Origin of the sequence: Glycomyces salinus (assembly GCF_016428645.1) — a bacterium.
Taxonomy (GTDB): domain Bacteria; phylum Actinomycetota; class Actinomycetes; order Mycobacteriales; family Micromonosporaceae; genus Glycomyces; species Glycomyces salinus.
In genome coordinates this window covers 1-43,990 of the sequence record NZ_JAELXW010000025.1, presented here as the reverse complement: position 1 = coordinate 43,990, position 43,990 = coordinate 1, and the positions used below count along the sequence as shown (strand labels likewise).

41 protein-coding genes, 1 tRNA gene and 2 pseudogenes are annotated in these 43,990 nt (G+C 70.0%); 26 read left to right on the top strand and 18 right to left on the bottom strand.

Annotated features, from left to right (window positions below):
• Nucleotides 1-46: 46 nt before the first annotated feature.
• A tRNA-Val gene (locus tag JFB92_RS09985) sits at nucleotides 47-118 on the bottom strand.
• Between the two features lie 217 nt (nucleotides 119-335).
• Here JFB92_RS09985 and JFB92_RS26115 point away from each other — a divergent pair.
• Both JFB92_RS26115 and JFB92_RS09975 read left to right on the top strand, forming a co-directional pair.
• Nucleotides 336-2,906, top strand: coding sequence for a rhamnogalacturonan lyase (locus JFB92_RS26115; protein WP_307789095.1), 2,571 nt, complete (start codon nucleotides 336-338; stop codon nucleotides 2,904-2,906).
• A 253-nt stretch (nucleotides 2,907-3,159) separates the two neighbouring features.
• Nucleotides 3,160-5,331 (top strand): hypothetical protein, encoded by a 2,172-nt coding sequence (locus JFB92_RS09975; RefSeq protein WP_199037636.1) that lies wholly within the window; start codon nucleotides 3,160-3,162, stop codon nucleotides 5,329-5,331.
• A 64-nt stretch (nucleotides 5,332-5,395) separates the two neighbouring features.
• On the opposite strand, the gene JFB92_RS09970 is transcribed toward JFB92_RS09975, so the two are convergent.
• Together JFB92_RS09970 and JFB92_RS09965 are read right to left on the bottom strand one after the other, a co-directional pair.
• Nucleotides 5,396-6,430: an ABC transporter substrate-binding protein gene (locus JFB92_RS09970; RefSeq protein WP_199037634.1), complete on the bottom strand. Its 1,035-nt coding sequence runs from the start codon at nucleotides 6,428-6,430 to the stop codon at nucleotides 5,396-5,398.
• A gap of 107 nt (nucleotides 6,431-6,537) precedes the next feature.
• Nucleotides 6,538-7,578, bottom strand: a complete 1,041-nt coding sequence (locus JFB92_RS09965; RefSeq protein WP_199037632.1) for an ABC transporter substrate-binding protein — start codon at nucleotides 7,576-7,578, stop codon at nucleotides 6,538-6,540.
• 90 nt (nucleotides 7,579-7,668) lie between these two features.
• On the opposite strand from JFB92_RS09965, the gene JFB92_RS09960 reads away from it, so the two are divergent.
• From JFB92_RS09960 to JFB92_RS09950, 3 genes are all read left to right on the top strand, one after another.
• Entirely contained in the window at nucleotides 7,669-8,697 is a 1,029-nt protein-coding gene (locus JFB92_RS09960; protein WP_233162838.1) for a FecCD family ABC transporter permease, read from the top strand.
• Nucleotides 8,694-9,770: a FecCD family ABC transporter permease gene (locus tag JFB92_RS09955; protein ID WP_199037630.1), complete on the top strand. Its 1,077-nt coding sequence runs from the start codon at nucleotides 8,694-8,696 to the stop codon at nucleotides 9,768-9,770. Before JFB92_RS09960 ends, JFB92_RS09955 begins: the two co-directional genes overlap by 4 nt.
• A gap of 83 nt (nucleotides 9,771-9,853) precedes the next feature.
• Nucleotides 9,854-10,618 (top strand): ABC transporter ATP-binding protein, encoded by a 765-nt coding sequence (locus JFB92_RS09950; RefSeq protein ID WP_199037646.1) that lies wholly within the window; start codon nucleotides 9,854-9,856, stop codon nucleotides 10,616-10,618.
• A gap of 139 nt (nucleotides 10,619-10,757) precedes the next feature.
• Here the strand turns inward: JFB92_RS09950 and JFB92_RS26560 are convergent, their stop codons facing one another.
• Together JFB92_RS26560 and JFB92_RS09940 are read right to left on the bottom strand one after the other, a co-directional pair.
• Nucleotides 10,758-12,185 (bottom strand): sensor histidine kinase, encoded by a 1,428-nt coding sequence (locus tag JFB92_RS26560; RefSeq protein ID WP_199037628.1) that lies wholly within the window; start codon nucleotides 12,183-12,185, stop codon nucleotides 10,758-10,760.
• Between the two features lie 3 nt (nucleotides 12,186-12,188).
• Nucleotides 12,189-12,950 (bottom strand): response regulator transcription factor, encoded by a 762-nt coding sequence (locus JFB92_RS09940; protein ID WP_199037626.1) that lies wholly within the window; start codon nucleotides 12,948-12,950, stop codon nucleotides 12,189-12,191.
• Nucleotides 12,951-13,149: 199 nt separating this feature from the next.
• Between JFB92_RS09940 and JFB92_RS09935 the strand changes: the two genes are divergently transcribed.
• A complete protein-coding gene (locus JFB92_RS09935; protein WP_199037624.1) occupies nucleotides 13,150-13,998 on the top strand; it encodes an SDR family oxidoreductase in 849 nt (282 codons plus the stop codon).
• A 139-nt stretch (nucleotides 13,999-14,137) separates the two neighbouring features.
• On the opposite strand, the gene JFB92_RS09930 is transcribed toward JFB92_RS09935, so the two are convergent.
• Both JFB92_RS09930 and JFB92_RS09925 read right to left on the bottom strand, forming a co-directional pair.
• Nucleotides 14,138-14,611 (bottom strand): hypothetical protein, encoded by a 474-nt coding sequence (locus tag JFB92_RS09930; protein WP_199037622.1) that lies wholly within the window; start codon nucleotides 14,609-14,611, stop codon nucleotides 14,138-14,140.
• Nucleotides 14,612-14,878: 267 nt separating this feature from the next.
• A complete protein-coding gene (locus JFB92_RS09925; protein WP_199037620.1) occupies nucleotides 14,879-15,847 on the bottom strand; it encodes a hypothetical protein in 969 nt (322 codons plus the stop codon).
• 135 nt (nucleotides 15,848-15,982) lie between these two features.
• Here JFB92_RS09925 and JFB92_RS27175 point away from each other — a divergent pair.
• Nucleotides 15,983-16,094, top strand: a pseudogene (locus tag JFB92_RS27175) (AraC family transcriptional regulator); the annotation flags it as partial.
• A 38-nt stretch (nucleotides 16,095-16,132) separates the two neighbouring features.
• Here JFB92_RS27175 and JFB92_RS09920 read toward each other — a convergent pair.
• Nucleotides 16,133-16,729 carry a TetR/AcrR family transcriptional regulator gene (locus JFB92_RS09920; RefSeq protein ID WP_307789093.1) on the bottom strand — a complete coding sequence of 199 codons (597 nt, stop codon included), beginning with the start codon at nucleotides 16,727-16,729 and terminating at the stop codon, nucleotides 16,133-16,135.
• Between the two features lie 77 nt (nucleotides 16,730-16,806).
• Here JFB92_RS09920 and JFB92_RS09915 point away from each other — a divergent pair, with 77 nt between their 5' ends.
• Nucleotides 16,807-17,241 (top strand): nuclear transport factor 2 family protein, encoded by a 435-nt coding sequence (locus JFB92_RS09915; RefSeq protein WP_199037615.1) that lies wholly within the window; start codon nucleotides 16,807-16,809, stop codon nucleotides 17,239-17,241.
• A gap of 20 nt (nucleotides 17,242-17,261) precedes the next feature.
• Here the strand turns inward: JFB92_RS09915 and JFB92_RS09910 are convergent, their stop codons facing one another.
• Nucleotides 17,262-17,579 (bottom strand): hypothetical protein, encoded by a 318-nt coding sequence (locus JFB92_RS09910; RefSeq protein WP_199037614.1) that lies wholly within the window; start codon nucleotides 17,577-17,579, stop codon nucleotides 17,262-17,264.
• 189 nt (nucleotides 17,580-17,768) lie between these two features.
• On the opposite strand from JFB92_RS09910, the pseudogene JFB92_RS26915 reads away from it, so the two are divergent.
• From JFB92_RS26915 to JFB92_RS09895, 3 genes and pseudogenes are all read left to right on the top strand, one after another.
• Nucleotides 17,769-17,888, top strand: a pseudogene (locus JFB92_RS26915) (DUF397 domain-containing protein); the annotation flags it as partial.
• Nucleotides 17,889-18,076: 188 nt separating this feature from the next.
• Entirely contained in the window at nucleotides 18,077-18,691 is a 615-nt protein-coding gene (locus JFB92_RS26910) for a GNAT family N-acetyltransferase (RefSeq protein WP_372451612.1), read from the top strand.
• 194 nt (nucleotides 18,692-18,885) lie between these two features.
• On the top strand, nucleotides 18,886-19,437 hold the full coding sequence (locus tag JFB92_RS09895; RefSeq protein WP_199037609.1) for a hypothetical protein: 552 nt from the start codon (nucleotides 18,886-18,888) through the stop codon (nucleotides 19,435-19,437).
• Between the two features lie 106 nt (nucleotides 19,438-19,543).
• On the opposite strand, the gene JFB92_RS09890 is transcribed toward JFB92_RS09895, so the two are convergent.
• Entirely contained in the window at nucleotides 19,544-20,560 is a 1,017-nt protein-coding gene (locus tag JFB92_RS09890) for an S-adenosylmethionine:tRNA ribosyltransferase-isomerase (RefSeq protein ID WP_199037607.1), read from the bottom strand.
• Nucleotides 20,557-21,255 (bottom strand): SDR family NAD(P)-dependent oxidoreductase, encoded by a 699-nt coding sequence (locus tag JFB92_RS09885; protein ID WP_199037605.1) that lies wholly within the window; start codon nucleotides 21,253-21,255, stop codon nucleotides 20,557-20,559. Before JFB92_RS09885 ends, JFB92_RS09890 begins: the two co-directional genes overlap by 4 nt.
• Nucleotides 21,256-21,410: 155 nt before the next feature.
• Between JFB92_RS09885 and JFB92_RS09880 the strand changes: the two genes are divergently transcribed.
• From JFB92_RS09880 to JFB92_RS09870, 3 genes are read left to right on the top strand one after another with little or no spacing between them, the layout of a single operon-like run.
• Nucleotides 21,411-22,499 (top strand): GAF domain-containing sensor histidine kinase, encoded by a 1,089-nt coding sequence (locus JFB92_RS09880; RefSeq protein ID WP_199037644.1) that lies wholly within the window; start codon nucleotides 21,411-21,413, stop codon nucleotides 22,497-22,499.
• Entirely contained in the window at nucleotides 22,492-23,121 is a 630-nt protein-coding gene (locus tag JFB92_RS09875; RefSeq protein ID WP_199037603.1) for a response regulator, read from the top strand. Before JFB92_RS09880 ends, JFB92_RS09875 begins: the two co-directional genes overlap by 8 nt.
• A gap of 46 nt (nucleotides 23,122-23,167) precedes the next feature.
• Complete coding sequence (locus tag JFB92_RS09870) at nucleotides 23,168-24,202, top strand: hypothetical protein (protein ID WP_199037601.1); 1,035 nt, start codon at nucleotides 23,168-23,170, stop codon at nucleotides 24,200-24,202.
• Between the two features lie 40 nt (nucleotides 24,203-24,242).
• Here JFB92_RS09870 and JFB92_RS09865 read toward each other — a convergent pair whose 3' ends face one another.
• Nucleotides 24,243-25,739 (bottom strand): MDR family MFS transporter, encoded by a 1,497-nt coding sequence (locus JFB92_RS09865; RefSeq protein WP_233162837.1) that lies wholly within the window; start codon nucleotides 25,737-25,739, stop codon nucleotides 24,243-24,245.
• Between the two features lie 214 nt (nucleotides 25,740-25,953).
• Between JFB92_RS09865 and JFB92_RS09860 the strand changes: the two genes are divergently transcribed.
• Nucleotides 25,954-26,781: an alpha/beta hydrolase gene (locus tag JFB92_RS09860; protein WP_199037599.1), complete on the top strand. Its 828-nt coding sequence runs from the start codon at nucleotides 25,954-25,956 to the stop codon at nucleotides 26,779-26,781.
• 11 nt (nucleotides 26,782-26,792) lie between these two features.
• Here JFB92_RS09860 and JFB92_RS09855 read toward each other — a convergent pair whose 3' ends face one another.
• The 3 genes from JFB92_RS09855 to JFB92_RS09845 form a co-directional block, all read right to left on the bottom strand.
• Nucleotides 26,793-27,629 carry an aldo/keto reductase gene (locus JFB92_RS09855; protein ID WP_233162836.1) on the bottom strand — a complete coding sequence of 279 codons (837 nt, stop codon included), beginning with the start codon at nucleotides 27,627-27,629 and terminating at the stop codon, nucleotides 26,793-26,795.
• A gap of 61 nt (nucleotides 27,630-27,690) precedes the next feature.
• On the bottom strand, nucleotides 27,691-28,680 hold the full coding sequence (gmd, locus tag JFB92_RS09850) for a GDP-mannose 4,6-dehydratase (RefSeq protein WP_199037598.1): 990 nt from the start codon (nucleotides 28,678-28,680) through the stop codon (nucleotides 27,691-27,693).
• A gap of 1 nt (nucleotide 28,681) precedes the next feature.
• Entirely contained in the window at nucleotides 28,682-29,485 is an 804-nt protein-coding gene (locus tag JFB92_RS09845) for a TetR/AcrR family transcriptional regulator (RefSeq protein WP_199037596.1), read from the bottom strand.
• A gap of 239 nt (nucleotides 29,486-29,724) precedes the next feature.
• Between JFB92_RS09845 and JFB92_RS09840 the strand changes: the two genes are divergently transcribed.
• A complete protein-coding gene (locus tag JFB92_RS09840) occupies nucleotides 29,725-31,230 on the top strand; it encodes a high affinity choline transporter 1 (protein ID WP_199037594.1) in 1,506 nt (501 codons plus the stop codon).
• 13 nt (nucleotides 31,231-31,243) lie between these two features.
• Here JFB92_RS09840 and JFB92_RS09835 read toward each other — a convergent pair whose 3' ends face one another.
• The 3 genes from JFB92_RS09835 to JFB92_RS09825 form a co-directional block, all read right to left on the bottom strand.
• Nucleotides 31,244-32,224, bottom strand: coding sequence for an NAD(P)-dependent alcohol dehydrogenase (locus JFB92_RS09835; RefSeq protein WP_199037592.1), 981 nt, complete (start codon nucleotides 32,222-32,224; stop codon nucleotides 31,244-31,246).
• Nucleotides 32,225-32,292: 68 nt separating this feature from the next.
• The gene (locus JFB92_RS09830) at nucleotides 32,293-32,520 is read right to left on the bottom strand and encodes a helix-turn-helix transcriptional regulator (RefSeq protein WP_199037590.1); all 228 of its coding nucleotides are present in this window, start codon (nucleotides 32,518-32,520) and stop codon (nucleotides 32,293-32,295) included.
• Between the two features lie 22 nt (nucleotides 32,521-32,542).
• Nucleotides 32,543-32,986, bottom strand: a complete 444-nt coding sequence (locus JFB92_RS09825) for a hypothetical protein (RefSeq protein ID WP_199037588.1) — start codon at nucleotides 32,984-32,986, stop codon at nucleotides 32,543-32,545.
• 226 nt (nucleotides 32,987-33,212) lie between these two features.
• Between JFB92_RS09825 and JFB92_RS09820 the strand changes: the two genes are divergently transcribed.
• The 10 genes from JFB92_RS09820 (at nucleotide 33,213) to JFB92_RS09775 (ending at nucleotide 43,979) form a co-directional block, all read left to right on the top strand.
• On the top strand, nucleotides 33,213-34,082 hold the full coding sequence (locus JFB92_RS09820) for an urea amidolyase associated protein UAAP1 (protein WP_199037586.1): 870 nt from the start codon (nucleotides 33,213-33,215) through the stop codon (nucleotides 34,080-34,082).
• The gene (locus JFB92_RS09815; protein WP_199037584.1) at nucleotides 34,079-34,720 is read left to right on the top strand and encodes an urea amidolyase associated protein UAAP2; all 642 of its coding nucleotides are present in this window, start codon (nucleotides 34,079-34,081) and stop codon (nucleotides 34,718-34,720) included. The genes JFB92_RS09820 and JFB92_RS09815 overlap by 4 nt, the downstream gene beginning before the upstream one ends.
• A complete protein-coding gene (locus JFB92_RS09810; RefSeq protein WP_233162834.1) occupies nucleotides 34,717-38,232 on the top strand; it encodes a 5-oxoprolinase/urea amidolyase family protein in 3,516 nt (1,171 codons plus the stop codon). Before JFB92_RS09815 ends, JFB92_RS09810 begins: the two co-directional genes overlap by 4 nt.
• 86 nt (nucleotides 38,233-38,318) lie before the next feature.
• Nucleotides 38,319-39,458 carry an alkaline phosphatase PhoX gene (locus tag JFB92_RS09805; RefSeq protein ID WP_199037582.1) on the top strand — a complete coding sequence of 380 codons (1,140 nt, stop codon included), beginning with the start codon at nucleotides 38,319-38,321 and terminating at the stop codon, nucleotides 39,456-39,458.
• 99 nt (nucleotides 39,459-39,557) lie between these two features.
• Nucleotides 39,558-40,535: an NAD(P)/FAD-dependent oxidoreductase gene (locus tag JFB92_RS09800; protein ID WP_199037580.1), complete on the top strand. Its 978-nt coding sequence runs from the start codon at nucleotides 39,558-39,560 to the stop codon at nucleotides 40,533-40,535.
• Nucleotides 40,536-40,556: 21 nt separating this feature from the next.
• Nucleotides 40,557-41,525, top strand: a complete 969-nt coding sequence (locus tag JFB92_RS09795; RefSeq protein WP_233162832.1) for an NAD(P)H-quinone oxidoreductase — start codon at nucleotides 40,557-40,559, stop codon at nucleotides 41,523-41,525.
• An 11-nt stretch (nucleotides 41,526-41,536) separates the two neighbouring features.
• Complete coding sequence (locus JFB92_RS09790; RefSeq protein WP_199037576.1) at nucleotides 41,537-41,977, top strand: MarR family winged helix-turn-helix transcriptional regulator; 441 nt, start codon at nucleotides 41,537-41,539, stop codon at nucleotides 41,975-41,977.
• A 72-nt stretch (nucleotides 41,978-42,049) separates the two neighbouring features.
• Nucleotides 42,050-42,460, top strand: a complete 411-nt coding sequence (locus JFB92_RS09785; protein WP_199037569.1) for a hypothetical protein — start codon at nucleotides 42,050-42,052, stop codon at nucleotides 42,458-42,460.
• Nucleotides 42,457-42,804, top strand: a complete 348-nt coding sequence (locus tag JFB92_RS09780) for a hypothetical protein (protein WP_199037551.1) — start codon at nucleotides 42,457-42,459, stop codon at nucleotides 42,802-42,804. Before JFB92_RS09785 ends, JFB92_RS09780 begins: the two co-directional genes overlap by 4 nt.
• Entirely contained in the window at nucleotides 42,801-43,979 is a 1,179-nt protein-coding gene (locus JFB92_RS09775; protein WP_199037549.1) for an SMP-30/gluconolactonase/LRE family protein, read from the top strand. Before JFB92_RS09780 ends, JFB92_RS09775 begins: the two co-directional genes overlap by 4 nt.
• Nucleotides 43,980-43,990 lie beyond the last annotated feature (11 nt).

Below are 43,990 nucleotides of genomic sequence, written 5' to 3'. Positions count from 1 at the left end.
CCGGATCATTTGATATGAGATGTAACTGCCTATATGTCCGATTCTGTGGACGATACTGGGATCGAACCAGTGACCCCTGCCGTGTGAAGGCAGTGCTCTCCCGCTGAGCTAATCGTCCGGGGCCGATAGAACTTTACAACAGGTTGTGGGGTGGGCGGTGGCGGGGGTTGGGTTGGGGTGGTTTTTCGGGGTCGCGTGCTTGACATCGGGGGGATTGGTCGATAGCCTTCGATGCGTTAAATCGTTTCAAAACGAGGTGGTCGAGCGTGCTTCCCCCTTTGCTCGCTCCTCTGCGCGGATTCGGCTGCCTCTCAGAGACAAAGGAGCCCCTTCTGATGAGTCCTCCTAAGATTTTTCGCCGGGTCACGGCGGTTTCGATGGCCGTCGTGGTGGCCGGTGCCGGGTTGTCGGCCTCGGGTGCCGCGTATGGGCACGGTGGTTCCGGCGGTGGGAGTGCCGGGACCGGTGTGCAGCTCGAGAATCTCGACCGGGGGCTGGTCGCGGCCAGCACCGACGATGGGGTGTTTCTCAGCTGGCGTCTGCTTGCTGGTGAAGTGTCCGGTTATAACGATTCAGGCGTGACCGGAGTCGACTTCAACCTCTACAGGGACGGCGAGTTGGTCGCCACGGTCGCCGACAGCACCAACTATCTCGATGCCGAGGGAGACGGTGAGGCCGAGTACCGGGTCGTGGCCGTCGTCGACGGGGAGGAAGTGGATTTCTCCGACACCGTCAGCCCCTGGTCGCAGGAGTACCTCGACGTCCCGCTCAACAAGCCCGAGGACGGGACCACGCCCGCGGGGGAGGAGTACACCTACAGCGCCAACGATGTCAGCGTCGGCGACCTGAACGGGGACGGCCGGTACGAGTACATCGTCAAGTGGGACCCCTCGAACTCCAAGGACGTCTCGCAGGTCGGCTACACCGGACCGGTCTACCTGGACGCCTACACCCAGGAGGGCGAGCAGCTCTGGCGGATCGACCTGGGCGACAACATCCGGGCCGGCGCGCACTACACCCAGTTCGACGTCTACGACTTCGACGGGGACGGGATCTCGGAGGTGATGTTCAAGACCGCTCCCGGAGTCAAGTCGACCTCGTACGTGGAGGATGAGGAGGAGTTCATCACCCTCCCCGAGGGCGACGTCGACGCCGGGGTCACCCACGAGGACGACTACCGCTACAGCGCCGAGGACTACTACGACCACCTGGTCGAGATGTTCATGGGCTGGCACGAGCACCCCGAGGTGGCCGGCGGCGACTGGCCCGCGACCATCGAGGAGGCGCTCGGGGCCGAGGACGAGTTCGACCTCGAGTACCCGCTGTCCGAAGAGGATGCCCGGACGCTGGTCGACTACTTCGTCGACGTCTACGCGCCCTCGCGCTCCGCGCGCAACGACCTGCGGAACTTCGAGGGCTTCGTGATCTCCGGGCCCGAGTACCTGACCGTCTTCGACGGCTCCACCGGCCTCGAGCTCGAAACGATCGACTACCCGGTCCCGCGCGGCGACGACGGGCTCCTGTGGGGCGACTACGCCATGTCCCGCATCGAGCCGGGCAACCGCGTCGACCGCTTCCTGTCCGGTGTGGCCTATCTCGACGGAGAGCGCCCCTCGGCGATCTTCGCCCGCGGCTACTACACCCGGTCGACCATCGCCGCCTACGACTGGGACGGCAAGGAGCTGACCCAGCGCTGGCTGGCCGACTCCGGGCACGCGCCGATGTCCAACCCGTTCAACGACGGACCGCACGGCATCGAGGGTCCCGATCCCGAGTGGGGAACCCTCACCACGCAGGGCAACCACTCGCTGGGCGTGGCCGACGTCGACGACGACGGCAAGCAGGAGGTCATCTACGGCGCCGCCACCCTCGATGACGACGGCTCGCTGCTGTACTCCTCCTACGACTATGCGCCGCCGGAGTCGAACGTACCCGGTGAGTACGTCAAGCTCGGCCACGGCGACGCCCACCACCTGGGCGACCTCGACCCGAACAATGAGGGCCTGGAGATCTTCTCGGTCTTCGAGGGCGGCCCGTGGGCGCCGTACGGCTACGCCATGCGCGACGCCGAGACCGGCGAGGTCCTGTGGGGCGGCTACTCCGGCCGCGACACCGGCCGCGGCATGGCCGGCGACATCGACCCCGACATCCCCGGCCTGGAGGTCTGGGCCTCCCTGCCGCCGGGCCAGGACGGCAACCCCGAGGGGCTGTTCACCGCCGCCGGCGAGCCCATCGAGGAGCCCACCCCGGGCACCAACATGAGCATCCGCTGGGGCGCCGACCTGACCACGCAGTGGATCACCGGCCACCAGACCACCGAGACGACCCCGACCCGGATCCACGACTGGGAGGACGGCGTCGTCCTGGAGGACGAGGGAACCCTCAACAACAACTGGTCGAAGGGCAACCCGGGCCTGGTCGCCGACGTGTTCGGCGACTGGCGCGAGGAGCTGATCACCCGCACCGTCGACAGCGACGCGCTCCGGATCCACCTCTCCACCGAGGTGACCGACCACAAGCTGTACACGCTGATGCACGACCCGCAGTACCGCGTCGGCGTGGCCAACCAGCAGACGACCTACAACCAGCCGCAGTACACCAGCTTCTACATGGCCTCCGACATGGACTTCGCCGACGTCCCGACCCCGGACTTCCACGCCCCGGGCTCGATCGACGACCTGCGGAGCCTGCTGGAGGAGTACCGGGACTCCGGTGACCTGCGCTGGTCGCAGTACATGATCCTGAACTGGAAGCTCGGATCGGTCGAGCACTTCCTGGACAAGGGCAAGGTCCACTTGGCCGAGCGGGCCCTGGAGGGCTTCATCCGGCACGCCGAGCGGGTGCGCGGCGACGCCGGGACCGTCCTGGTCTACGAGGCCGAGCAGCTGCTCGAGCAGCTCGAGTGAGCGGGACGAACTGAGGTAATGCAGGAAGCGGGGGCCGCCTTGGCGGCCCCCGCTTCCGTTCCACCCGTGCCGGGCCGGGGCGGCAGCCGATCATAGGATGATACGAGGAATTCACCCTCAGGTCTTGCGCGCTTCGGCTCCCTGCGCTTGAGTGAGGGTGAGCCGTACCCTCATAACAGCATTGGAGCAACTCCCCGTGTCCCTCCTTCGACGGAGAGCCCGCGCGACGACCGCCGCCGTAGCATCGGCGGTCGTGATCAGCGGCCTCGCTCTCACCTCTCAGGCCCAGGCCCAAGAACCCGAGCTGATCCACATCGGCGGCGTCCAGGGCTCCATCGGCGACGACGAGACCGACTTCTCCTCGCCGCTGGCCGGCGAGACCGTCCGCGTCCAGGGCGTGGTCTCGCAGCTGTACCTCGACAGCAGCGGCAACCAGGGATTCTTCCTCCAGGAGCGGGCCGACGCCACCGACGGCGACCCGGACTCCTCGGACGGGATCTTCGTGTTCAACAGCTCCTACGACAGCCTGCGCACCCTCTACGGCTCCCCGGCCGAAGAGGAGATCGGCTCCCGCTGGGACGTCGCGCTCGGCGACGAGATCGTCCTCCAGGCCGACGTCGGCTCCTATTACGGGAACATCCAGTTCAGCGGCGGCTCCGCCTTCGTGTACGACGTGGTCGACACCGGGCTGGATCCGCTCGAGGTCGTCGAGACCGTCGAGGTGTCCCCGCCCGACGACGCCGACGACTCGACCCGCTACTTCCGCCGCCACCTGGGCATGCAGATGACCGTCCCGGCCGAGTCGGTCGTCACCGCCGGTCGCGACGTGTTCGGCAGCGACGGCGAGGTCTGGGCGATGCGCGGCGACCACGAGGTGGCCCAGCGCGACGGCTACTCGCAGCGCGCCTTCCGGGACGCCCACCCGCTCGACAACGTCCCAGAGGAGACCTTCGACGACGGCAACGGCTACCTGTTCGTCCTCGGATCCTTCGGCGTCAAGGCCACCGAGGACGACCCGGAGGCGGTCATCGCCCCGGCCAAGACCTACGACGTCATCGGCGAGGCGACCACCGGCGGCGTGTACTACACCTTCGGCAAGTACACCGTGAACGTCGCCGAGAACCTCGAACTCGAGGCCGGCCTCGAACCGGCCGGCAACCACCCGGTCGAGCCGCCCGGCCGCGGCGAGATCTCGGTGGCCTCCTACAACATCGAGAACCTCTACGACTTCCGCGACAGCCCGGACTCCGGCTGCGACTTCGAGGGCAACGAGGGCTGCGTCGAAGAGGACGACCAGGTGACCCCGCCGTTCAACTACGTGCCGGCCTCCTACGAGGCGTACGAGACCCGGATGCTGCGCGAGGCCGAGCAGATCATCGACGACCTGCACGGCCCGGAGATCCTGATGACCCAGGAGGGCGAGGCCCAGGACGTGTGCTCGGTCAACCCGGAGTGGACGACCGATTCCGACCTCGGCGCCGACCGGCTCGTGTGCGACCTGGAGAACGCCGGGGCCGACAACGAGCAGCGCGACGGCGTCCCCGACTCGCTCCAGGAGCTCGCGCTGATCATCGCCGAGCTCGGCGGCCCCGAGTACACGGCCGTCGGCGACCTCGACTCGTCCGACACGCGCGGGATCATGACCGGCTTCCTCTACCAGGCCGACCGGGTCTCCCTGGCCGAGGTCGACGCCGATGACCCGGTCTTCGGGGGATCGCCCGGCGTCGACTACGGGACCGAGGCCGACGAGATCAACGCCGACGTCGAGAACCCCAAGGCGCTCAACGCCTCCCTGCCGCAGGACGTGCTCGACCGGTGCACCTCTTCGGGCGTGTACGCCTGCGACGGCCACGACGTGTTCAGCCGCCCGACCCAGGTCGCCAAGTTCGTCGTGGAGAAGCGCGGCCGGGACGCCGAGCTGTACCTGATCAACAACCACTTCTCCTCGGGCCCGGACGGCCGGGTGCTGCACCGCACCGAGCAGGCCGCCTACCTGGCCGCGGTCTCCAGCACGATCCTCCGCCACGACTGGAGGGCGAACGTCCTCGCCGGGGGCGACCTCAACGTCTATCCGAGGCCGGACGATCCCTTCGCCGAGGGCGAGACGATCGCCGGGGACTGGACCGGCCCTTCGGACCAGCTCGCGGCCATGTACGAGGACTCGGGGCTGTGCAACCTGTACGACACCGCCCTGTGGAGGCAGCCGGAGGCGGCCTACTCGTACACCTACCAGGGGCAGTCCCAGACGCTGGATCAGATGTGGACCTCCTGGTGGCTCGACTGGGCCGTGACCGACGTGGCCACGGCGCACATCAACGCCGACTACCCGGCCGACGCTCCCGGTGAGGAGCCGGCCTACGGCGCCTACGGCGTTTCGGACCACGACCCCGAGGTCGTCACGCTGAATCTGCGCAGGCTCTGGTAGACGAACGGAGCGAAGCGGGGGCCGGGCGAATCCGCCCGGCCCCCGCTCCGCTCTCGCAGTCCGGTCAGGACAGCTTCTTGGCGTTCGTGATCGCCTCGGCCAGGGCTTCGATCGAGCCGGCCGCGAGCCCGTAGGAGTACAGCGGCTCGGCGTCCCAGCCGACGATCTGTCCCTCCTGGACGGCCGGGAGGGCGCTCCAGGTCGGGAACTCGGTCAGGGCGTCGGGCTGGAGGGACTGGGGGCGGGCGTCGAGGAACAGCAGGTCGGCGTCGTACTTGTCGGCGTTCTCCCACGAGAGGCTCTCGTAGTAGCCGCCTTCGTCGAGGTTGTCGGGGACGATGAAGTCGACCCCGAGCTCTTGGAAGAACCGCATGTCGTTGCCGCTCTCGGGGTTGGAGGCCCAGAAGGTCTCCGCGCCGGCCGAGCAGGCGAGGACTTTGACGGGGTTGTCGGCGGCGGCCGTGCGCAGGGCCTCGACGGCGGCGTCGAAGCGCTCGCGCGCGGCGGTGTTGTCGTCGGAGTCGAGGTCGGCGCCGAGGGATTCGGCCAGCGCGGCGTGGCGGTCGATGACGTCTTCGAGGGTGTTCTCGCCGTCGTTGGCGTTCAGCAGGACCACCGGCGCCAGTTCGGTGATCTCGTCGGCGCTCTCGGCGGGCACGTACCACATGTCGGTCGGGTCGAGGTAGTAGTGGGTCATGAGGACCTCAGGAACCATGCCTGCGTATGCCTCGGTGTCGAACTCGCCGTAGGTGTTGCCGATGATCTCCAACTGGTCGACCGGGAGGTCTCCCGCCTGCGTGGTGGGGTTGCCCTCGTCGTCGACAGTGGGGCCGAAGACGCCCTGGACTTCGATGCCGAAGTCGTACAGCGCGGCGGCCAGGCCGGTGTAGGCGACGACGCTGCTCGGGGCCGCGTCGAGTTCGACGGTCTCTCCGGCGTCGTCGGTGAACGACCACGGGCCCGTCGGGGTCTCCTCGTCGCTGGAGGAGTCGTCTTCGCCCGCGCCGCAAGCGGTCAGGGCGCCGGTCAGGCCGAGGGCGCCGCCGCCGGCGAGGAGGCCGCGTCGGCCGAGCTTGAGTCTGTCGGCGTCGAATGCCATAGTGAATCTCCTTAGTGAAGGGCCGGTGACCGTGTCAGGGTGCCGAGTTAGGTTAGCCTAATCAAACCCGTGGGTCCAGGTCCGTGTCCAGGACGTGTCGTCAGCCACTACAGCGCCTGCGCGCTGCTCAGGGCCTCGGCGAGCGCCTCGAGCTCGACCGCCGCGCCGACGTGCGAGTAGATCGGCTCGGGGTTCCACTGCATGACCTGGTCGGCGGCGACGGCCGGCAGGGCGTTCCAGGTGGGGAAGTCGGCCAGGTCCTCGGTGCGCGGGTTGTAGGTGCGCCGGTCCAGCAGGATCAGGTCGGCCGGATAGCGGTCGGCGGTCTCCCACGACAGCTGCTCCCAGTAGACGTCGGGGTCGGCGGGGTCGACGAATTCGACGCCGAGATCGACGCACAGCGCCAGCAGGTCGAAGGCCCCGGCGGCGCCCACGAAGAACGCCTCGGCCGTCGGCGAGCACGGCATGACCCGCACCGGGTTGGCCGCGGCCGCCTCGCTCACGGCCTCCGCCGCGGCGTCGAACCGCTCGCGCCCGGCCGCGACGGCCTCGGAATCGAGGTCGGCGCCGAGCGCTTCAGCCAGCTCGGCGTGGCGGTCGATGACCTCCTCGATCGGGCGGTCCCCGCTGGCGATCGCGATGACCGGCGCGAGCGCCTCGACCTCGTCGACGCTCTCCTCGGGCACGTACCAAAGTTCCCCGAAGCCCTCCTTGTACTGGGTCACGAGCACCTGCGGTTCGGTCGCGGCGAACTTCTCGACGTCGAACTCCCCGAAGACGTTCCCGATGATCTCCAGGTCATCGACCGGCATGCGTCCGGCCATCAGGTCGGGCTCGCCGTCGGCGGTCACGGTGGGGCCGAAGACGGCGCCGACCTCCACACCGAAGTCGTAGAGCGCCGCCGCCGTCCCGGTGAAGGCCACCACCGAAGTCGGGCGCACGCCCAGCTCGGCGGTCTCGTCCCGGTCGTCGGTGAAGCTCCAGTCGCCACCCGAGGAACTCGAACTCTCGACGCCGCCGCAGGCCGAGAGGAGGGCGGCCGTGCCGAGGCCGCCGCCGGCCGACAGCAGCGCGCGCCGTTGCAGACGCAGGTCTCGGGCGAGGCCGCGAGCAGCGGCGTTGCGGGGCCGGGGGGAGGCGAGTGACATGAGGTACTCCTCAGGGTGGGTGAGCCTGTCGCGAACGTGTGGCTTAGGTTAGCCTAAACAAAATAACGTCCGTCCCTCCGGAGCCACCGCTTGTCTGCAATCACGACCACCGCGCCCCCGGCCGCACAGCCGGGCCGCGGCCGCCGCGTCACCGGCCTCGCAGTCCTGGTCGGGGTCATCGCCGTGCTGGCAGTCCTCAGTGTCGCCCTCGGATCGCGGGCGATGGGCCTGAGCGAGGTCTGGACCGGACTGACCGACCCGGCCTCCGACGCCTACCCGGTCGTCACCGAGCTGCGCCTGCCGCGCACCGCCCTCGGCCTGGCCGCCGGGGCCGCGCTCGGCCTGGCCGGAGCGCTCATGCAGGCGATGACCCGCAACCCCCTGGCCGACCCGGGCCTGCTCGGCGTCAACACCGGAGCGGCGGCGGCGGTGGTCACCTCCGTCTACTTCCTCGGCTTCTCCAGCTTCATCGGCACCCTCGGCTTCGCCTTCGCCGGGGCCGCGATCGCCGCCGTGGGCTGCTACCTCATCGCCGGGGCCGCCAGCGCCACCCCAGCGCGATTGGCCCTGGCCGGTGCGGCGGTCACCGCCGCCGGGTTCGCCTACGTCTCGGCCATCCAGATCCTCGACACCGCCACCCTCGAGCAGATGCGGTTCTGGTCTGTCGGATCGCTGGTCAACGCGCACACGGTCCCACTGCGGCTCGTGGTGGGACTCATCTTCGCGGCCTCGGTCGGCGGCGTCCTACTGGCCCGGCCGCTCAACGCCCTCGCCCTCGGGGACGCCACCGCCACCGGCCTGGGCGTCGACCCGCGCGTGCTGCGCGCGACCGGGATCGCCATGATCACCGTCCTGGCCGGGACCGCCACGGCCGCTTGCGGGCCGATCGTCTTCGTCGGCCTGGTCGTGCCCCACATCGTGCGCGCCTTCACCGGCCCGGACCAGAACTGGGTGCTGCCGTATTCGGCCCTGGCCGGGTCGGTGTTCATGCTGGCCGCCGACGTGCTCGGCCGCCTCCTGGCCCGCCCGGCCGAGCTCCAGGTCGGGATCGTGTGCGCCGTGGCCGGCGGGCCGTTCTTCCTGTACCTGGTCAGCCGCAGGAAGGTCGCGAGGCTATGAGGACCGCGACCACTGCCTCTCCGGCGGCGTTCAGAGCCGGACGCGCGAAGGCCATCCGCCTGGGGGACTACTCGATCCGGGTGCGCGGCCGCACGATCGCCGCGCTCGCGGCGATCCTGGTGGCGCTGGCCGGAGCCGTGGCCTGGACGGTCTCGACCGGCTCCTTCCCGCTCGCTCCCGACCGGCTGTGGGCGGCGCTCAACGGTGCCGCCACGCCCGCCGAGGAGTTCATCGTCTGGCGGATCCGCCTGCCGCGCCTGGCCACCGCCCTGGCCGTCGGCGCCTGCCTGGGCCTGTCCGGGGCGATCTTCCAGACCCTCACCCGCAACCCCCTCGGCAGCCCGGACATCCTGGGCCTGACCCAGGGCGCCTCGTCCGGCGCACTGGTCGCGATCGTCTTCCTCTCGGGGGCCTCGACCACCGTGGTCGCCGGTTCCGCGGCGGTCGGCGCGCTCGGCGCGGGCCTGGTCATCTACCTGCTCACCCGCGGCACCGACCCGTCCGGATACCGGCTGGTGCTCATCGGCATCGGCGTCTCGGCGATCCTGGCCGGCGTCAACGGCTACCTGCTGACCCGCAGCGACATCATCGACGCCTCCCGCGCGGTCTTCTGGCTCACCGGCGACCTGTCCGACCGCAACTGGGACCAGGCCGCGACGGTCGCCTCCGTCCTGGTCGTCGGGGGCATCGCGGCGGCCGTGCTCGCCCGCGGCCTGGAGGCGATGCGACTGGGCGAGGCCACCGCCACCGGCCTGGGCGTCGACGTGGGCTCGACCAGGGTCGCCGCGCTCATCACCGCCTCGGTCCTGGCCGCCGGTGGCGTCGCGGTCTCCGGGCCGCTCGCGTTCGTGGCGCTGGCCGCCCCGCACATCGCCGCGCGCCTGACCCGCTCGGGCCGCAGTTTCATCGGCGCCATGCTGGTCGGGGCCCTGCTCGTGACCGCCGCCGACGCGGCGGCCGTGAGCGGCATCGGCGAGCGCCAGCTGCCCACGGGCGTCGTCACCGGCGTCGTGGGCGGCGTCTACCTCATGTGGCTGCTGGTCATCCACCGCAAGAAGGGGGTCATGTCGTGACAGGGCCAAGTTACAGCTCCGCAAGCGTCGCCGAGGGGCCGAACCGCGGCCCCGCGGGTGCGACCGAGGGGGCTCCGAGCCCGCTGTTCGCCGAGGACGCGACGCTCGGATACGGCCGGGTCGCCATCTCCGAGGGGCTGACCGTCGAGGTCCCCGAGGGCGAGTTCACCGTCATCATCGGACCCAACGCGTGCGGCAAGTCGACCCTGCTCAAGGCCCTGGCCCGGATGCTCAAGCCCGCGGCCGGGCGGGTCGTCTTGGACGGCAAGGACATCCACTCCCAGCCGACCCGGGCCGTGGCCCGCCGCCTGGGGCTGCTGCCGCAGTCGCCGATCGCGCCCGACGGGATCACCGTGGCCGACCTGGTCGCACGCGGCCGCTACCCGCACCAGGGCATCCTCAAGCAGTGGTCGGCCGAGGACGAGCGGGTAGTGGGCGAGGCGATGGAGGCCACCGATGTCACCGACCTGGCCTCGCGCGGGGTCGACGAGCTCTCCGGCGGCCAGCGCCAGCGGGTGTGGATCGCGATGGTCCTGGCCCAGCAGACGCCGCTGCTCCTGCTGGACGAGCCGACGACCTATCTGGACATCACCCACCAGATGGAGGTGCTGGACCTGTGCGGCAAGCTCCACCGCTCCGGCCGCACCCTGGTGGCGGTGCTGCACGACCTCAACCAGGCCGCCCGCTACGCCACCCACCTTATCGCGATGCGCGACGGCGCGGTGGTCGCCGAGGGCGCCCCCGCCGAGATCGTCACCGCCGAGGCCGTCGAGAAGGTCTTCGACCTGCCCTGCCGGATCATCGAGGACCCGGAGACGGCTACGCCGCTGGTGATCCCGAGGGCTTGACCGAGGGACCTGAAGCGGGGTCTGAGGGCTTGACCGAGGGACCTGAAGCGGGGTCCGAGGGCGGACCGAACTGCCGCGGCTCGGCGGCGGGCACGGCCGCCATCGCGGCCATGTCGGCAATGAACACCGCCACCCGCGCCTATTCGATATGCGCCTTGGGGATGCGCACCTCGATCGCCGTACCCTCGCCCGGTTCGCTGGACAGGTCCACGCGTCCGCCGTGTCGGGCCACGATGGAGGCCACGATCGACAGGCCCAGGCCCGAGCCGCCGGTGGCGCGCGAGCGCGACGGGTCGGCCCGGTAGAACCGGTCGAAGATCCGCTGCCGGTGCTCGGCGGGGATTCCCGGACCCTGGTCGGCCACGCGCAGGACCGCCCAGTCGTGGTCGGTCGTCACCGTGACTTCGATGCGGGTGCCGGCCGGGGTGTGGACGCGGGCGTTGGTCAGCAGGTTCACCAGCACCTGCCGCAGCTGGCCCTCGTTGGCGACCACCGTGACCTCGCCGTCGGCGTGCAGCTCGATCAGGTGCTCGGCGTCGGAGACCTCGGCGTCGTCGACCGCGTCCTGGGCGAGCCGGGCCAGCTCCACCAGCTCGCGGTCGCCGCCGACCTCCTCGTCCAGTCGCGAGAGCACCATGAGGTCGTCGACGAGGTTGGCCAGGCGCGCGTTCTCGCTGCCGATGCGATCCATGGCCCGGTTGAGCTTCTCGCCCTCGGCGGCCGCCCCGGACTGGTAGAGCTGCACGTATCCGCCGATGGCGGTCAGCGGGGTGCGCAGCTCGTGCCCGGCGTCGGCGACGAACTGGCGCAGCCGCTCGTGCTGGCGGTCGCGCTCGGCGATCGCCTCGGTGAGGCGGGAGACCATCCGGTTCAGCGCCAGCGACAGCCGCCCCATCTCGGTCTGCGGTTCGGCCGGGGTGATGCGGTGGTTCAAGTAGCCGGTGGAGACGTATTCGGCGTCGGCGACCATCTGGTCGACGATCCGCAGTCCGCGGCGGGCGATGAGCCAGGCCGCGGCGATGCCGATGGCCGAGACGGCCATGCCGGTTATCAGGACGGTGCGGGTGAGGGTGCCGATCGAGTCCTGCACCTCGGTGAGCGGGGTCGCCACCACGAACGTGTAGGTGGCGGTCTCACCGTTGCCGAAGGTCATCTTGTAGTCCTGCGCGAGGGCCCGGTAGGTGATGGACCCGTCGGTCGAGTCGATGTTGAAGTACTGGCCAGTCGTGGGGTCGGTGGAGATGTCGGGGAGGGCCTCGTAGTCCTCCGGGGTGCCGGCCTCGGATTTGATCGCCAGGTCGCCAGAGCTGTCGAAGACCATCAGTGCGTACTCCTGGAACGGGCTCGGCACCAGGTCGCCGGAGTCCTCGTTCGAGAGCCGGTCGGCGAGCCTGACCTGATTCACCCAGACCTCGAGGTTGCCGGGGCTGATGATCTTCTGGATCTGCTCGTCGACCTGGCCGGTCAGCTTGTCCGAGACGATCTGGACGGTCACGAAGCCGATGATCGAGACTGCCAGCGGAAGCAGGATCGCCATCGCCATGGCGATCTTGGTGCGGATCGCCACGGCCTACTCCTGCGGCGGGCGCAGCATGTAGCCGACGCCCCTGACGGTGTGGATGAGCCGCGGGCCGAGCTTGTCGAGCTTGCGGCGCAGGTAGAACACGTAGGTCTCGGCCAGGCTCGACTCGGTGTCGAAGTCGTAGCCCCACACCTGCTTGAGCAGCTCCTGCTTGGACACCACCCGCCCGGCGTTGGCCGCCAGGTAGCGCAGCAGCCGGAACTCGGTGGGGGAGAGGTCGACGGTCTTGTCGGCGCGGGTCACCTGGTGCGCGGCCAGGTCCAGGCTGAGGTCGGCGACGGTGACCTTGTCCTCGGCGCGGGGCGCGGCCGCGTCCTGCCCGATGGTGCGCCGCAGGACCGCCGAGACGCGCAGCGACAGCTCCTCGAGCCGGAACGGCTTCATCAGGTAGTCGTCGCCGCCGGAACCGAAGCCCTCGCGGAGGTCGTCGGGGGCGGTGCGGGCGGTCAGGAAGATGATCGGGGTCAGGTCGCCTGCCGAGCGCAGCCGGTCGGCGACCTCGAAGCCGTCCAGACCGGGCATGTTGACGTCCAGGATGATCAGGTCGGGACGGGACTCCTCGACCGAGGTCAGCGCGGCCGTGCCCGATCCGGCGGAGGTCACCTCGTACCCCTGGAAGGACAGCGCCTCTACCAGCAGGTCCGCCAGACTCTCCTCGTCGTCCACCACGAGGAGCCGCGACGGCGACCCGTCGGGCCGGAGCGGCACCTCCGGTGGCACGGCGCCGGCGGGCCCGCTGGTCGAAGTCATCCACCGCTCCTTGTTCTCGCTCATTGTGGCTCTGAAGTGCTGCCCGGCCAGCCTATTTCACCGCGGTCCGTCGCTGAAAGGGTTCGACGCGCATTCCACGGCACTTCTGGAGCGGCTCCCAGCTTTCGCTCAGCTCGGACCCCTGATAAGTTACTCAAGAGTAGTATCGGGTGTCACTCGACCAATGGGAGGCAGAGCAATGGAGCCAGCCGTCAACGACAACCCCCTCGGAATCCGGCTCGACGGCCGGGCCGCCTTCGTCACCGGCGCCAGCCGCGGGATCGGCAAGGCCATCGCCGTCGCGCTCGGCGCGGCCGGAGCGAGAGTCGCGCTGTTCGCCAAGACCGCCGAACCGCACCCCAAGCTGCCGGGGACGCTCTACGAGACCGCCGCCGAGATCGAGGAGGCCGGCGGGACCGCCCTGCCGATCGTCGGCGACCTGCGCGAGGCCGATGCCGTGGCCGAGGCGGTCGACCGCGCGGCCTCCCAGTTCAACGGCCTCGACATCTGCGTCAACAACGCCTCCGCGCTCGACCTGAGCCCAATCGGCGAGATGAGCCTCAAGAAGTTCGACCTCATCAGCCAGGTCAACATGCGAGGCACCTTCGCCACTGTCACCGCGGCCCTGCCCCACCTGCGCGAATCCGACCACGCCCACCTGCTCACCATCGCCCCGCCGCTGAACACCGACTCGAAGTGGTTCGACGGTGGTCCCTACACGGCCACCAAGTACGCGATGACGATCATGACCCTCGGCGCGGCGAACACCGAACCGGGCGTGGCCGCGAACTGCCTGTGGCCTGCCACCACCATCGCCACCGCAGCGGTCGAGTTCGCGCTCGGCGGCAAGCCGATGGTCGAGCGCAGCCGCAAGCCCGAGATCGTCGCCGACGCCGCCCTGGCGGTCCTGGCCAAGGACCCGAAGGCGTACACCGGCAACGCGGTCCTGGTCGAGGACGTCCTCGCCGCCGAGGGCGTCACCGACCTGTCCGGCTACGCCGTGCTGCCCGGCCAGAACGACTTCCAGCCCGACATCTACGTGGACTGATCGATAGTCCACGGAACCGGCGGGTTCGCCTTCAAACCGCCGGTAAGCGGGGCGGTTGCAGGTCCGGCGTCAGATGACCGTGGACCGCCGCGAAGCGCGGCGGCGCGCCTCCAGCGCGCCGCCGCAGCTCAGGCCGCTACTAGCAGGTGGTGGTCTTGAACCATCCCGAGTCGGGGTGGAACTCCTTTGTGACCGTGCTGTAGTTGCCCCAGCGAACCTGGTAGCAGCCGCCGCCGAGATGCTGGTGGAAAGTGCCGTACATGCCCGGTCCGAAGCCGCTCTCGTACACTCCGTGTGCGTTGAACACCCCGTTCTTGAATTCGATCTGGTCGAACTTGTCGTCGGCTGTGTGGCGCCAGTCCCCGTGCGGGCTGATCTCTCCGGTGAGCCCGCTCTTCATGACGGGTCGTTGGATCTGCTGGAATCCGTAGTACGCGAACTGGGTGCAGAGTTTCACCGGGCCGTAGCCTGTGGCGGCCCAGAGTTTCGAGGAGCAGTACACGCCCGGATCTCTTTGGACTTCCGCCTCGGCCGATGCGGAGGTGGCCGGAACGGCGGCGAGTCCGATGGCGATGGCGAGGGCGGCGAGGATGCCGACGATTCTTCGTTTCAAGGGTTCTCCAGATGCTGATCGGTTCCGAGGGGCCGGGCACGGGCGAAGGGGGATCGCGGGGTCCGTCGGCCGGCCCGTTGCCCCAGGCTGCCGGTTGGGTTCGGTCGTCTCGTCACCACCGATGTTGGGGTCGGGCGCGGGGCGGTGCAAGGCCATGCGGCAGGCCATTCGTGGCCGGTGGGGTTTGCCAGGGAGAACGCGCTCGGTCTTCTCGGTAGCGATGGCGGACGTGCGGGGGCGCGATCGTGGGGCTGGGCGTATGTGGTGCTATTCGAGGCGGAGCAGCAGGTGCTCGCGTAGGTCCGGGGATGCCGGTCCCGGGGGACTGTTCCCTGCCAAGGGCCGCACGTATCCGGCTGCCAGCAGCGCCTCCATCAGGTTCCAGACGAGTTCGTGCGCCAGGATGAGTGTGCGCTCATGGGGACTGGCGTTGGGGATCGCTTCGAGGAGCGCCCCCGCATTCGGATCGGATCTGAGGGCCTGCGCGATCGTGTCGGCGATGTTCAGGCTGCGGCGGTGGAGGCCGTCGCTCTCGTCCATCGCCACGACCGGGATCGTGGTTTGACCGGTCGGGTCTGTCAGCATCTGCTGTGTCGTCTCGGATCGGGCCAGCTCCCACAGAGCATCGCTCGTTCCACCGGTCCAAACCATGATGAGCGTCGCCGCGGGCCCGGAGAGTTCGTTGACGCCGGCGCCGCCTGGAACGGGCGGGTAGACCGCCCAGAACGCACCGTTCCAAAAGGGGCGCTCGATACTGAGTTCAGTCGAGGGCACCTGGTCATGGGCCCGCAGTCGGTCCCAGAGCAGTCCGTCTACGGCGTGTCCGAAGACTACGGCGTAGTCGTGTCCGGCGTGACCGCGTCGACGCAGTTCCGCGCAGATACCTTGAACTTCGCCGCTGACCCGGTCCGCCAAATCCGCAGCGAGCTCTCGGACGCGCGGCCGCAGCGAATCGAGAACTTCGGGCCCCACGACGGGGAACGCGGTGGTGATCCAGTCGCCGTCGACCGCGATCAAGCCGTAAGTCTGCAGCAGCTTGAGCTGGCTTTGGGAAGGGGTGATGCCATGGGCTTCGAGCCCGGCGAGCGCAATGCCTTCATGAGCCCGATAGAGCAGCGCGCCGTTGTCGTCGAGGGCCACGACCGCGTGCGGTGTACTGCGGGCGCCGAGCGCGAATGCATGGAGCCCCCATCGGGTGAGGTCTGGCGGAACGTCAAGACTGTCGTTGGGATGCATCGTCGTCCATTCATACGGTGAAGGTGTCGTGCCGCGTCCAGGAAGACTACGTCACCCGATATCTCTCAGGTGTCTAAGAAGTCGGTGAGGACGCGGGCGACCTGGTCGGGCGCGTTCTCCATGAGGGATTTGCCGCTCGGTCGGCGCCTTGACTCGGCACGAGTCCTGCCGGAGCGGACCGATCTGTCAATCGAGGCCATCGCTACCAGGGCCGGACTCGCCTCGGCGGTCAATCTGCGCCGTCACGCCCAGGTGGAGGAGAACACGATCGCGCCCGCGGATTCCTCATCCGCTCAGGCGCAGACCGTCGAAGAGGAGAGTCAGGGCGCGCCGGCGGAACGGCTCGCTCCAGTCGTCGGCCATCGCCTCCTGGCAGATCGCGGCGAGCAGGGGGATCAGCTCGGAGGCAAGGACGTCGCCCCGGATCGAGCCCGCCGCCTGCGCGCGCTCGACGAGCAGGTCGATCGAGGGCCGGAGCTGGCCCAGGGCGTCCCCGACGTGCACCCTGGTCCCGGTCTCGGCGAGGCGCTCGAACACGGCCCGGTTCCCCACGCCGATCGCCATGACGCGGGAGCAGAACTCGAAGAGGGCGTCCGGGGTCCCCGGGGCGGCTACCAGCGCGTCGACTTCGGTGACGAGTCGGTCCCGCAGGTTCATCACGACCGCCTTGAGCAGGTCGGGCTTGGTCGGGAAGTGCTTGAACAACGTGCCGATGGCGACCCCGGCCCGCTCGGCGACGATCTTCGTCGAGGCCGACGCGCCGTGCTCGGCGAACACGGACTCGGCCGCTTCCAGGATGAGCGTGCGGTTGCGGCGGGCGTCGGCGCGGAGCGGCCGCTCGCCGGTCCCGCCTGGCGGCACGTGGTCTCGGTCCACTGGCACCCCTCTCTCCATAAGGTGAGTCGAACTCACTATAGTGTTTATTGAGTACCACTCACCTTACAAGAGGGGGTGCCTCCATGGCACAGTCGGCAACTTCCGCAGCGGGACCGCTGGAGATCTACCGGCGCATGCAGGAAGCGCTGTTCGCAGAGGAGGCCACGCTGCTCCCGGCCGAGCTTCTGGTCGAGGACCTCGTGGTCGAGACCCCGTTCTCCCCGCCCGGGGCCCGGCGCATCGACGGCCGCCAGGCGTGGCTGGACTTCTACCGTGCGCACGGCGCGGGCCTGGTGATTCGGTTCGAAGATTTCCGCGAACTGGCCACCCACCGGACCGCCGATCCCGAGGTCATCGTCGTCGAATACGAGCTGGGAGGCACTGTCGCCGCCACCGGCATGCGCGACTCGGTGAACGGGATCGGCGTGCTCCGTGTCCGGGACGGCCTGATCATGCACTGGCGCGAGTACCAGAACCTCCCGGCGATCAGCCAGGCCCTGAGCGGCCTCGGCGAGTAGAGGTGCGGAGTCGATCGGGCTCAACGGATGAGTTCATCGAAGGTGATGACGGTGCCGTCCTCCAGGTGGAGCTCGACCGGACCGAAGAAGAGGTAGAAGCGCATGGACCGGACGGCATCGGCGTGCTTGGTGAGGGTCGCTCCGGCTTCGGGATAGACGCTCATGGAGGCTGTGCCGGTGCCGGTGTCATAGCCGATGGCCAGCACATCAGGGCAATCGGAGGTGTGAAGGCCCTCATCGCCGTCGCACCCGGCGCACCGGATGGTGAACGCTTGCGGCGCGGCGGGCGGATGGGACTTGGCCGTCGCGGGCGGCTGGGCGACAATGGGTGAGGGCACGGTTTTACCTCCGTTGTTCTCAAGACCGGGGCGGGCATCCAGCGACCGAACTTTCGGACCCGCCCCGGTCGGCTTCTGTGGAGAGCGTGGAATGCCCGCCTCCGCGAACCCCGTCACCGGAATCCTGTAGCGAGTCGATCACGCTTGTTTGGTGGCATTGCACATCACAGAATCCATTGAGGCTGGGCCGATGGTTCGGGCCGGGTCGCGGTGCAGCACTCTCACCACCCGGACGGTTCGGTGGTTGTGTACACCCGCGCCGAGTGGGCCGCCTTCCTTGCAGGAGCAAAGGACGGCGAGTTCGACTTCAACGGCCAACGCACCGCCGCCGAACTGCTCTCAGAAGTGGACCAGCACCGGGCGGCCCACAGCGTGTCGACCGACGTCATCGCCAGAACTCGGCGAGCACTTCGCGGAGAGTTACCGGCTGGAATCTGCCCTGAACCGCCGCAGAGTAACCCGTTGCGGTGTCGACCCGGTGCTGGCAGGCTCGCTGCATGGATCAGCGGCGAGGCAAGCAGCCCGACAGTCCTGGGACGGCGGAACACGGCGAGGTCATGCTGTCGCTTGCGATCCGAGACTTGTCCCGAGACGATCTGTCCGAGTGCGGGTGGTCCGGCGGTCCATCGCATCTGGAGGCGGTGGCCGGTGAGCTGACCCGAGCCGAGGCCGGTGAGGTCGACTATCTGGCGATCTGCGCCCCGTCAGGAGTCCCGGTCGCGATCGGCGGGGTCGACTTCGCCCCGTTCCCCGACGCGGGATACCTGTGGCAGTTGGCCGTTCACCCCATCCTGCAGCGCTGCGGCATAGGTACCTTGCTGGTCGGTGCGCTGGAAGACCGCATCCGCTCTCGCGGCCGCTCCCGCGCGGAGCTGCGCTACGAGGAGCGTGCGACAGGGAACCGCGCCTTCTATGAACGACTCGGCTACACCGCATACGGCACGGTTCCCGACGGCTGGGACCAGCAGCACCCAGACGGCCGGATCGAGTGGTACAAGACGACTTGCGTGCAGATGCGGCGCGAGGTCGTCGAAGAGCCGGTCGGCGGAGGATTTCGAAGTGCCGAATCGGACCGCGATCTGGCGCACGGTGAGGTTGGTTCACCAGAGTAGACAGCCCTGGCACTACGGTCGCTTACGAGATTCGACCGCCCGGTATCGTCTTCTGTGCCCAATCCCCTTGGTTCCATCTGGCCACCTCGGCCCAGTGGACGACGCCCGGCCCTAGCCTCAGGAGCGAAAGCTTGACCTCCCCCTCGAACCGGCCGCGGCCGGTTCGCCGACCCCGCAATCGGCTCTTCGACCTCTTGCCCGCTGGATTGGCTCTCGCCGTCCTGGCCGCCGTCTACCTGTTCATCAACCTCATCTTGGACGACACATCGGACGCCGAGGCCGACTTTGCGACGGCCACCTGTGCGGACTTCGACCTCGCCTCATTCGCGGCGCTGTCCGGAGGCGCGGCCGAACGTTCGACCGCGAACGCCGACCTGTACCCCGACCCGGATATGCACGGCCTCTCCTGCCAGTACACCTCTGGGTCCGGCATGACGCTCACCATCACCGCTGCCACCGACACCTCCGAAGCGTACTGGGCGAGTTCACTGGAGATGACCCGCCAGGCGTGGGAGACCGAATTCCCCAACGCAATCAAGGACTTCGACAACGGCGACTTCGTGGGTTTCACCTTCTCGGGCGCTACGGAGTCGAAGCAGCTCTTCGACCTGCACGCCGCGGCCGATCGCCTGGTCGTCTCGGTCGTACTGGAGGCGGAGCCCGGTGGTTTCGAGACGGATGACGCGCTCGTCGTCGCCGAGACGATGGGCGGTCAAGTGTTCGAGCGATTCAAGGAGTATGTCTGAGGGCACGTGTCGGCCCGCCCGACCGGGCCCGGGGCCGCTGGGATCGGCCTCTCGGACGTCGGTCGGGCGGGCTTCGGGGTGCAGGGGTGGGTTTCCTGGTCGGGGCTCAGGCGATCAGGTGGACGTCTCCGAATTCATGCCACAGGTAGCGGTGCTCGATCGCGGCCTCGTAGGATTCGCGCAGCAGCTCGGTGTCGCTGATCGCCTCCAGCATGGACAGGTGCGTCGAGCGCGGCTCGTGAAAGCCTGTCAGCAGGCCGTCCACCAGTTCCGGCGGTTCGGTGGGGGAGATGATCCGGCTCGTGTGGCCCGACGCCGGTACCGCCCGGCCGTTGTCGACCGCGCTCTCAAGTGCCCGCACCACCGTGGTGCCCACCGCGATCACTCGGCCCCCGGCCTCACGGGTCGCGTTCACCGCCCTCGCGGTGTAGGCGCCGACCTCGAACCACTCCGGGTACGGGTCCTCGTCGCTCTCCAGCGACGCCACCCCGGTGTGCAGGGTGATCGGGGCGATCCCGACCCCGGCCGAGACCAGCCGCGTCACGATCTGTGCCGTGAACGGCCTCGCCGCGCTCGGCATCTCGGCCGAGCCCGGGACGGTGGCGAACACCGTCTGGTAGGTCTCGATCGGCCAGTCCCGGTCGACGTACGAGTACCTGATCGGCTTGCCGTGCCGCTCCAAGTAGTCCGGGACCGAATCGAGCAGCGGCCGCGTCACCCACAGCCGCTTGCCGAACCGTTCCTCCAAGTGCAGCTTCACCCCGCCGGGCAGGTGGACCGCGCGGCCCGGCACGTCGCCCAGATACGGGTTCGGGCCGTCCCGCAGCTCCACCAGCCAAGAGCCGTCCGGCCTGGTCGAGGAGAAGTGCAGGCGCCAGCCGTGCTTGGTCGGCACCGAAGCCGGCATGGTCGCCGAGTTGTTGACGACCAGCAGGTCACCGGGCCGCACCAGCGACGGCAGGTCGGCGAACCGGTGGTGCGTTATCGCCCCGGTGTCACGATCGCTCACCAGCAGCCGCACGTCGGACCTCGAAGCGGTCCATCCGTGTGCCTCGGCGGGCCGGTCGGCCTCCAACGCGGCGTCCAACGCGAATGCGAACGGGGAAGTCAGCGTGGTGCTCATAGTGCCGCGCCCTCTCTGAAACTCGCGGCCTCCAGGCGGCCGCTTTCGGGACGGGCCGCGACGATCCGGGCGATCCCCTCGGCGGCCCTCTCTGGCGGGTCGGCCTGTCCGGCCTCTTCTGCGCCGACCGCGGCGGCGAGCATCGCGGTGCTCATCTCACCGGGGTCGACCGCCCACACCTTCACGTCCGGCTCCTCGGCGGCCAGCACGTTCGACAACTGGTCGAGGGCGGCCTTCGAAGCGCCGTAGGCGCCCCAGGTCGGGTACGGACCGGTGGCCGCGTCGGAAGTGATGTTCACGATCGCGCCCCGGCGTTCCCGCAGTGTCGGGAGTGCCAGCTGCACCAGGTGGATCGGGGCGCGCATGTTCAGCTCGAATACCTCCGGCCAGGCGCCGAGGTCGGCCTCGGCCAGCCTCGGCATCGGCAGCTCGCCCAGGGTCGAGGCGTTGTTGACCAGCAGGTCCAGGCGTCCGTCGGCCAGCGCGATCAGCTGTTCGCGGTGCTCCGGATGGTAGGCGATGTCCCCGGCCAGGTATTCCGCCCCGAGCGCTTCGGCGACCTCGGCCAGGCGCTCGGCGCCGCGAGCGGTCAGGATGAGACGCCACCCGTCGGACGCCAGCCGCTCGGCGAGCGCCTTGCCGAGCCCGGCCGATGCGCCGGTGATGATTGCGGTTCGTGTTGCTTCGGTGTTCATGCCTTCGAAGCTATGGCCGCGACCGGTCCGGCACATCGGGCTGAGGTCTGGACGGTCGTACTCCGGGGGTCCTAAGACCAGCGCCCGAGTGCGCGGGCCGCGAATTCGACTAAGTTGGAGGCGTGACCGCTTCGTCAGACGACTGCACCCTGCTGATGCACGAGGTGTCCGCCGCCGCCGGCGCCATCACCAGGCACCTGTCCGTCGCGCAGGTGCTGGAGGTGATCGTCGCCTCGGCGCGGCGGCTGGTCGGCGCCGACTACGCGGCCATCGGCATCCCCGACGACACCGGCGGATTCGCCGAGTTCATCACCGACGGCATCAGCGAGGAGCAGCGCCTGGAGATCGGGCCGCTGCCGCGCCAGCACGGCATGCTCGCGGCGATCCTCGCCGAGACCGAACCGATCCGCCTGCCCGACTTGCGCCGCGACCCTCGCTACCAGTGGTGGCCCAAGGCCCACCCGAAAATGGCCGCGCTGCTGGGCGTCCCGATCCGCGAGCGCGGGCAGAACATGGGGATCGTGGTGCTCACCAACGACCTCGGCGGCCCCGAGTTCTCCGACCGGGACGTCGAGTTGATCGAGCTGCTGGCCTCGCACGCGGCGATCGCGCTGACCAACGCCCGGCTCTACGAGCGCAGCCGCGAGCTGACCGTCGTAGAGGAGCGCAACCGGCTCGCGCGCGAGCTCCACGACGCGGTCATGCAGCGGCTGTTCTCGCTGCGGCTGTCCACCAGGGCGGCGGCGAAACTGGTCGACACCGACCCGTCCGCGGCCGCCGACCGCATCGCCGAGGTCGAGAACCTCGCGGCCGAGGCGATCACCGAGCTCCGCGGGGTCATCGTGGAGCTTCGACCGGCCGACCTGGACACCCACGGGCTGGTCGAGACGCTGCGCCGCCACGTCGCGCTCCTGGACCGCCTCCACGACACCGAAGTGAAGTTCACATTGAAGGCTCCCGTAGACCTGTCCAAGGACTGCGAAGTCGAGGTCCTGCGCCTGGTCCAGGAGGCCCTGCGCAACGCGCTCCGGCACGCCGAGGCCCGGCATGTGGAACTGACCGTCGAAGGTGAACGGATCGTGATCGCCGACGACGGCAAGGGCTTCGACGCCGACGAGGCCGCCACACGCGGGCTCGGGATGCTGTCGATGAGCGAGCGGGCCGAGGCCCTCGGCGGCCGCCTCGAAGTCGCCACCGCCCCCGGCGAGGGCACCGTCATCACCATGGAGCTGATCAGTGAGTGATCCGATTCGACTCCTGCTGGTCGACGACCACCCGGTGGTCCGCCAGGGGCTGCGCGCCTACCTCGAACTCGAGGACGACCTGACCGTCGTCGCCGAGGCCGGAGACGGCGACGAAGCGCTGGCAGCGATAGCCGAACACGTACCCGACGTGGTCCTGCTCGACCTCAAGATGCCCGGCCTCGACGGCCAGGGCGTGCTCGAACGCCTCGACCTGCCCGACGACGACGCGCCGAGCATCCTGGTCCTGACCTCGGCCACCGACGCCGAACGCGTCCCGGCCGCGATCGAGGCCGGCGCGTCCGGGTTCGTCTACAAGGACATCGACCCCGACGCCCTGGCCTCGGCGATCCGCACCGTCCACGCCGGCCAGACCCTCCTGTCGCCCGCGGCGATGCGCGGCCTGATGACCGGCAGCACCGGCTCGGCCCAGCCGACGCTGACTCCGCGCGAACGCCAAGTGCTGGGCCTGATCGCGCGCGGCCAGACCAACCGCCAGATCTCCCGGGCCCTGGGCGTCTCGGAGAAGACGGTCAAGACCCACGTGACCAACCTGCTGCGGCGTATAGGCGCCGCCGACCGCACCCAGGCGGCCCTGTGGGCCGTTCGGCACGGTATCGGCTGATCGGTCTACTGAGGCGTGACGTGGCGTGTTCGCCTAGGGTCCGTGCGTGCCCCGCTCGCAGAATTCCCCTGCCAGAAGACTTCTCGTCCCTCTCGCTGCGTTGGCCATGAGCCTTGCGGCCTGCGCCGAGATCGAGCCCCTGGAGAGGACCGGCCTCTACGAAGTCTTCACCGGCCATTCCAAGACGACCTGGTGTCAGGAGGAAGACGATGGCCCGTTTCTAGCACCCGGGGCCGATCTCGTGGGCCCGAACTTCTCCCTTTCGATGCGGTGCCATTTCGGGGGCACGGAGGTGCCCGACCACGTTGCCGCCGAAATCGAGCAGCTCGCCGAACTGCCGGCGCTCCTAGAAGGCGCCGAGCTGTTGATCAACCAATTGGCGTTCAAGCCGGCCCATGAGATGGACGCCGGCGGCGAGGGTCTGGAGCCGTGGATAGAGGCCGACGGCCGAAGGATCGACCTGGACGCCCTGCCGATACGCGGAGACTACCTCGCCGTCGCCGTGCCCGCTGGAGCGGAAACCGTCCTGTGGGTCGAGGACCAAGGCCGCGCCCAGGGAATCGACCTTCGCACCGGTGCCCATATCGATCCGGTCGAGGGCTATTACGGGGACCCTGGCATCTCGTCCGTGACGACCGAGGGCTGGGAGTTCTGGGATGTCGAGTTGTGGAACGGCGGAACGTCGTGGACGGTCTCATGCCGGGACGATTGGGCCACCGTTGAGCGCTCGATGTGGTTGCCGGATCAAGGGTGGGCACCGGAGGGTTCCGCATTCCTTGAAGTCGAGTTCTGGTGGTGCGGTGGCGAAGAAGTCTTCGAAGAAGTGACCTGGACACTCGATGTGCGGCGGGCGGTGGCCGTTTCTGACGGTTCTCAATTCTTCGAGCCGTTCGACTGGGTCCAGGACGAACCTGAGGAGAACGGCTGGCAGTTGACGACGGTGATCTTCGAAGTACCCGCCCAGACCGCCGAGTTCAAGGTGTTCTTCACTCCGGCCAGTGAAGTGACCGAGAAGGAGAGCGGAAGGAAGTTCAGTCCGAACGGACTCCAGGAGATCGTCACCTGGGAAGTGGCCTTCTAGCCGGGACCGCGGGTCAGAATCCGACGGCCCCGGCGTGAGTTCAGTGCGCCGGGGCCCCTTCGGGCGCCGATTCGGTCGGGGGCCGCCTGACCAGGAACGAGGCGGCCACGGCCAGGACGCCCAGGCCCGCGCCCCACAGCAGCGCGCCGCTGATGCCCTCGGCCTCGGCCGCCACCGGAGCCATCCCGCTCTCGATGTTCGCGGCGGTCGCGCTGGTCATGAGCGTCACGAACAGGGCGGTGCCCGCGGCCCCGGCGATCTGCTGAAGCGTGTTGACGATCGCCGAGCCGTGCGAGTACAGATCCTGCTCGAGCGAACCCAGCGCGGAGGTCATCAGCGGCGTCATGGCCATGCCGAGGCCGACCATGAGCAGCAGGTGCGAGACCACGACCTGCCCGGTCGAGGTCGACTCGCCGAGCTGCGTCAGCATGCCCAGCGAGATCGCGATCGCGAACGTGCCCGGAATGACCAGCGGCCGGGGCCCGTATCGGTCGAACAGCCTCCCGATGACCGGCGCGCTCAGCCCCATGGCCAAGCCGCCGGGCAGCAGCACCAGACCGGTCTCCAACGTGGTCTTCCCCAGCACGTTCTGGAGGTAGAGCGGCAGCAGGATGAGGGCGCCGAAGAGGGTGCCCATGGCCAGCAGCAGCATGACGACGCCGACGAGGAAGTCGCGGTTGCGGAAGGTCCGCAGGTCCATCAGCGGCGAACCGGTGCGCTGGAGGAGGATCTGCCGCCACACGAACAGGGCCAGCGAGACCGTCCCGGCCGCGAGCGGCACCGCCGGCGGCACGGGCGCCCCGGCCTCGGCGGCCTCCCCGAGGCTGCTGAGACCATAGATCAGGCCGCCGAAGGCGAGCGCCGAGAGCACGATCGAGAGCACGTCGAACTTGACCGCCTTGGTCTCGCCGAGGTTCTTCACCATCGATCCGCCGACGACGAGCGCCAGCAGCGCGATCGGCAGGACCGACAGGAACATCCACCGCCAGCTCAGCGAGTTCAGCACGAAGCCCGAGAAGGTCGGCCCGACGGCCGGAGCCACCGAGATGACGATGGTGATCAGGCTCATGACGCGGCCGCGCCGGTCGGCGGGGACGTACGTCAGCACGGTGGTGATCAGCAGCGGCAGCATCACGGCGGTGCCGCTGGCCTGGACCACGCGGGCGGCGATGAGCATGCCGAAGACCGAGGAGGCGGCCGCGAGCGCCGTTCCGGCGGTGAACAGCGACATCGCCGCGATGAACACCGCGCGGGTGGTGAACCGCTGGAGGATCAGGCCGGTGGCCGGGATGACCACCGCCATGGTCAGCATGAACCCGGTCGTCAGCCACTGCGCCGTCGGGGCGCTGACCGTGAACTCCTCCATGAGGGTCGGCAGCGCCACGCTCATCACGGTCTCGTTGAGGATCATGACGAACGAGGCGATGAGGAGGATGACGATGACTAGCTTGCTCGTCCGCGACATGCCCCAGCCGGACGATCCCGAGGTCTCGGGGGGCGATTCGGGGGTCTCGGAGGATTTTTGGTCCACGCTCATGCAGCGCCTTCCTTAGGGTGTGGCAGGAGAGAGCCGGCGCCCGAAGTCGTCCGCTGACCGACCGCAATGGACTTCGGAGGTGCGCGCCGCGCACGATAACGCATTCTACGTCCGTCCGGACAGTCGTTGCCAATTCGAATAAGCGGTATCGCTCGTCACACCAGTACCGGCGCGAGGGTCGCGCTCGGGCCCGAGTTACCGGCATAATGCGGTCATGCCGTGGGCCTGGATCGTGCGCGTAGCACTCGTCGTCGTGCTCGCCTGGGTGCTGGTCCTGGTGGCGGCCTGGCTCGGCCAGCGCGCCCTGATCTACCACCCCGACATTTCGGACCCCGAACCGCCCGCCGACGCCGAGGAAGCGGCGCTGCGCACCGGCGACGGACTCGAACTGACCGCCTGGCGGTTCCCGCCCACCGGGGCCGACCGCGAGGCGGCCGTGATGGTTCTGCCCGGCAACGCCGGGAACCGCGGCGGCCGGGCCGAACTCGGCCGTAGCCTGGCCGGAGCCGGATTCACCGCGCTGCTGGTCGACTACCGCGGCTACGGCGGCAACCCCGGCTCACCGACCGAGGACGGGCTCCACCAGGACGCCCTGGCCGCCTGGGACCTGCTCCGCGAGGACTTCGAGGCCGACAGGATCATCCTGTTCGGAGAGAGCCTCGGCTCCGGCGTGGCCGCCCGCCTCGACGCCGAGACCGGCCCGGCCGGTCTGGTGTTCCGCTCGCCGTTCACCAGCCTGGCCGCGGCCGGGAGCGAGCACTACCCGCTCCTGCCGGTCGACCTGCTGCTGCGCGACCGCTACCCGGTGGTCGAGCACCTGGAGCGGGGGAGCGGCCCGGTCGTGGTCGTCTACGCCGCCGACGACGAGGTCGTGTCCGCCGAGCAGAGCCTGGAGGTCGCCGCCGCCGCCGAGGAGGCCGGCAGGCGGGTCACCGCCGTCGAGGTCGAGGCCGAGGGCCACAACGACTTCGTCCTGGGCGCCGGACCCGACGTGATCGGGGCGGTCGAGGCACTCGCCGACGGCCTCGACCTCACCGCCTGAGGCACGATCCGCTACCGCTCGTGGCCGCCGGGGTCGATCCCCTGGCGGCGGCCGGTGTGCAGACCGTCGATCGCGGTCAGCTCCTCGCCGGTGAGCTCGAAGTCGAACACCTCCAGGTTCTCGGCGATGCGCTCGGCGCGTGCGGACTTGGGGATCACCGCGCAGCCGCGCTGGAGGTGCCAGCGGATGACCACCTGCGCCGGCGACTTGCCGTGCGCGGCGGCAGCGGCGGCCACCGGCTCCTCGGCCAGGAGCGAACCGGTTCGCTGCCCCAGCGGCCCCCACGACTCGGTGACGATCCCGTGCTCGGCGTGCCAGGCCCGCACGTCGGCCTGATTGAAGTACGGGTGCAGCTCGATCTGGTTGACCGAGGGCCACACGCCGGTCTCGGAGCGGACCCGCTCGAGGTGCTCGGGCAGGAAGTTCGACACGCCCGCGGAGCGGACCAGCCCCTCCTCCTTCGCGTCGAGGATCGCCTGGAACGTCTCGGTGTAGAGGCCCTGCTTCGGCGAGGGCCAGTGGATCAGGTAGAGATCCAGGTAGTCGACGCCCAACCGCTCCAGCGACTGCTCGAGGGCCCGGCGGGCCGCGTCGCGGCCGTGGTGGTCGTTCCAGACCTTGCTGGTCAGGAAGACCTCGTCGCGCGGGATGCCGGAGGCGGCGACGGCGCGGCCGACGCCGACCTCGTTGCCGTACATCTCGGCGGTGTCGACCAGGCGGTAGCCCAGCTCCAGGGCGGTCTCGACGGTCCGCTGGGACTCGTCGTCGCCGACCTTGTAGGTGCCGTAGCCGATGCGGGGCATGACGACGCCGTCGTTGAGTCTGATCGGTGCGCTCAGTTCGTTCATGCCCGCGATGGTAGCCAGCCGCCCGCGGGCGCGAACCCGATCACCGCCGTTCGGAGACGCGCTACGGCGCCCGCAGCGCCTCGCGGTCGGCGTCGACCATGACGCGCGCCAGTTCATCCCAGTGCACCTCGGCCCTCCAGCCGATCCGGCGCTCGATCTCGGTCGGGTCGCCGATCAGCACGGGCACCTCGGCGGGCCGCTCGTAGCGCTCGTCGTGTTCGACGTGGTCGCGCCAGTCGAGCCCGGCGTGGGAGAACGCGGCCTCGGCGAACTCGCGGACGGTCGCGGCCCGGCCGGTGGCGATCACGTAGTCGACCGGTTCGGCGCCCTGGAGCATCCGCCACATCGCCTCGACGTACTCGGGCGCGTAGCCCCAGTCGCGCACGGCGTCGAGGTTGCCCAGGTAGACCTTCTTCTCGATCCCGGCCGCGATCCGGGCGACGGCCCGCGTGATCTTGCGGGTCACGAACGTCTCGCCGCGTCGCGGGCTCTCGTGGTTGAACGCGATGCCGCTGACGGCGAACATCCCGTAGGACTCCCGGTAGTTGACCGTCGACCAGTGCGCGTACAGCTTGGCCGTCCCGTAGGGGCTGCGGGGATGGAACGGCGCGGCCTCGTTCTGCGGCGGCGCGGTCAGCCCGAACATCTCCGAAGTGGAAGCCTGGTAGTAGCGGGTGTCGATCCCCGAGGCCCGGACCGCCTCCAGCAGTCGGATCGCGCCGAGGGCGGCGACGTTGGCGGTGTAGTCGGGCAGGTCGAAGCTGACGCGCACGTGGCTCTGGGCGGCCAGGTTGTAGATCTCGTCGGGCCGGATGTCGCGGATGAGGTTGACCAGCAGCCCGGCGTCGGTCACGTCGCCCTTGTGCAGGAAGAGGCGGCGTCCCGACTCGTGCGGGTCCTGGTAGACGTCGTCGAGGCGCGTGGTGTTGGCGATCAGCGACGAGGTGTGCCGGACGATCCCGTGCACCTCGTAGCCCTTGGCCAGCAGCAGCTCGGCCAGGTACGAGCCGTCCTGGCCGGTGATGCCCGTGATCAGCGCGGTCCGTGCCAACTCAACGCCCCCTCGGGGGGGCGGCCGAGGCGCGCCCTTGCGGCCCGCCGTAGCGCGCCGAGCGGCCCAGCCACTCGGCGCACAGCCGCTTGCCCTGCTCGCGGGCCCCGGTGATGTCGCCGGCCTCGGCCAGGCGCATGGCCCCGTCGGCGACGTCGACCGAGAAGCACACCGGGTCGGAGACCACGGCCCGGTCCTGGCGGGCCAGGATGACGCCCTCGACCAGGCCGAAGATCAGCCGCGAGCGCTGATTGAGGTCGTCGGGGGAGCACTGGGCGCCGATCGCGGTCAGCGACAGCAGCTCCCGGTAGGTCTCCCGCAAGCGCCGCCGCATGTCGCGGAAGGAGGCGAACTCGTCCCGGCGCACCTCCGGCAGCAGGTAGAGAGCGCCGAGATTGTGCTCGGCCCCCGCCAACTGCGCGGCGTCGATGCGGACCAGGGCCCACAGCCGGGCCTCGGCCATCGCCCTGCGCTCGGTCAGGGCCCACTCGGCGAATTCGAGGGAGGGGGCGACCGTGGTCTCCAGCAGCGTGCGCAGCAGCTCCTCTTTGGACGAGAAGTGATAGTACATGCTCGCCTGGCGCATGCCCGCCCGCGCGGCGATGGCCCGGGTCGAGGTGGCGGTGTAGCCCTGGGCGGTGAACAGTTCGGCGGCCGCGGCCAAAAGCTGCTCGCGCGGCTCCCCTTCGCCGTCGGCCGGCGCGGCGCGCGGTCGACCGACCCGGCGGCGGACCGGTGCCGCCTCCCCGGGCTCGGGCTCGTCCGCCGTCGCGGCGGGCCTCGCCCTGCGGGGGTGTTCGATCATGCGCTCCTTGGCTGCCATCGGGTCCGGTCACGCCTTCCTGTCGCGGTGCGCGGCCAATTCTAATGCAGCGCGGGGAATCGGGACGGCTCGGAGACGGCCCGTACCGATCGGTTTCGGCCGTGCGGAGACGTTCATATGAACGAAATAAATTCTATCGATCGATCGAAACTCTCGGAAGGTTAATTTCTGTCATTCGATAGAAATCAGCTCCCGGAAGGTTCCAGATGATACTCCTCGGTGTGGGACTCTCGATCCTCATCGTCCTGGCCATCGGACTGGCGGTCTCCCGCAAGGTCGACGGCGACTCCGGACGCTACCTCGTCGCGGGCCGCACCCTCGGCCTGCCGCTCGTCGCCGCCGGGCTCATGGCCCAGGCCGTCGACTCCAACGCCACCCTCGGCAATACCGACCTCGCCTACGGCTTCGGCTTCTGGGCCGGGGCCAGCCTGCCCATCGGCCTCGCCCTGTGCCTGGTGCTCACCGGCATCTTCTTCGCCCGCCCGATGAACGCCGCCAAGCTGCTGACCCTGCCCGACTGGTACGCCCGCCGCTACGGCCGCCCGATCGAGGTCGCCTCCTCGGTCCTGATGGTCATCGCCTACGTTGTCCTCCTGGCCGGCAACCTAGTGGCCGGAGGCTTCCTGTTCGAGCACTTCCTCGGCATCGACTACACGATAGGAGTCCTCCTCATCGTGGCCGTCGTCCTCACCTACACCGTCGCCGGCGGCATGTTCGCCGACGCCTACACCGCCGCCGCCCAGATGGCCATCACCCTGGTCGCCACCGCCGCCCTGTTCATCTGGGTCGCCGCCACCCACGGCATCTCCGTGCCCGAGGGCATGGGCGCCTTCGACCTCGACCAGCTCACCACCACCGCCGGAGGCGGGCCGATCAACTGGGCCGCCCTCATCGCCCTCGGCGTCGGCGACATCGTCGCCATCGACTTCATGCAGCGCATCTTCGCGGCCAAGAACCCGAACACGGCCCGCCGCGCCTGTTTCCTCGGCGCCGCCGGGACCCTCTTGGTCGGCATCCCCTTCACCTACGTCGCCCTGTCGGCGGTCGACATCGTCGGGGCCGAAGGCGGCGGCGAAGCGGTCCTGTTCACCCTGCTCGACGAGCACGCCCCGACCGCGCTGGCGATGGCGGTCCTGGCCGCGATCGTGGCCGCCTCCTGCTCAACGGCCAACGGCGCCATCCTCGGCACCGGGGCGGTGGTGGCCCGCAACATCGCCGGGATCAAGAACACCGAGGACGGCAAGCTGCCGGGCTTGCGGATCTTCGGCGCCGGCCGCGATCCACTCCTGCGGGCGAGCCGCTGGGCCATGTTCCCGATCGTGCTCCTGTCGATCCTGATGGCCGTGCGGGTCCCGCAGACCGGCATCCTGCTGACGCTCGCCTTCGACCTCATGCTCGCGGGGCTGGCGGTGCCGTTCATCCTCGGCCACTGGTGGAAGCGCGGCGGCGCCCACGCCGCCGCCGTGGCGATGGCGGTCGGCACCGGGATGCGACTGGCCCTGTTCGCGGTGACCCCGACGATCTACGGCGCGCCCAACGACCTGCTCTACCTCGACAACGACACCGTCACGGCCGCCTTCGACGGGTGGCCGACCTTCATCGCCGTCGCCGCCGGACTGGTCGCCTACGCGGTCACCGCCGCGCTCCGCCCGGCCAGGGCCGCCGCACAGGCGCCGGTACCGGCTGCCGCTGAGTCGGAGCGGGTCGCGGTCGGCGCCGAGGACTGACTCGGGCCCGCGCTCACTCGCCGGTCCCGATCGTGATGACGGTCTTGCCGCGGGCGTGCCCCTCGGCCCAGCGCCGCAGCGCCTCGGGCACCTCTTCGAGCGGGTAGGACCGGCCGATGACCGGCGAGAGCCGGCCGTCGGCCATGTATTCCGCCAGCGCCTCGAGGTCGGCCCGCTCCTCCGTGGAGAGGAACAGCGGCATCCGGTGACCGGTGAGCGGCGCGAGCAGCGCGGAGCCCATGGACCGCTGGAGGCCGCCGAGCCACTGGCCGCCGGTCTCCGACCCGACGATGACCAGGGTTCCCCGCGGCGCGAGGGCCCTGCGCAGCGCCCGCACCGACCGGTGCCCGGCGGTGTCGACGATGGCGTCGTACGGGTCGGGGGTGGCGGTGAAGTCCTCGCGCGGGTAGTCGACGACGTGGTCGGCGCCCAGGGATCGGACCAGATCGGTCTTATCCGTGCCGCACACGCCGGTGACCTCGGCGCCCATGATCTTCGCGATCTGGACGGCGAAGGTGCCCACGCCGCCTCCGGCGCCGATGACGGCGACGCGGTCGCCGGGGCCGATCCTCGCCTTGTCCCGCAGCGCCTGGAGGGCCGTCAGGCCGGAGACGGGCGCCGCCCCCGCCGCGGCGAAGCCGACCCGGTCGGGCTTGCGGGCGAGGCGGGAGACGGGGGCGCGGGCGTATTCGGCGAAGGTGCCCCATCCGGTCCCGAACACGGCGTCCCCGACACCGAATTCGGTGACGCCCTCGCCGACCTCGACCACGCGGCCGGCCAGGTCGCGGCCGGCGACCGGGTGCCGTGGCCGCCCGAGGCCGGTGCCGAGCCGGACGACGCGCGGCATCCCGGCGACCAGGTGCCAGACCTCGGGGCCGAGCCCGGCCGCCTCGACCTGGACGAGGACTTCACCGGAGCGGGCCGCCGGGCGGTCGACCTCGTCGGTCCGCAGCACTTCGGGCGGTCCGTATATGTCTTGGACGATGGCTTTCATGGGGGCTCCTCGGTTGCAGATGCGGGGGTGAAGGGCCGGCGGTCCTCGGACGGCCGCTTCGTCGCTGGTCAGTCCCCTATAGACTCGTCGTATCCGAAGACCTCGTCGAGCGGGACTTTGAAGACCCTGGCGATCTGGAAGGCCATCTCCAGCGAGGGGGAGTAGCGGCCCTGCTCGATCGCGATGACCGTCTGGCGGGTGACGTCGATGCGGTCCGCGAGCTGCGCCTGGGTCATCTCGCCGTTGGCGAAGCGAAGCGCCCGGATGTTGTTGGTGACTTTCGTCCGTTTGGCCACAGTATGTATCCTCGTCGATGCCTTAGAATCCCCGCCGGTAGCCCACGATCTTGACCACGGACTCGACTATCGCCGACAGGCAGTAGGCAAGATAGATCGCGTTGGCGATCCAGAAGTAGGAGACCTCGAACATCACCAGGGTGAACGGGCCGAGGAACGCGATCGCCAAGACCATGAAGCCGATGCGCTCGCCGTGCCGGGCGATGAGGGTGTCCCGCTCGTCGCGGCGGTCCCGGCCCTTGCGGGGCTGCGGGGCGAAGAACATGTTGAGGACGATGGAGGCGCCGATGGCGACGAGCAGCGGCTTCTGGAAGCCGATCTCGTCGACCGGTGTGTCCGCCAACTGGACGAGCATGTACACGACATATGCCGAGATCACCACGACCGCCGTGGCGAGATAGCCCCACGTGTAGCGCTCGCCGTACGGCAGGGCGGGCTCGCCGGGGGATTCGGGACTACCGCTCATGACGGCGCGACCTCCGTGTGTCGAAGCTGGTTCATGCTCCAAGAGTAAAACAGATCTGACATCATGTCAAGAATATTTTACATTCATGCGTGGGTGGGGCTCACCGACGGCGCCGCGGAAGGCGGGCCGGGGTCGAAACCGGCCCGAAACCAGGGATTCACGCCGCCGAACGCTTTCGACGGTAGTTTCTATCAAATGATAGAAATTCGATCGAGCGGAGGTCGACGTGACCGGATCAGCTAGCGCACAGGCCGACACGCCCGAGGACTCGGCAACCGCCACCACCTACGCCGCCCGCGACCACGCGCGCGCCCAAGAGTCCGCCGCCACCGTCGCCGACCGGTCCTGGGTCCCGGCCGACACCTTCCCGGACACCACGGACCACCCGGAGGGCCAACGGCTCGTCTGGGCCGAGACCGTCGCCGGAGGCGGGTACGCGCACAAGGTCCTCGCCCCCGGCGCCGTCGTCGAACTGACCGACCTCGAAGGCGAGTCCTGTGCCCAGCTCGCCCTGTTCTGGGCCGGGCGCCCCTGGGAACGGCTCTGCGTGGCCGACACCGTCAAGGTCCAGTGGAACGCCTACCTCGGCGCCGGGGCGCTCCTCCTCAGCGACCAGGGGCGCGCGCTGGCCAGTCTCGACCTCGACGAGTCCGGCCGCCACGACACCTTCTGCGGTGCCGCCACCGCCGAGCAGAACCGCGAGCGCTTCGGCGACGGCGAGCCCTGGTCGGCCACTCCGGCCGCCCGCGAACTGCTCAAACTCGCCGCCGCCAAGAACGACCTGGCCCCCCGCGACCTCCCGCCGACGGTGAGCCTGTTCAAGGGCGTCAAGGCCGACCCCGACGGCCGCCTCCGGTGGACCGGCGGGGCCGGGGCCGGGGCGAGGGTCCGCATCCGGGCCGAGGCCCCTTTGCTGGTCATGCTCGCCAACACCCCGCACCCGCTGGATCCGAGGGAGGACTACACGGTCTCCAGCCTGCGCGTCCTCGCCTGGAAGGACCGGCCCACCGCCCCCGACGACCCGCTGTGGGAATCCACACCGGAGATCCGCCGCGCCCTGTCCAACACCGCCGAGTTCCTGGGAGCCGCAGCATGAGCGCCGAGACCGTCAGCGAAACCGTCGTACCCGCACGCGCGCCCTGGTCCGGCCTCGTACGAGCCGGGCAGTTCCTGTCGATCGTCGACCTCGGCGGCAACCAGGCCGTCGACTTCCTCCTCTACGACGCCGCCGACACCGACCTGCGCTACAGCGCCCAGAACACCGTCGCCGCGGCCGGGGCGCTGTTCCTGACCACCGGCTCGGTCCTGCGCGACGTCGAGCACCGTCCGATGGCGACCGTCACCGCCGACGACTGCGGCCGCCACGACACCATCGGCGGCGCCTGCTCCAAGGAGTCCAACACCCTCCGCTACGGCCACCAGGCCTGGGGCCAGCACGCATGCGTCGAGAACTTCCTCCACGAAGGAGCCCGCTGGGGCCTGGGCAAACGCGACTTGACCGGCAACGTCAACTGGTTCATGAACGTGCCGGTCGAGGACGACGGATGCCTGGGCATCGTCGACGGCCTCTCCGCGCCCGGTCTCCAGGTGACCATGCGCGCCGAGCGGGACCTGATCGCGCTGATCTCCAACTGCCCCCAGATCAACAACCCCTGCAACGCCTTCGACCCCACACCGGTCAAAGCGGTCGTGACCGCGGCGGACCGCGCCACCGAGGGCGGTGGGCGGGCTTGACCTTCGGCACGCTCCTGGTGGCCAACCGCGGCGAGATCGCCGTGCGCGTGATCGCCACCGCCAAACGCATGGGCCTGGAGACCGTCGCCGTGTACTCCGACGCCGACCGAGGCTCGGCCCACGTCGACGCCGCCGACCGGGCCGTCCGCATCGGCGGCCCCGCGCCGGCCGACTCCTACCTGCGGACCGAGGCCGTCCTCGAGGCCGCCGCCGCGACCGGGGCCGGGGCGATCCACCCCGGCTACGGCTTCCTGTCCGAGAACGCCGCCTTCGCCGAGGCGGTCGAGGCGGCGGGCCTCGCCTTCGTCGGTCCCTCCCCCGAACACCTGGAGCTGTTCGGCGCCAAGCACACCGCACGCGCCGCGGCCGAGGACGCCGGGGTCCCGCTCATGCTCGGCACCGGCCTGCTCGCGGGCCTCGAAGCGGCCCTGGCCGAGGCCGACCGCATCGGCTACCCGGTCATGCTCAAGGCCACCGGGGGCGGCGGCGGGATCGGCATGCGGCCCGCCGCGAACCCCGAGGAGCTGCGCGAGGCGTGGGACGGGGTGCGGCGGGTGGCCGAGACCGGGTTCGGCCACGCCGGGCTGTTCCTGGAGCGGCAGGTTCGGCGCGCCCGGCACGTCGAGGCCCAGGTCTTCGGCGACGGGCGCGGCGAGGTCGCCGTCATCGGGGACCGCGACTGCTCGCTGCAGCGCCGGAACCAGAAGGTGATCGAGGAGGCCCCGGCGCCGGACCTCCCCGCGCGCCTGCGGCGGTCCATGCACGAGGCCGCCAGGCGTCTGTGCGCCTCGGTGGGATACCGCTCGGCCGGGACCGTGGAGTTCCTCTACGACACCGAGCGCGACGAGGTGTCGTTCCTGGAGGTCAATACGCGGCTCCAGGTGGAGCACCCGGTCACCGAGGCCGTGTTCGGCATCGACCTGGTCGAGTGGATGATCCGACTCGCAAAAGAAGATATATCGATGATGAGGTATTTGCTGGAGCCGAGCGGTCACGCCATCCAGACCCGCCTCTACGCCGAAGACCCCAGCGAGCACCACCGGCCCTCCACCGGCATCGTCACGCACCTGCGCCTGCCCGAGCGGATCCGGATCGACACCTGGATCGAACCGGGCACCGAGATCGGACCGCACTACGACCCCATGATCGCCAAGCTCATCGCGCACGGCCCGGACCGGCGCGCGGCGATCGACTCGGCCTCGCGCGCACTCGCCGAGCTCGAGATCGCGGGCGTCGAGACCAACCAGGGCCAACTCGCCGCCGCACTGGCCTGCGAGGGTTTCACCGAGGCCCGGCACACCACCGCGACGCTCGCCGACGTGGCCGATCCGCGCCCGCGCATCGACGTGCTCTCCGGCGGCACCCAGACGACGATCCAGGACTGGCCGGGACGCGTGGGGTACTGGCAGGTCGGCCTGCCCCCGTCCGGCCCGATGGACGACCGCTCCTTCCGGCTGGGCAACCTGGCCCTGGGCAATCCCGAGGGGGCGCCCGGACTGGAGTGCGTCGCCCAGGGGCCGCGGCTGCGGTTCGGCGCCGAGACGACGGTGTGCGTGACCGGCGCCCCCGCCGAGGTGACCGTGGACGGCGCTCCGGTGCCGCAATGGGAGGCGGTGACGGTCCGGGCCGGGGGGGAGCTGTCGGTGTCCGCGCCCGAGGAGACCGGCCTGCGGACCTACGTGCTGTTCCGAGGTGGATTGGACGCCCCGGCATACCTGGGATCGGCCGCGACCTTCACGCTGGGGCAAATCGGGGGAACCACCGGCGCGGCGCTACGGACAGCGGACGTGCTGCGCCCGGCCGATCCGGTCGGTGAAACCGAACCCGAATGGCGCGGACGGGTGCCCGAATCGCGGCGGCCCCGGTTCTCCAACGACTGGGAGCTGCCGGTCGTCGAAGGACCGCACGCCGCCCCGGACTTCTTCACGCCCGAGGACATGGCCGAGTTCTACTCCGCGGCCTGGGAGGTCCACTTCAACTCCGCGCGAACGGGTGTGCGCCTGATCGGTCCCAGGCCCCGGTGGGCCCGTGAGGACGGCGGCGAGGCCGGGCTCCACCCCTCGAACATCCACGACAACGCCTACGCGATCGGCGCGGTCGACTTCACCGGCGACATGCCCGTCCTGCTCGGCCCCGACGGGCCGAGCCTCGGCGGATTCGTATGCCCGGCCACGGTGGTCGCATCCGAGCGCTGGCGTCTCGGCCAGCTACGGCCCGGCGACACGGTGCGCTTCGGGCGGGTCGACGACGTGCCCGCCGTCCTCGCCGAGCTCCCGGCCGGGGACGACCGCCCCGAGGCCGTCTACCGGCGCTCCGGCGACGACAACGTCCTGGTCGAATACGGCCCTCACACCCTCGACCTGGCGCTGCGGATGCGCGTCCACGCGCTCGCCGAGGCCGTCGACGCGCGTCTCGGCGAGGACCTGGTCGACCTCACCCCCGGTGTGCGGAGCCTCCAGATCCACTTCGACGCGAACCGCATCGGGCAGCGCGAGGTCGTCGACCTCCTGGCGGAGACCGAGGCGGACCTGCCGTCCACGGCGGAGCTGGTCGTGCCCAGCCGCGAGGTGCGGTTGCCGCTGTCGTGGGACGACCCGTCCACCAGGGAGGCGATCGACCGGTACATGAACGGTGTGCGCGACGACGCGCCCTGGTGCCCGTGGAACATCGAGTTCATCCGGCGCATGAACGGCCTGGACGATGTGGGCGCGGTGCGTCGGATCGTGTTCGACGCCGAGTACATGGTGCTCGGGCTCGGAGACGTCTACCTCGGCGCTCCGGTCGCCACGCCGCTTGATCCGCGCCACCGCCTGGTGACGACCAAGTACAACCCGGCCCGGACCTGGACTCCGCAGAACGCGGTCGGGATCGGCGGGGCGTACCTGTGCGTCTACGGCATGGAGGGGCCCGGCGGTTACCAGTTCGTGGGCCGGACGGTGCAGGTGTGGAACACCCACCGGCAGCGGGGCGCGTTCGAGGCGGGCAAGCCGTGGCTGCTGCGGTTCTTCGACCGGATCCGTTGGTATCCGGTCTCCTCCGAGGAGCTGGGGGAGCTGCGGGCGGAGTCGGCCGCCGGGCGGTTCACGCCCGAGATCGTCGACGGCGAGTTCCGGTACGGCGACTACCGCGCCTTCCTGGACCGGGAGGCGGCCGGGATCGCCGCGTTCAAGTCGCGGCAGTCGGCGGCGTTCGCCGCCGAGCGGGCCGCCTGGGAGGCCTCGGGCGAGTTCGACCGCCAGCAGGCCGAGCCGCCCGCGGCCGGAGCCTCGGCGATCGAGGCTCCGCCCGGGGGAGCGGTCGTCGAGTCGCCGCTGGCGGCGGCGGTCTGGAAGGTCGCCGTTGAGCCCGGCCAGGACGTGGAGGCGGGGCAGACGCTGTTCGTGCTGGAGGCGATGAAGATGGAGACTCCGGTGCTCGCGCCGCAGGCGGGCCGGGTCCTGAAGGTCCTGGCCGAAGCGGGGGGCCAGGTCGCGCCAGGCGCCGCGCTGGCGGTCTTGGACCCGCCCCGCTAGATGCCGGGACCGGGAACGGTGGCGGCGTTTCGGCGCCTCGGTGTGGTACTCATGAGCTGCAGCTACGTTGGCAAAGGAACGCATCGATGGATCGACGTGAAATCTTCCGCGCAGCGGTGATCGGCGTCGGCTCGGTGGCGCTGGGATTCACCATGACCCGGTCGTCACTGGCCGTCCCGACCGAATCCCGGCCCAGCCGCTACGGTCGGATGCTCCCCGCCGACGACAACGGCCTGCGGCTGCCTGAAGGCTTCACCTCACGCGCCGTCGCCCGCACCGGCAAGGCCGTCGGCGAGACCGGCCACCGCTGGCACGGCGCCCCCGACGGCGGGGCCTGCTTCCCCGACGGAGACGGCTGGATCTACGTCTCCAACTCCGAACTCGACGGCCCGGGCGGCGGCGCCGGGGCGATCCGGTTCGACTCCGGCGGGGCGATCGTCGACTCCTACACGATCTTGGAGGGCACCCGCCGCAACTGCGCCGGAGGGCCGACCCCGTGGCGCTCCTGGCTCTCCTGCGAGGAGATCGACCGCGGCTTCGTCTACGAGACCGACCCCTACGGCGAGGACGAGGCCGAGCGCCGCCCCGCTATGGGCCGGTTCGCGCACGAGGCCGCCGCCTGCGACCCCGACAGGAAGGTCGTCTACCTGACCGAGGACAAGTCCAAGGGGTGCTTCTACCGGTTCGTGCCCGACACGTGGGGCGACCTGTCCTCGGGAACCCTCCAGGTCCTGGCCGAGCACGGCTCCGGCCTGGAATGGGCCGACGTCCCCGACCCGCTGGCCCGCCGCGAGCAGACCCGCGACCAGGTGCCGCACGCGAAGGACTTCGACGGCGGCGAGGGCTGCTGCTACGCGGACGGGATCTGCTTCTTCACCACCAAGGGCGACAACCGGGTATGGGCCTACCACGCCGAGGACGAGCGGCTGGAGAAGCTCTATGAGGAGCGCTTCCCGCTCCGAGGGGTCGACAACGTGACTGTCTCCGAGGACACCGGGGACCTGTTCGTCGCCGAAGACGGCGACAACATGGAGATCTGCGTGCTCGGCCCCGACCGGTCCGCAGCGGCGTTCCTGCGGGTGGTCGGCCACGCGGGCTCGGAGATCACCGGTCCGGCCTTCGACCCGGCCGGTCGCCGACTCTACTTCTCGTCCCAGCGCGGCCGTCAGGACCGCAACAGCGACGGCTACACCTTCGAGGTCGCCGGCCCGTTCCGGTCCGCGTGAGGGCGGTTCCGCCGAGGGAGCATCCGCGCCGCTCCCGAACGTCCGCACCTGTGGCTACCATGTGGGTCAGGTATCCCTCAACGGAGTCGGTGACAGCGAATGCCCGATAAGACAGTCGACCTCGCCATCATCGGAGCCGGCCCCACGGGGCTCTACGCGGCCTACTACGCCGGGTTCCGAGGTCTGTCGACCCTGGTCGCCGACGCCCTGCCCGAACCGGGCGGGCAGGTCACGGCCATGTACCCGGAGAAGATGATCTTCGACGTGGGCGGCTTCCCCGAGATCAAGGGCCGCGACCTGGTCGAGAACCTGGTGCGCCAGGCCGCCCAGTACGAACCTCAGTACCTGTTGGGACGCCGCGCCGAGAAGCTCGAGTACACCGACTCCTCACCGGTCCTGGAATTCGACGACGGCACCCGCGTCGCCTGCGGCGCCGTGCTCATCACCGGCGGCATCGGCAGCTTCACGTCCCGGCCGCTCCCGGCCGCCGACGTCTTCGAAGGCGAGGGTGTGGTCTACTTCGTGCCCGAGCTGGCGGCCCACACCGGACATCACGTGGTCGTGGTCGGCGGCGGCGACTCGGCCTTCGACTGGGCCCTGGCCCTGCATCCGCTCGCGGCCTCGGTCACCCTCGTCCACCGCCGCGAGAAGTTCCGCGCCCATCCCGGAAGCATCGACCGCGTCCGCGGGCTCGGGGTGCCGATCATCGTCAACGCGCAGGTCACCGGCCTCCACGGCGGCGAACGCGTCACCGAGGTCGACATCGAGGTCAAGGGGGAGGACCGGCCGCGGCGGCTCCCGGCCGACACGGTCGTGGCCGCCCTCGGCTTCACCGCCGACCTGGGGCCGATGACCGACTGGGGCCTGAAGATCGACAAGCGCGCGATCCAGGTCGACTCCACGATGGCCACCACGCTGCCGCGCGTGTTCGCCGCCGGTGACATCGCCGCCTACCCGGGCAAGGTCAAGCTCATCGCCACCGGATTCGGCGAGGCCGCCACCGCCGTCAACAACGCCGCGGTCACCATAGACCCCGAAGCCCGACTCTTTCCTGGACACTCAAGTGAGGGCACTTGAGATTGTCCTAGGATGCCCCTCATGCTTGCCATGACCGTCTCCGACGGGCAGTTGGTCCCCGACAACGTGCCCGATCCCGAGCCTAGCCCCGAGCAGGTCCTCATAGAAGTCGCCGCCGCCGGTGTCAACCGCGCCGACCTGCTCCAGGTGGCCGGCCACTATCCGCCCCCGCCGGGCGCCCCCGCCTGGCCCGGCCTCGAAGTCTCCGGCACGATCGTCGCCGTCGGCAGCGACGAGGACTCCAGCCTCGTCGGCTCCGAAGTGTGCGCGCTGCTGCCCGGCGGCGGCTACGCCGAACTGGTCGCCGTCGACGCCGGACTGATGCTGCCCAAACCCGACGGCGTCGACCTGGTCGACGCGGCCGCGCTGCCCGAGGCCGCCGCGACCGTCCACTCCAACCTCTCCTACCTCGTCGGGCCGAAGACGGCCGACTTCGCGCCCAGGGTGCTGATCCACGGCGGCGCCGGAGGCGTCGGCACCTTCGCGATCCAGTACGCCAAGCAGCTCATCGGCGCCGAAGTCTGGACCACCGCCCGCGCCGAGTCCACCGAGCGGCTCGAAGAACTCGGCGCCGACCGGGTCCTGGACTACCGTGAGGACGACTTCGCCGCCGAGATGCAGGCCGCGGGCGGCGCCAGGGCCGTCCTCGACCACATCGGAGCGGCCTACCTCGACGACAACCTCAAGGCCCTTGGAGTCGACGGACGCCTCACCGTCATCGGCCTCCAGAAGGGCCGCACCGCCGAGCTCGACCTGGCCCGCCTGATGTCCAAGCGCCAGAGCATCACCGGCACCATGCTGCGCAGCCGCCCGATCGAGCAGCGCCGCCAGATCATCGGCGAGGTCTTCGCGGACGTCTGGCCGGTCATCGACGAGGGCCGGATCAAGCCCGTGGCCACCACCCGCGTGCCCCTCGACCAGGCGGGCGACGCCCACCGCACCATGGACGCCGGAGGCCACTTCGGCAAGATCGTGCTCACCAAGGACTAGGCTTGGCCACCGTGAACTCTGAGGAGAGGTTCGGCGACGCGACCGGCTTCCTGCTGCACCGGCTCGGCATCGGCGCCGGACGCGTCATCGAGCGCACCCTCCGGCCGCTCGGCCTGCGCGGCAGGGAGCTGCGCGTGCTCGGCATCGTCGTCGACTCCGGGGGCCGTTCGCAGCGCGAACTGGTGGTCTCGAGCGGTCTGGACCGGACGACGATGGTCGGCGTCGTCGACCGCCTCGAGGACCTCGGTCTGGTCGAGCGCCGCAGCGACTCCGGCGACCGCCGCAAGCAGGCGGTGGTCGCCACCGACGAGGGAAGGTCGGCCTTCGACGAGGCGGCCGCTCTGCTGGCCGAGGCCGAGGCCGAGTTCGTCTCGCCCCTGTCGGCCGAACGGCAGCGCCTGCTCAACGAGCTGCTGAAGGAGTTGTTCGCCGAGCGCAGACCCGACTGCTGAACGAACCCGTTCGCCCCGATCACTTTCGTCAGCTATCCTGATCGTCAGGACTACTGACGAAAGTGGGCTCCCATGCCGCCACCCCGCCGCCTCGAACTGACGATCCGGATCGCGCTCATCCTCATGGGCGCCATCACCGCCACCCCGGCCCTCGCCCTCATCGACACCTATGCGCTCGAAGTGACCTACCAGGTCACCGACTCCGGGCCGATGGAGGTCGCGCTCCTGCAACACCGCGGCATGCTGCAACTCGTGCTCGGCGCCGCACTGGTGTGGGCCGCGTTCTTCCCGCCGGCCAGGATTGCCGCGGCCGCCGCCGCGATCACCACCAAGGCCACCTTCCTCGCGCTCATCCTGCCCGATCCCGAGCTGCGAGGCGATCTCGCGCTGTTCAGCACCGTATTCGACCTCACGTGCATCGTGATCCTGACCGGGCTGGCGGCGCACCGGTTCGCCGGCGGCCGCCGGGAGGCGCGGGCATGATCCTCGCCGTCGCCCGAGCCCTGGCCTTCGCCGTCAGCCTGCCGACCTTCGCGCTCCTCATAGCCGCCGACCACTGGCGGCTCGACCACTTGTTCTTCGTGCCCGATCTCATCCTGTGCGCGGCGCTCGTGGTCTCGGCGGTGCTGCCGCGGCGGATCGCCCGCCCCGCCCTCGCCGTCTCCTTCGGATTCGCGGCCGGAGTCATCACGACCGCCGTGTTCTCCTACGTCGCGCGCGAAGCGATCGATGAGGGCCTGCTCACCGTCCTCACGGCCCTGGCATGCGCGGCCGCGGCGATCACCCTCGCCCGGCCGGGACCGACCGAACGTGAGGTGCGGGCATGAGCGAGGCGGACGGTCCGGCCGCGGACGCGCCGGATCGGGCGCGGCACCGGACCGGTGCGAAGACCCGGCGCCGGGCCCGGAAGATCATTGCGAGCACCGCGGCCGCGGTGCTCCTCCTGCCGGTCGTGGCCGTCGGCGCGTTCCTGCTCATCGTTTCGCCGCCGGTCGAGCCGTTCGAACCGCGAACCTGGTCGCCGGAGCGGGCCGACCACGTCGAGGGCATCGACATCGGCGCCTCGGTGAGCGATCTGTCGGCCGAGACGCTCGCAGGCCCCGAGGACATCGCGGTCGACCGGACGGGCATGGTCTACACCGGAACGATCGACGGCCTGATCGTCCGCATCGACCCCGCCACCGGCGCGAGCGAGGAGTACGCCGACGTGGGCGGCAGGCCCCTCGGATTGGCATTCGACGCCGCGGGCGACCTCATCGTCGCCAACCACGGTCTCGGACTCCAATCCGTTTCGCCATGCGGAGAGGTGCGGCTGCTGACCGGCACCGCCGGCGGCGAGCCGGTGCTGGCCGCCAACGACCTCGACATCGCCTCCGACGGCGTCGTGTACTTCACCGACTCGAACCGCAAGTACAACAGCACCACTCTCGGGGAGCGGACCTCGTACTCCCTCTACGACTTCCTCGAAGGACGGCCGCTCGGGCGACTGCTGTCCTACGACCCCGCCACCGAGGACACCGAGGTCGTCTCCGACGACCTCTACTTCCCCAACGGGGTCGTGCTCGACGCCGAAGAGACCGCCGTCCTGGTGGGCGAGTCGACCAGATTCCGCATCAGCCGCCATTGGATCGCCGGGCCCGAGGCCGGAAGCAGCGACGTCCTCGCCGACGACCTCCCGGGGATCTCCGACGGATTCGGCCGCGACGAGCGGGGCGGCCTGATCCTATCGGTCTACGGACGCATCGACGTCCTGGAGGATTTCGTCCTGCCCAGCCGGCTCGCGCGTGAGATCGCCGTGCGCCTCCCCGAGGACGTTCTACTCGGCGAGCCGCTGACCGGCTCCGTCCTGTCCCTGAGCGAGGACGGCGTCATCACGGAGCGGTACTCGGGGCTCGACCCGGCGGCCACGAACGTCGTTCCCCACGAAGGTGAGTGGATCATCGGGTCGCTCGTCGGCGAGCCGGTGCGCGTCCTGCCCTCCCCGCTGGGAACCGGCGGCTGACCTCGTGAGGC

Coding starts and splice junctions, on each gene's coding strand:
- JFB92_RS26115 (WP_307789095.1), top strand. CDS start 336: ATGAGTCCTCCTAAGATTTTTCGCCGGGTCACGGCGGTTTCGATGGCC.
- JFB92_RS09970 (WP_199037634.1), bottom strand. CDS start 6,430: ATGGCATTCGACGCCGACAGACTCAAGCTCGGCCGACGCGGCCTCCTC.
- JFB92_RS09965 (WP_199037632.1), bottom strand. CDS start 7,578: ATGTCACTCGCCTCCCCCCGGCCCCGCAACGCCGCTGCTCGCGGCCTC.
- JFB92_RS09955 (WP_199037630.1), top strand. CDS start 8,694: ATGAGGACCGCGACCACTGCCTCTCCGGCGGCGTTCAGAGCCGGACGC.
- JFB92_RS09940 (WP_199037626.1), bottom strand. CDS start 12,950: ATGACTTCGACCAGCGGGCCCGCCGGCGCCGTGCCACCGGAGGTGCCG.
- JFB92_RS09935 (WP_199037624.1), top strand. CDS start 13,150: ATGGAGCCAGCCGTCAACGACAACCCCCTCGGAATCCGGCTCGACGGC.
- JFB92_RS09925 (WP_199037620.1), bottom strand. CDS start 15,847: ATGCATCCCAACGACAGTCTTGACGTTCCGCCAGACCTCACCCGATGG.
- JFB92_RS09915 (WP_199037615.1), top strand. CDS start 16,807: ATGGCACAGTCGGCAACTTCCGCAGCGGGACCGCTGGAGATCTACCGG.
- JFB92_RS26910 (WP_372451612.1), top strand. CDS start 18,077: ATGGATCAGCGGCGAGGCAAGCAGCCCGACAGTCCTGGGACGGCGGAA.
- JFB92_RS09890 (WP_199037607.1), bottom strand. CDS start 20,560: ATGAGCACCACGCTGACTTCCCCGTTCGCATTCGCGTTGGACGCCGCG.
- JFB92_RS09885 (WP_199037605.1), bottom strand. CDS start 21,255: ATGAACACCGAAGCAACACGAACCGCAATCATCACCGGCGCATCGGCC.
- JFB92_RS09880 (WP_199037644.1), top strand. CDS start 21,411: ATGCACGAGGTGTCCGCCGCCGCCGGCGCCATCACCAGGCACCTGTCC.
- JFB92_RS09865 (WP_233162837.1), bottom strand. CDS start 25,739: ATGAGCGTGGACCAAAAATCCTCCGAGACCCCCGAATCGCCCCCCGAG.
- JFB92_RS09860 (WP_199037599.1), top strand. CDS start 25,954: ATGCCGTGGGCCTGGATCGTGCGCGTAGCACTCGTCGTCGTGCTCGCC.
- JFB92_RS09855 (WP_233162836.1), bottom strand. CDS start 27,629: ATGAACGAACTGAGCGCACCGATCAGACTCAACGACGGCGTCGTCATG.
- JFB92_RS09845 (WP_199037596.1), bottom strand. CDS start 29,485: ATGATCGAACACCCCCGCAGGGCGAGGCCCGCCGCGACGGCGGACGAG.
- JFB92_RS09835 (WP_199037592.1), bottom strand. CDS start 32,224: ATGAAAGCCATCGTCCAAGACATATACGGACCGCCCGAAGTGCTGCGG.
- JFB92_RS09825 (WP_199037588.1), bottom strand. CDS start 32,986: ATGAGCGGTAGTCCCGAATCCCCCGGCGAGCCCGCCCTGCCGTACGGC.
- JFB92_RS09815 (WP_199037584.1), top strand. CDS start 34,079: ATGAGCGCCGAGACCGTCAGCGAAACCGTCGTACCCGCACGCGCGCCC.
- JFB92_RS09805 (WP_199037582.1), top strand. CDS start 38,319: ATGGATCGACGTGAAATCTTCCGCGCAGCGGTGATCGGCGTCGGCTCG.
- JFB92_RS09800 (WP_199037580.1), top strand. CDS start 39,558: ATGCCCGATAAGACAGTCGACCTCGCCATCATCGGAGCCGGCCCCACG.
- JFB92_RS09795 (WP_233162832.1), top strand. CDS start 40,557: ATGCTTGCCATGACCGTCTCCGACGGGCAGTTGGTCCCCGACAACGTG.
- JFB92_RS09785 (WP_199037569.1), top strand. CDS start 42,050: ATGCCGCCACCCCGCCGCCTCGAACTGACGATCCGGATCGCGCTCATC.
- JFB92_RS09780 (WP_199037551.1), top strand. CDS start 42,457: ATGATCCTCGCCGTCGCCCGAGCCCTGGCCTTCGCCGTCAGCCTGCCG.
- JFB92_RS09775 (WP_199037549.1), top strand. CDS start 42,801: ATGAGCGAGGCGGACGGTCCGGCCGCGGACGCGCCGGATCGGGCGCGG.